Consider the following 55,275-nt stretch of genomic DNA (forward strand, 5'->3'; position numbering starts at 1 on the left):
CGCCTTCTGTGGCAATTTTCTTACCGCGAAAACGCCCCCAGCGACCCCAGATACAGAGATATCCACAGGCATCTCAGCAAGGGCCAAGCGGATTCTGGGCCGATTCAGGGCATTTTCGATGACGACTCGCCCGACCCGCCCCCGATTCCATGATGGAATCGTCTTCGCTGGCTGAAAACTTCTGCTCCGCGCCTCTGATTCCGGTCGTTTTGAGCGATCGGAGCTGTTTTTCCGATTCTCCTACCGCCAATGAATCAGGCGGTGAGGTTACAAATCAGGCGCAGGACGTGCCGTCGCCTTTTGCGAAACGCGCAAAGCTGCTCAAGGCCGAACGCAGCAGCCCATGGCGAGCTCTCTCATCTCTCTATCTGATCTGATTTCTGTTTGAGAAAGGACACCGCCTTGCGGTTCGGACAGAACTGCGGTGGCTCGGCCATCTTGCCTTGTGCTTTTGCAATCAGGCCGGCGTATTCCGTCTGACCACAGCACTGCGTACACCTGTGCATCAGACGTTCGACATCTTCGGGGCTCAGGTTCAAGGTTTCGGCGTCGTCGATCACTTTCAAGCCCATGGCCCGGGTCATGTTTTCCATCAGACCACGATAGGAGGCCGGAATTCTCAGGATAGACCGTCTCATACGCGCTACCTCTGCTCGCCCCGCAGGGTTCAACATAGAGGCAGAACACTAACCCGACGTTAAATCTTGCGGGCTTGCCAGACAGGCGTTTTCAACCTCAACGCCAGCAGGATCACGATCACGGCCAGAAACACCATCGGTTTCAATTGCCAACCCTTTACCAGAAGCAGGTAATGCACCGCCCCAAGAACAGCGATCAGATAAGTCAGCTTATGCAGTTTGCGCCATGCCGAACCCAACCGGCGCAGCGACAGATTGTTCGACGTCACCGCCAGCGGGATCATCAGCACAAATGCCGCCATCCCCACCGTTATATAGGGGCGCTTCACGATATCGGCCCAGACCTCGTTCAGGCGCTGCACATCCAGCACTGCCCAGGTCAGCAAATGGCAGGAAACGAAGAAGAAACAGGCCAGACCAATGGCGCGGCGGTATTTCAGCAGGTTCAGCCCCACCCAGCGGCGCAGTGGCGTGATCGCCAGCCCCGCCACCAATAGATAAAGCGCGGCCTCGCCCAGCAGATGCTCTAACGCCTTCACCGGCTCGGCCCCTAATTGATTGTCGATGCCCAACCACAGGAGCCACCCCGCATAACCCAGCGAGACCGAATAGATCGGCCAGGCCGGAATGCGCCGGAAAGCACTGTTCAGGGCATCAATCATCTTCAATGCAGCGCCTCAAGGCAAGTCACGAGTGCAGTCTCATCCGCCGCCCCGGTGTAGAGAATGGTGACAACTTGTCGGGCATGGCAAACCCCGGGTTCTTCGCCCGCTTCGAAATCGAGCTTGAAGATAACAAAGATCATCTCGACTGGCGGTTTATGTTCCTGTTCGAATAGGTCCAGAGAATTGACGACCCACATGCGGCGACTGGGGTCGTCCCAGATACCTTGCATTTCTTTCTTGGTGCCGCTTCTGAATTCCGCCATTCCTTCCGCAATCGGAAACCAAACGGTAAAAGGAGGATAGTACGACATTCCAACACCATCCGTCGGCGCCGCATACCCTACCAGCCCAGCTGAATCCGCGTCCAGAATGGCTTTCCAAAAACTCTCAGTCCCGGGATGGTATCTGCCGTCGGCCCCATCTGGCCCCAAGACAATCATTTCACCTTTTGCCGTTTCAAAGTTTTCGCCCCAACCTGACGTCATCGTGTTCAGAACAGCGTTGCTTTTGTCGACGGGAGGCGCTTGCCAATCGGAGTTCTCTGCAGAGACTTGGCCAGCAGTCAACATAACAAAAGCTGCCATCCTGAACAGTAAACGCATCATCAATAGAACTTGCGCAGGTCCATGCCGTCATAAAGGCTGGCCACCTCATCGGCATATCCGTTGAACATCAGCGTGTCCTGCCGTTTGGCAAACAACCCGCCACCGACAACGCGTTCGGACGCCTGCGACCAACGCGGGTGATCCACCTCGGGGTTCACATTACTATAGAAACCATATTCGCGGGCGTTGGCCTTGTTCCAGCTGGTGGGCGGTTCATCTTCGGTCAGAGTGATGCGCACGATCGACTTGATAGATTTGAAGCCATATTTCCACGGCACCACCAAACGCAGCGGCGCGCCATTCTGGTTAGGGATATCCTTGCCATAGATCCCTGTGGCCATGATGGTCAGCGGGTGCATCGCCTCGTCCATGCGCAGGCCCTCAACATAGGGCCAGTCAAGCGTGGGAAACCTGACACCGGGCATTTCATCCGGGCGATTGGCGGTTTCAAACGCCACATATTTCGCGCCAGACTGCACGCCTGCCAATTCCAGCAGATCGGCCAGTTCAAACCCGTTCCAGGGGATCACCATCGACCAGGCCTCGACACAGCGGAACCGATAGAGGCGTTCCTCAATCGTCATTTTGGACATGATATCGGCAAAATCATAGTCGCCGGGGCGGTCGACCAAACCGTCGATTTTCACCGTCCAGGGCGAGATGGTCAGCGTGTGAGCATTGCGCGCCGGATCTTCCTTGCCGGTGCCGAATTCATAATAGTTGTTATAGCTGGTGATATCCTCCCAGCTTGTCGGCTCCAGCGCCTCGGCATGGGCGGTCTGCGCCACACTGGCCAGTCCGACACCCGCAGCGGCCCCGGCCATCAACTGGCGACGGTTCAGCCAAACGGCCTCGTCCGTGACGTCGCTGTCTTTCAGGGTGTTTTTCCAACGATAGGCCATGTGCCGCTCCTTAATACGATACGTTCCCGTGTCTTGGCCTAACCTGTGTCGGTAAACCGCGCAAAACAACTCGGCTCACGAACAGTTCGGTTGCTGTAACAAACCGCTCAAAGGCCAATGTGACGGGGCAGCATCGACATGTCCGCGATCACGCTATTGCAATGACGCGCCAGTTTCTCGGCCTGATCAGAAGGCATATGGGCGGGCGCGAAACCGATACAGGGCATCCCCGCCGCCACCGCCGCCTGTGCCCCCGATGCGCTGTCCTCGACAACAACGCAGGCCCTTGGCGCGACACCTAATTGCCGGGCCGCATGTAAGTAGACATCCGGAGCCGGTTTGGGATGCGCCAGATCGCGGGCGGAATAGATATGCGGAAACAGGCGATCCATCAGGCCGGTACGGTGGAGGGTGATGTCCATCTTGGCGCGCGGCCCGTTCGAGCCCACGGCGATTCCGATGCCCGCGGCAATAAGGTGATCCAGCACCGCGCTGACACCCGGAACCGCCTCCACTTCGTGCTCCAGCCCTGCGAACATGATTTGGTAGAACCGGTCGACCCAATCGTCGGGCAATATCGCGCCGCGTTGGCGAGCCGCTTCGGCCACACCTTCCATGGTGCCGCCCACAGACAAGGTCATTATCTGTTCCAGCGGGACATCCAGCCCGTGCGCCGCAAGGTCGTCACGTAAGAGCCGGTTGGTTATGGGTTCGCTGTCTACCAGCACCCCATCACAATCAAACAAAACCGCAGCAGGCCATGTTAATGCACCATTCATGGCACCAGATGCGCGTTATGGCTGGGTCGGATCTTGTTCAGCGGAATCGAACTGCCATCGCCCTGCACGATCCTTACATGTCGCCGCCGCATCAGGCGCGGTTCGGCCACGCCGACGGAATGGGCGATGGTTTCCACCTCTTTGATCACCGACTTGGCGTAATTGGCCACCTTTACATATTTGTCCTCAACCACCAGCCCGGCCTGCAGGCGCGGATCATGGGTGGTGATGCCTGTGGGGCAAGTATTCCTGTTGCATTTTAGCGCCTGGATGCAGCCCAGCGCGAACATGAACCCGCGTGCCGAAGTAACGAAATCGGCCCCGGCACAGATCGCCCAGGCCACATCGCCGGGATTGACCATCTTGCCGCTGGCTATAATGCGAATGCGCTCTTTCAACCCGTGCCGGTCGCGCAGATCCACCATTCGGGGCAGCGCCTCGCGAATGGGCATCCCGACAAGATCAATCAACGGCATCGGCGCGGCACCAGTGCCCCCTTCGCCGCCATCAATCACGATGAAATCCGGCGCGCAATCTGTGCCACGCTCGACGATCAATTCGAACAACGCGTCCCACGCATCGGACGAGCCAACCACGGTTTTGAACCCCACCGGTTTGCCCGACACCTCGCGGATGTGCACGATCATATCCAGCAACTCATTATAGTCGTTGATATCGCGGTGCCGGTTCGGTGAAATGCTGTCGTGCCCCACTTTGATACCGCGAATGTCCGCAATCTCACTATTGACCTTTTCACCGGGCAGGATGCCACCCTTGCCGGGTTTCGCCCCTTGGGCCAGTTTCAGTTCAAACATCTTGACCTGCGGATGTGCCGCCACTTCGCGCAGTTTGTCGTCATCCAGATTGCCGTGCTCGTCCCGCACCCCGTACTTGGCCGTGCCGATTTGATAAACCAGATCGCAAGCGCCCAATTTGTGAAAGGGTGACAACCCCCCCTCGCCCGTGTTCAGCCAGATACCGGCCTTGGCCGCCCCGCGGCTGAGCGCCTCGACAGCTGGGCGCGAAATGGCGCCGTAACTCATCCCCGAGATGTTAAAGATCGACTTGGCCATGAAGGGTATAGCAGCTGTCGGCCCGATCTGCATGGGTTCCGTGCTGGCAAACTGATCGTCCAGTGGCGGGAAGGCGGCATTTACGAAAATCGGCGTGCCGGGGATCGACAGATTCCGGGTTGATCCGAACGCCACGGTGTTGCCCGATCCATCCGAAGCATGTTTGACCCAATCGCGTTGTGCGCGGTTGAACGGCATTTCCTCACGATCCATCGCAAAGAAATACTGGCGAAAGAACTCGCCCAGCGCACTGAACCAATGGCGAAACCGCCCGATCACCGGATAATTGCGCCGGATGGCATCGCCGGTCTGGGTTTTGTCCAGAACAAAAAACACCAGCACCGTGAGAAAAAGGGCGCCCAGAACAAACGCAAACGAAAGCGCCAGCACCTCCAGCACCCGAAATGCATAATCCATGGTTGGCCCTTTCGCTGTTCACCGTCGCACTATGTCATCTTACTATGAAGTGTGGGGCAGCCAGTACAACTGCCAAGAGCGGAAAGGCAGGAGATTTCCGGTAAGACATGGGCCGGCAGTCACGAAATCTCGCCAATTCTCACATATTTTTTATTGGAAATGTCTGGGCGGGCGGGCTTAGGCCTTGCAGCTTTTTTGTCAAATGCAATCGGCAGATTTCCCCGCTGATCCAAGACGGTTCTGATGGCGTAACCCTCACTCAATGCCGTTTTGGCAGTGAAGCAACAGATTTAACAGGAGACGACACATGTTTCGCAGAACCTACCTTGCCCTGACCGCCGCCGCCCTGATGGCAGGCCCTGCCCTCGCGGATGGCCACAGCAAAGATATCGTGGATACAGCCGTGAAAGCGGGCAGCTTTACAACGCTCGTGGCCGCTGTCGAAGCCGCTGGTCTGGTCGACACGCTGAAAGGTGACGGTCCCTTCACCGTTTTCGCCCCCACCGATGATGCCTTTGCCGCCCTGCCCGAAGGCACGGTTGCAGACCTCCTGAAGCCCGAAAACAAAGACCAATTGGTCGCTGTGCTGACCTATCACGTGGTGCCGGGCAAAGTGATGTCGGGTGACCTGAGCAATGAAATGATGGCAACGACCGTCCAAGGTGGAGACGTCAAGATCATGACAGAAGGCGGAGTGACCGTGGATGGCGCAAACGTCGTAACGGCCGATATCGAAGCCTCTAACGGTGTGATCCACGTCATCGACGCGGTGATCCTGCCGAAGTAATTCCATGGGGATGCGATGCTGGGGCGGCCTTGAAGGCCGCCCTTTTGCATTTCGCGCGAAGGTCTACCGCTTGTGCACCACCATCACCTGATCGCGGCGTTTTCTTTGATACTTCACCGGCTCGATAATGCAGGCTGAAATCTCGGGGATCAGGGCGTTGAACTCTTCGGCCACCGCCGGATCAGAATGAGTGAACTTGCGATCGTCCTGAAAACTGCGGAACAACGCAGCCGTCTTGGTGATGCCCGGCTTCTCGTAAGGCTCAGGCTGCCAGCGCAGATCCTCGATCACGTAAAGCCCGCCCGAAGCCAGCCGGGGAAACATCTCGAGAAACCCGTTTTGCTGATGATGCGAGGCATGGCTGGCGTCATCAATGATAATGTCCGGCGCGGGCGTGATCTCTTGCGCCGCGCGGGCAATCTCGGCACGGTCGTCCATGTCACAGCGGTGAAAGGTAAACCGCTCGTGCTTGAACCATGAGAAGTCCGATACATCCAGCCCGTGGATATTGGCATTCGGAAAATACTCCAGCCACATGCGGATCGAGGGGCAATCTTCGGTTTTACGGTCCTTGTCGATGCCATGCTCTGGGCCACCGATCAGAAGGCCCATCTCAAGAAAGGTGATCTTGCGCCGCCTGTAGGGGTGGAACAGCATGTGATAGAGCTCGGTATAGCGATGCTTGGTTGACCCTTTGTCCGAACCATAGCGATCCGCCAGATCGGTCAGGTTTTCTGCTTTATCGCTCATGCTATTCCCCTGCCCTTTGACATATCACTCGGCCTTCGCGGCCTTCTTTTCCTTAACAGGAATGGGTGCTGCGTGCGGGTCAATCTTGTGCTTTTTCAACAAGTGATCAATCAACCCGCCCTCATCGGGCAGCCCACCCTCGCGGCTGGCCAGAAATTCGCGAATGCGGCGGCCATAAAGATGGATCGACACCGTGTTCTCGGTCAGGAACGACTCGGCCGAGGCGCGGCGCCGACCATTGACCATATGCCGACGGTTCGGGAAAGGCACCGGATAGAGGACATCGCGCGGGAAGGCATACTTATCCTCGCCGGTTTTATGCACATAGGCGGTCACCGCATGCGGCCCCCAGACACCCCAGGGCAGGTCGCTGACATGCGTCGGCATTCCGGCATCGGCCAGTGCCTGCAACTTGGCCTTTGCCGCCTCGCCATACCAGAACGGAATCCCATATTCATCACCCGACATCTCAAGCAGACCGGCCAGCGCCTCGCTATCCTGAGGAAAACCCAGCACGCCACCATTGATGTGATGTTCGCTTTCCCAGCCATAGAAATGCCCGGTCGGCGTTCGGAAGGGGCGCATGCAATAGGCATCAGTGTCTGCCCAGATCGTGCGATCCAGCTTGCTCAGCATGTGATAGCGAAACACGTCCGAAAACAGCGCCATGCTGCCCGTGCGACTGTGTGAGATAAAATCATCCCGATCCAGGATTTCACTGCCATGGACCTTGCTCGCCCCTTCGGGCACGCGATCCACTTCGCCATAGTGATAAAGCGTCACCTCGTGCCCGGCATCTAGAAAAGATTGCACACAGAGTTGTTCGACATAGCTGAGCGGGCCTTCGACCCACAGCATTGCGATCTGATGCTCTTTACTCATTGTGACTGCCCACTTAGCCGTCCCGCGCTCCTGCCTAAGCCTGTGGCACGCGATACGTTCTTTTGCTCATTTTGGCAGCACTCTATCGTCAGTCCTGACAGGCGGCAATCGTTTGTTTCAGCACAATTGCCATGCAGAAACCCTACTCAATCGCCGATCGCCATATGGCCCGAGGCCACCCAATGATGCAGGTTGCGCGGCAGGAAATGGCTTTTCCAACCCTGTTTCATCCGCAGGTTGCCACGGTTGGCCGATTGGTTGGACTTGTCATTGCGGCTGATCAGAAAATCAGACCCCGCATGATAGGCATAGGCCAGGCTTTGAGGCACGTCCTTTTCGAATTTCAGGACGATTTTGCGCGCTTCCACCGCGACCTTGCTTGGTGCCTTGTCCGGTGCTTCAAACCCGTAGGAGGGGACGGGCGCACCACGCACCTGATGACGTGGTGAAGATTGCTCGGTATCCACGATAATCTCACCGGACGCGGCAATTTCCACTTCCAGTTCCTGAGTGTCTTTACGGCGCACGGATTTGATGAAGGGCGCACCAAAGCCACTGGGGGTGCCCTGCTCGATGCCACGGGCAACAATTGCGCAGAGTTCTCCCACCGCGACAGCGCCCTGACCCGAGAAATGGGTCCGGTCATGTTGCTCAACAGCCCAGCCTGATACGGTCAAAGTGATATCAGAACGGCGCGCGCAGAGTTCGACCTGCCCTTGCAGACAGGGCCACGCCCCGCCATTGCCTTTGCCCGGGGGCTGTATCATCAGGATATGGGGTACATCGGACTGACCCGTACGTTCAACAATGGCGGCCTGCACCGTGTCCAGCAAATGCTCAAGCAACACGACATATTCGTCTTTGGGCATCATACGGTTGCCCGCCCCCTGACAGAAAATCAGATAGGGAACATGCCCGCCCATACCACGCTTGGCGGCCGCACTAAGATGCGCATCAATCGCCAGCATCAGGTTGTTGAACCCGGCTGAATTGGCCTCGTAATGAGGATCATGTTCGGGCAACAATTGCTCCAGTCGTGCCCCGCTGACGGCACTGGAGTGACCCACGCACGTCGGCGGGCGGCCATCTTGAAGGGCTTCGGCAACATAGCGATAAAGGAAGGGCGACACGACGCTTTGCACTTTCTCGTCGATGTCATGGGCCGGGCAGAAATCATCGAATGGCTTGGTGATTGCCCCACGTTCACGCACGACCAGCGCATTGTAACCACCCAGCATCAAGGCGTGCTCGGGGTACGGGTTCTCGTGTAAGACGCGACCGTTGTTACTGTTCTGCCCCATCCAGCTTTGCCCGTAAAAGAGCATCAAAGGCACAGAGTCCACTTGTGAAATACCTGCCATCTGTTTTCCATTTCGTGGGGTCTTTTTTTGCAACTTTCGCATTTGCCTTCAAGCAAATTGCCCAAGTCAGACCCTCGTTACTGCTCGACCATAAAGGCGCATGATTAAGCACCCGTTAACAATAACTAGACACGGAATTGGGCAGAAATGGGGCAAGGACCAGGAAAATCCTGCCAAAACATCGTCTTGATGTCTGGCAGGCCTAGGGGGTCAGAAATGTGATCCCGTCAAGACGGCGAACCGCCTCGATGTCGCGCTCATAAACGCGGGCCAGATGCGCACGTTCGCTCGCGCTCCAGGGATCGTAGCCCGGAAAGTCCGGGCCGCGCGGATATTTGTCCTGAATTTCAACGCGTTTGGCCAAAGCGGCCTCGCCGCCGATGCGTTCGATCTCACTCAGCAATTCGCGAATGGCGCGGTGTGACGCCGAGGGGCGCCCGCGCGACCGTTTGGGCGTGACCAGCGCCTTAGGGTCAATATCCGGGCCGATCAGGTTGCCGATGATCCGTGGGGACAACACCCGAAAATCCTCGTGTCGCCACAGGATCAATCGGGCGTCGGGAAAGGCATTTTTCACCACCTCGACAAACGCCACCCAACTGGGCACACGCGACAGCAATTCGCGTTTCATCTGTGCTTCGGAAAACACGTTCTCGCCCTTGGCCGAGCGCAGGAATTCGACATAGGCCGAGGCGAAGAAGTCGCCATATTCGCGGATCGCCAGATGCACCTCACGCACCGGGTAGATGATGTTCTGCGCAAAAATCGGGATCAGCGTGTCGCGGCGTTGATACAACTCGCCGGTGCGCACGCATTGCCCGCAATGGCCGGGCATATTTTCATCCGACAGGATGATCCGCTCGCCGGGCTTGGCCTTGACCTTCTTGAAGAACTTTTTGGCCTCTTTTGCCAATTCGGCGTCCGAATACTTGCGCCGAAACCCAAGGCCCAGCTTTTCATACCCGTTCAGTTGGCAGGGATAGGTGTAATCCTTGCGGGTGTCACGGTGATGGATGTAATGCACGCCGTTTTTGCGCAACTTGCCGGCATTACGCTGCAGGATCGACTGCACATAGCTGGTGGCGGTTTTGTGAACCCCGCCATGCACCACGACATAAGGCGTCTCCTTGGCCATGTGTGCCTAGCTCTTCTCCAACTCGGGCGCGGCGTTGATCGCAGTGATCTGATCGCGAAACTCGGCCCATCCGTCACGCGCTAACAGGCCCTTGATCTTCCCGCGATGCCATGTGCAAGCCTGTTCATGCAGGCGCGCCAGTTCAGGATCCTGCATCAGCTTGGCAAATTCTTTGCGCAGCCCAGGCAGGCGCGCATGGATTGAAACATCGCGCTCGGTGTTGAAATTCATCGTCGACCAGTAATTGATACCCTGGTCGTCATTCACATGATTGGTGCGCCCGCGATCCCGCTTGACCAAAAAGCTTTCGACCGAGCGCACCGCATAATGATGCAGGCGCGCGTAATCATGGGTGAAGGCCTCGTGGGATTTCCACCCGCCATCCAGATAGGCACTTGGCATCGGTCGTCCGCCCGCATCGACCCATTTCACATCGCCCTGATCCAGTTTGAAGGCCGGACGGTGAATGCGCAGCTTCAGAAAGCGTTCATTGTTGCGCACCAGCGTTTTCATGCCCCGGGCGCGGAAATTGGGGTATTCATGCTCGCCCGCGCTGCGATCAAAGCGCTCGGTGATGAAATCCTCGGTATAGGTGACATGGCCGCTATTGCCGAACAGCTTCCAGCAAACAGAAATCGCATCCGCGTCCCCCACGGCGGCAAACAGATCATCCAGCCGCCCCTTGCCCGCGCGGATATTCAAGAACTCGTCGCAATCCGCACAGATCAGCCAATCAGCTTCCTGATAGATCGGTTCGTTCACCGCTTTTTTCAGTGCGGTGCGTTGCGGGCTACCGCCTTTGCGGAACTGGTTGTCGCGATGCTGGGCCAGGCCCATTTCCTGCAGGCGCTCGGCGATCTTGTCGGTGCCATCATCGCAATCATTGGTGTAGATCAGGAAATCGGTGAAACCGATCGCGCGGTTATACGCCACCCATTCCAGCATGAAGGGGGCTTCGTTCTTCATCGTGGTGACGATCAGACGCTTGCCCATATCCGTCTGTTTGATCGTGGCGGGGGCTTTCTTCCCTGCGTTCTCAGGGGCGATGATCTTGGTCGAGTGCTCTGGCTGGCCTTTGATCCGCTCGGATTTAGGTACCGGGCTGGGATCCGGGACAGTGGCCACCTCTTTGGGGGCAGGCTCTGGCGCAGGCGCTTTGGCTGCTTCGGCCTTGGCCCGTTGGCGAATGCGCTTGCGAAAAGCCCGCGAGAAACGGTCGGCCATCTCGACGCGGCCTTTATCGGAGAAATATCCTGCAACCGACCCGCGGAACCATGGCAAATTGCGACGGTTGCGGTAGAGTTTATAAAACACCGGGTCGGTCAATTCATCGAAGATGCAATGCTGCATCACCGATTTCAGTGCGCCGATCTTGCGCAGGAACACAGCCGTTTTGTGGCTGGAATACCAACATTTGTAGATGTGCAGGTTGTCACCACTCAGCCGGTCGATATGCTGCTGATCCAGCGCGTGATAGGGATCATAAAACAGGTTCACACGCCCCAGTTTCCCCGTCAACGCAGCTGCATCGCCCAATGGCAAGGTCCAATCCTGACGACGGCCGTTTTCATAGCGCGTCTCCCATGGAACCAGATCGGTATTCAGCGTGGTTTGCGGATTCACCGCGATCACATGTGCGCCTTCGACCAACGACCCAAAGGCCATTGCCGCATAGCCACCCATCGAAACACCGGCAAAAACCACGCGGTCATAGCCTTCAAAAAAACCATCTTTTACAAGGGTCTCAAAGCGGGCGATCAGATCGGCATCGCGATACCAGTCGCTGACATGGGCCATGACGCCCAGATGCGAGAGTCCACTGTCCTTTGCAAATTTGAACGCCCATGGTTCGCGCAAAGGATCGGTGTCATTGACGTTGGAGAGGTTGTCGAATGTCACCAAAAGCCGGGTTGACGGGCGTTTGATGAACATAAGACTGTGGCGCAGGTTCTTCTCCAGAAATCCCAACGTCCCGGCACCGGGCCGCAATTCGTCGAACCACAGCGGTGTGGTCGGTTTTTCGCTGTCTGGTGCTGTCTGCTCTGCCATCACTCGGACTTTTTATCTGCTCTCACTAGGTCGCGCGGCGACAGGACACCTGCGTTGGGTCTCCTGCCAAGACTATACGCGCGCCGCACAGTTTTTCGCAACAGCCCCTCTCAAATTGCCTGAATTGTTTCCGTGGTGGAAACAATTAGGTCGCACGTCGGGAAAAACGCCCCGCAGGTTGATCCTACGGGGCGTGGATTGGTTTTTGGTTAATGGACGACCGCATCCTCGGGAGGCTCGCGGTTGGTACTGCCCACGCGATCCCCGATGATCAGCCCCTCGGATCCGGCACTGACCGGAACCGTGGCCCCATCCAGCACGTCCCCGGCCAACAGGGCCTCGGCCAACGGATCCTGCAGCGCCTTCTGGATCACCCGCTTCAGGGGCCGCGCACCATAGACCGGGTCATAGCCTTCATCGGCCAGCCAAGTCCGCGCCGCATCGTCCAGTTCCAGCGTGATCTTGCGGCTTGCCAGACGTTTCAGCAACCGCGCCATCTGGATATCGACAATCGCATCCATCTGATCACGGGCCAATCGGTCGAAGATCACGATCTCATCCAACCGGTTCAGGAATTCCGGCCGGAAATGCGAGCGGACCGCATCCATCACATCACGTTTGGCGTCGTTTGCATCCGAGCCTTCGGGCAACTGGCTGAGCGCCTGAGACCCTAGGTTAGAGGTCAGGATGATCAGCGTCTGTTTGAAGTCCACCGTGCGACCCTGGCCATCCGTCAGCACACCATCATCCAGCACCTGCAACAGCACGTTGAACACTTCGGGATGCGCCTTTTCGACCTCATCAAACAGGACAACCTGATAGGGACGACGACGCACCGCTTCGGTAAGAACCCCGCCTTCGTCATACCCGACATAGCCCGGAGGTGCCCCGATCAGACGCGCCACCGAATGTTTCTCCATGAATTCAGACATATCGATGCGCACCATGGCGCTGTCATCATCAAACAGGAACTCGGCCACGGCCTTGGTTAGCTCAGTTTTCCCAACGCCAGTCGGCCCGAGGAACAAGAAACTGCCCAGCGGGCGGTTTTCATCGTTCAGCCCGGCGCGTGCGCGGCGCACAGCGTTGGAAACCGCTTTGACGGCCTGGTTCTGGCCAATCACACGGCGATGCAGGTTGTCCTCCATACCCAACAGCTTCTCGCGCTCGCCTTCCAGCATCTTGGCAGTGGGAATACCGGTCCAGCGTTCAACCACCTGGGCGATCTGTTCCGGGCGCACGGCTTCTTCAACCATCATGCCGTTTTCCTCGGCTTCTTCGGCCTCGGCCAGCTGTTTTTCCAGCGCCGGAATGACACCGTAGGACAGCTCACCAGCCTTGCCCAGATCACCTTCGCGCTTGGCATGCTCCAGCTCGATCCGCGCGCGGTCCAACTGTTCCTTGAGGTCACGCGCCCCGGCCAGCTTGTCCCGTTCAGACTGCCATTGAGCAGTCATTTCAGCAGATTTCTCCTGCAGATCCGACAGCTCTTTCTCCAGCTTTTCCAGCCGGTCCTTGGACGCGGCATCGTCTTCTTTCTTCAAGGCCTCGGCCTCGATCTGCTTTTGCAGGATTTCGCGGTCCAGCGCGTCCAGCTCTTCGGGTTTGCTGTCCACTTCCATGCGCAGGCGGCTGGCGGCCTCATCCATCAGGTCGATCGCCTTATCGGGCAGGAACCGGTCGGTGATGTAGCGGTGACTGAGCGTCGCCGCCGTCACCAAGGCACTGTCGGAAATACGCACACCATGGTGCAGTTCGTATTTCTCCTTGATGCCCCGCAGAATCGACACCGTGTCCTCGACCGTCGGCTCTTCCACCACCAACGGCTGGAAGCGCCGCGCGAGGGCCGCGTCTTTTTCCACATGTTTGCGGTATTCATCCAACGTTGTCGCACCCACACAATGCAATTCACCCCGCGCCAAGGCCGGCTTGATCAGGTTGGCGGCGTCCATAGCGCCATCACCCTTACCCGCACCCACAAGCGTGTGCATTTCATCAATGAACAGAATGATTTCGCCCGCTGCATCGGTGACCTCATTCAAGACGGCCTTGAGCCGCTCCTCGAACTCACCCCGGTACTTCGCACCGGCGATCAAAGCCCCCATGTCAAGCGACAGCAGGCGTTTGTTATGCAGGCTTTCGGGCACGTCCCCGTTGATGATGCGCAAGGCAAGCCCTTCGGCAATGGCGGTTTTACCCACACCGGGTTCCCCGATCAGAACCGGGTTGTTCTTGGTGCGGCGCGACAACACCTGCATAGCACGGCGAATTTCGTCATCGCGACCAATGATCGGGTCGATTTTGCCCTCTTCGGCGGCCTTGGTCAGGTCACGGGCGTATTTTTCCAACGCCTCGTACGTATCCTCGGCGCTGGCCGTGTCGGCGGTGCGCCCCTTACGGATATCGTTGATCGCCTCGTTTAATGACTGGGCACTGATGTTCCCCTGATCCAGCGCGTCCTTGGCCGCCGATTTCACAATCGCAAGAGCGGTCAGAACCCGCTCGGCCGGCACAAAGCTATCACCCGCTTTCTTGGCCAGTTTCTCGGCCTCATCCAGCACTTTGGCAGTTTGCTGATCCATGTAGGTCTGACCAGTGTCACCGGTGACCTTCGGGATTTTGCCCATGGCCAGGTCGACAGCCTGAAGAACCCGCGCCGGATCACCGCCCGCGCGTTTGATCAGGTTGCTGGCAAGCCCCTGCTCGTCGTCCATCAATGCTTTCAGAATGTGTTCGGGGGCCAGTTTCTGATGGCTTTCCCGCATCGCTATTGTTTGAGCGGCCTGAATAAATCCGCGCGACCGCTCGGTGAACCTGTTCAAGTCCATCCCTTTTCTCCTTTTTCTAAGCGTTCCCCTGCGCCGCACCCTCTTTGAGGCATGCTGGCTTCGGAAACCTTGCGTCTGAGATGGGCAACAGCCCGATCAACTTCAAGACAGTATTGGCCAATTTCCGCCGAGCGCCCCACAATTTCGTGAGCAACTCTTAAACGATTGCCATCCAACCCCACTTATCCACAAGTTATCCACAGGCTGGATGACGGGAACGAGCAACAAGAATGAGGCCCCAGAATGAACATTCAGAAACTGAAATTTGCCGATATTCGCTATAATCCGGAAATCAGCGCCTTTGAAACCCGCGTCACCATTCATGAGAATGGCGTGGCTTATGTCTATCCTGTGCATCTTTGCGCGGCGTTAACTGCCGAATTCCCGGTGATCGCCCGTGGTCTGACCGAAAAGGCACACAAAATGCATGGCAAACGGCAAAACAGCCTGTATCTGCACCACCCGCTTGGCGATACCGGCATGTTTTCGCTGCACGCAAAGGCTGCTTAGGCCGAAAACCGCGAAGGGGAAACACGGTTCGGAATTCTCATTCCGGGATACGTTTTGTTTACGTAGCTTCGCCATAAGGTGATCATGGTGAGTAAAATGCATATCCTGAATGTCGAAGTGAAAGACTGTCGGTTTTCCGAAGAAACCGGGCGTCATAAGGCGACTCTGCTGGTGGATTGCCACGAAAGCCGCGTCTGCCTTCAGGCTGCAACCCATCTGGCGCGGGCTGCCGGTCAGCGTGATGTGATCCATGGGCTGATGGCCGATGCTTTGCGGCAGATGAAACGCCTGCCCGAATATCGCAACACGACCGAAGAAATCACGGTCGCCCCAAGCGCCCTCCCCATCTAAACAGGCGTTCTTGCGGTTCCCAAGGGCAGCGTCTAGACAGGCGCGACCCAGCCATTCGGAGCCTCCATGACCCAAGATGACCGCCTGATTGTCGCCCTAGATATCCCAAACGCTCTGGACGGTCTGCACTTGGCAGAACAATTGGGTGACGCAGTGTCCTTCTATAAAATCGGGCTTGGCATGTTGACGGGCGGCGGCCTTGCCTTGGCCAACGAGTTGAAACAGGATCACGGCAAGCGCATTTTTCTGGACATGAAGCTTTTTGATATCGGCGCGACGGTTGAAAATGCTGTGCGCGGGCTGGTGCAGTTTGATCTGGATTTTCTCACTGTCCATGGCGACCCCCATGTCGTGCGCGCCGCCAAAGAGGGCGCAGCCAACAGTCAGACGCAAATCCTTGCCGTGACCATTCTGACTTCGCTGGATCGCGCCGATCTGGACGCCGGCCTGATTAAGTCGGGCGATATGCCCGATCTTGTGATGGAGCGTGCGACCCGCGCGTTTGAGGCCGGGGCCGATGGTGTCATTGCCTCACCGCAGGAAGCCGCGATGATCCGTGCGCTTCCGTCGGCCTCAGGCAAGTTGATCGTCACGCCGGGTGTCCGCCCGAAAGGCGCGGCACTGGGGGATCAGAAACGCGTCGCCACCCCGGCCGAGGCGGTTGCCAATGGGGCTGATCATATCGTGGTGGGACGCCCGATCTGGGCCGCACAAGATCCCAAAGCCGCCGCAAATGCCGTTTTAAGCGAATTGGCAGCACTATGATCTATGTTTGATCGTTGATGTAATCCTGCACCCGCAGCCGGAAATGCGGAATGGCCTCGCTATGGGCCACATAATCCTCGGGCGACATCAGCATCCAGCCCTGCCCTTCCGGGCCGAAAACGATCTCAATTTCGCTGGTTGCTGGTAAGTGGGCGGCAAAAAACCAGGCCGGTGTCGGGTCATCGGGATAAAAGCGCCGCCAGATCAAATCGCCTGGCTCAAGCCGCAAGCCGACCTCTTCTTGCGTCTCACGCAACACGCACTCTTCGGGGCTTTCACCGCTCTCACGGCCCCCACCCGGCAAGTCAAGATAACCTGGCCAGGGCAAGCCCAGCCTATCATCCCGACGGATCACCAACAGCTTGCCACCGATCAGCAAAGCCAGCTTGGCACCCTCGAATTCTCTGTTTTCCGACTGTTCCATCGGCTATGCTCTCACCTGCTCAAACCTTAAAGAAACCTGCCTGTCTGTGTGAGAAGATAGGGTGGATGCCTGAGAATGCTATGCCTGCGTTTTGTCGTGATTGCCTGACCCAGTTCGATGCGGCTTCGCGCTGCCCGACCTGTCGCAGCCCGCGCGTGGCCCAACATGATGAACTGTTTGACCTGTCGATCGCGCATATGGATTGCGATGCATTTTACGCCAGCGTGGAAAAGCGGGAACGCCCTGATCTGGCCGATAAACCCCTGATTATTGGCGGCGGGCGCCGCGGTGTTGTGTCGACCGCCTGCTACATCGCGCGCATTCGCGGAGTGCGCTCGGCAATGCCGATGTTCAAGGCGTTGAAACTGTGCCCGGATGCCGTGGTGCTGAAACCCCGGATGGAACTCTACGCGCAAGTGTCGCGCCAGATCAGGGCACTGATGGCCGACCTCACCCCGTCGATTGAACCGCTATCACTGGACGAGGCGTTTCTGGACCTCACCGGCACTGAAAAGCTGCACGGCGCGCCGCCTGCAGTGATGCTGGGCCAGTTGATCAAGCAAATGCGCGATGAACTTGGCCTGACCGGTTCGATTGGCCTGAGCCATAACAAGTTTCTGGCCAAGGTGGCTTCGGATCTGGAGAAACCACACGGGTTCTCTGTAATCGGCAAAGCAGAGACCGCCGATTTCCTCCGCGACAAGCCGGTTTCACTGATCTGGGGCGTCGGACAGACCAGCCGCGCGGCGTTGGAAAAGGCGGGCATTCGCACCTTTTCCGACCTGCTGCGCTGGGACCGGCAAGACCTGTCGGCGCGGTTTGGATCCATGGGGGATCGTCTTTGGCACCTTGCGCGCGGGCAGGACCGGCGCAGCGTGTCGGCCAACACGCCTGTAAAATCGGTCTCGAACGAAACCACGTTTTCCGAGGACACGGCCAACCCCGAGATTCTGGATGGCCATATCTGGCGATTGGCCGAGAACGTTGCGGACCGCTGCAAGGCGAAATCTATTGCCGGTCGCGTCGTAACGCTGAAACTGAAACGCTCGGACCATTCACTGGTTACGCGGCGGCTGGCGCTGCGGGATGCAACACAGATGGCCGACACCATCTACCGGACGGCGCGTGGATTATTGGACCAGTTGGACGAACCGGCAGCTTACCGGCTGATCGGGGTCGGACTGTCCCATCTGGTCCCCGAGGGCGATGCCGATCGCTCGGGCGATCTGCTGGACCCTGAGGCCACCAAACGCAGTCAGGCCGAGCGCGCGACAGATGAAATTCGCAAACGGTTCGGATCAGACGCAATTGTAAAGGGGCGCTCCCTGCGCTGATCAGCCTGAGACTATTCGGCAGCCAGCGGGACGTTATTAGGACGACCAATGTCGGTGATATCTGCGATCACTCCCCTCAACAGCTTGCGCAGATTGTCAAAATTGCCATTGGTGCGGATCAATTGCTCGTTCATGTAAAGAGAGCGGTCAATCTCTAGCTGGATAGCATGGTGGCCTTTCGACGGGCGGCCATAATGCTGGGTCACATAGGCACCGGCAAACGGCGTGTTGCGCACCACGCACAGACCTGCAGCCTGCAATGCCGCCTCGACCCGGTCAACGATCTCTCCATGGGCCGACGCCCCGAAGCGATCCCCGATCACCACCTCGGGACGGCGGCTGCCAATCCCGGCCACCGCGTCCATCGCCTCATGCGGCATCGAATGGCAATCGATCAGAATGGCCCGACCAAACATCATATGAGCCTGATCCAACTGACCGGCAAGCGCGCGATGATACGGCCGCCAGAACCCCTCGATCCGCCGTTCGGCTTCCTCCTGGGTCAGTTTGCCGGAATAAATCGCCTGACCGTTGGCCACCACGCGCGGGATTACCCCAAGACCCGAAGCGATGCGCGGATTGTGCCCGACCTTGGGCACGCCCTCGATCAAAGCCGGGTCAAGTTCGTCCGCGCTGCGGTTCAGATCGACATAAGCGCGCGGGGCACCTGCCTTGATGAAAGGCGCGCCCATTTGTGGGGCACAGTCAAACAGACGATCGACAAACGCATCTTCCGAACTGCGCACAGAATGTTCGTTCAGCCGCGTGCGACGCAAAAAAGACCACGAGTATTCCCGCCCGCTATGGGGCGAGGCAAACACCACCGAGGTGGTGCGGCGCTCGGGATGTGTCAGGTGATAGGCGGTCTTTGACATTTGCACTCCTGCTGCAGCGCATCATAGACTGAATTCATCGTTCTAAAACCCCTTGATCCGCCCGACGACTCCTTTTATAGACCCCCGAACACCGGCGCGGTTTTCCGCGCCCCTATTTATTAGGGGTGACGACTGTGGCGGAACTACGGGCGATTAGCTCAGCGGTAGAGCACTTCGTTGACATCGAAGGGGTCACAAGTTCGATCCTTGTATCGCCCACCATATTCACGGTTTTGCGCCCCGCGCGTGAACCACCCGCAACCCAAGGCGCAGGCTGCCAAGCCCGGGCCACGACAATCAGGAGACGACCCATGAAGGTTCGCAATTCACTCCGTTCGCTCAAGAACCGGCATCGTGATTGCCGTGTCGTGCGCCGCAAAGGCCGCGTCTACGTGATCAACAAGACCCAACGCCGGTTCAAAGCCCGTCAGGGCTAAGCCAGTTTTCGACAGTTCTGTCGGACCAAGACCCCTGCCCAAGTGGCGGGGGTTTTGCTTTTGTGGGGCACCAAAATCACGGTGGCTGCAAAGCCAAATCGGCCCAGCCCACACTCGCATCTAAATCAGCAGCCCACCCGCGCCTTCATGCTTGAGCAGCCAGACCTTGGTCTCGATCCCGCCATCACCGGAGTATCCTCCTAACCCGTTTGCCCCCAACACCCGATGGCAGGGAATGATCACGGGAATCGGATTGCCACCGCAGGCCCCACCAATTGCCTGCGCAGGTGCGCCCAGATCACGGGCCAGGTCTCCGTAGGTGCGGGTTTCACCAAACGGGATTGCGAGCATGGCATCACATACGTCGCGCTGAAAGGCCGAGGCCTTCACGTTCAAAGGTAGGTCAAACTCGGTCAGACGCCCCTCAAAATAGGCGGTCAACTGTTCCAGAGCCGCGTCGATCTCGGGTGCTGGCATATCTTCCCCACCAGCGCCCCAGCGCAAATCGGTGATCTGGCCATCGTGGCTGATCACCCGTAATGGCCCCAAAGGCGAGGGGAGAGTGCCCTGCCCCCGGCTCATTCGCTGTTCAGCAGCACGGCCTCAACCCGTCGGTTGATCTCGCGGCCCTCCTGGCTGAGGTTCGGCGCAATGGGTGAAAGGTATCCCATCCCTTCGGCATCCAGCTGACTGCGCGGCACGCCGTAATCCGACACCAGCTTCTCCAGAACCGATCCAGCCCGGCGTTTGGACAACGCAATGTTGGCATCGAGCCCGCCAACAGTGTCCGTATGTCCCACCAGTGCCACCCGCATTGTGGCGTTGGATTTCAGGAAAGTCGCCAGTTCTTCCAGCGCGGCATCCCCGCCCTCGTCCAGATCGGATGACCCGCTTTTGAACTGCAGGCCCGGCAGAATCACATGCCCATGCTGCAACAGCGCCTGCGCCACGGGCAGATCACTGGCCGGGCGCTGAACGGTTTCAAACCCTTGCAGATCCGCCTCGACCTGTATTTGCTCGGCCCCTTCGGGGGCCAGTTGGATTACCTGAATATGGCCCGTCGCCCCCGACCGGCTGACCAGAACCGAGATGTAATCCGGCGTCCCATCAACTCCACGCCGGGCCGAAAGAAAGCGATAGTCAAAAAGGTCAACAAACATGTCCGGGGCCGGCAGCACCCGCGTGGCGAAGCGGAAATCAAACCCGCCGCATTCATGCCCCACGCAGTCCAGAAGGATATCGTACCCCTCTTCAAGCAGTTGCGCGCGCACAGGAGTCAGCATCTGCAATGTGGTAATGGCCTGCGCCTCAAGCCGCCACGCCTGTTGCACGAACCGTCCTTCAATCTCCAACGTCGGCAAAGCACCTTCGGAAAACGGCGCGATCGGCAATTGATAGCTTTCGGCCTCCTTGATGACCTCACGCGTCAGTGTCGCATTGCCGGGCAGCGACAAGTCCAGCGCCTGGCCCATCGCAGGGCACAGCAGCAGAATGAGGGCGCAAAGACGGGCGCGCATCGGCTCAACGTGCCTGCGCGTGATAGTCCGGGTTCGGCTGCATCGCCGTGGCACTGGCCACACGGTTGGTCATGTTGAAAAACCCCACGACACTGGCGATGTCCCAGATATCGCGATCACTGAAACCGGCTTCGCGGAGTGCCTGACGATCTTCCTCATCCACGGTGGCACTTTCCTTCGTCACCTTTTCGGCAAAACCCAGCATCGCGCGGTGGCGGGCATCCAGATCGGCCATACGCCAGTTCATCACCATCGCCTCACCCAATTCCGGCTTGCCCGACAACGCGCGCACGGCGGCACCATGGGCCACCTGACAATACCAGCAGCGGTTGATCGAACTGACGACCACCGCGATCATCTCGCGCTCTAGCTTGGACAGACCGCTATCAGCCAGCATCAGATCGTTATACATCGCCGTGAACGTTTTCAGTTTCTCGATGTCAAAGGCGTAGGCCTGCAACACGTTCGGGATCATGCCCAGCTTCTCGGTGCAGACATCAAAGTACTTCTGCGTATCTTCGGGCAGCGGATCGACCATGGGCAGATCAAGGGCAGTGGGGCGGTCAGCGTGGCTCATGATGGCGTCATCCTTTGATGCGATAATGGTAATGTCCCACAAGCCGCATCCCGAGGAAAGCGTAGAGCGCATTGGCCCCCTTATTGGCCTGTGTACAGATAACAGAGATCTGCTCTGCGCCCTGTTGCTTGGCCCAGCGCGCAGCCTGGATCATCAGATTTCGGCCCACGCCCTGGCGACGGTCACGGGCCAGCACTTCGATGGCGTGAACCATAGCGATACCCTCATGGAACGCGACATAACCAGTGGCAGCGGGCCGGTTGTCATGCCGCCCAAACAGACCCGTTTTAGGGCATCTGGCGCGTTCCATCACCGCCACGCGTTCAGGGCCGATCCCGCCTTTGGCCCAGATATCGCGCATGATCGCCAGCGGCTCCCAAATCGCAAAGCTGGCCACGCGGGGCAGGTCGAGCGTGGCAAGGTCATCCACCGGGCAGGCATAGATGTTAACGGGATCAATGATGTCATAGCCCTGCGCGGCCAGCAGGGCATCCAGCGTCTCGTCACCTGCGCGGATCATGAACAGTGGGGTTTGGCCCATCGCCTGCATCGCGCTTTCGGCGGCGGGCAGGTCCTCGGCGGCAATCACACCCTCTACCGTTGCCGAAGACACCCTTTTGCCGCCCCCGGCACCATCGCGCAGCGTGAAGGGACCCTGCGCCTTGGTGACGGCAGGTGGCCATGTCGCTTCGATCACGCCATAGAGACGGGCCAGTTCATCGCTCATGACGGAAACATCTGGCTTAGCTCTGTCATCGCGGCATCGACCTGTGCGCCATCCGTGCCACGCACCACAACCTGCGCACCAAAGACGCCATCTTGTTGAAATGGATACGACCCGAGCGCCAGATCAGGATAACGCGCTGCCAGATCACCCAATGGCCCGGCGATATCGCCCTCACCCCGGAAGATTCGCAGCGATTGCGACAGCAGCGGCGCGCCCCCTGTCAGGGTCGGCAACACGCTGGCTACCATGGCAACGAAAATCGCAGGCACCCCGGCCATGACATGCACGTTTTCAAGGCTGAACCCCGGTGCCGCACTGATCGGATTGTCGATCAGAGTCGCCCCCTCGGGGATGCGCGCCATCCGCAATCGGGCTTCGTTCAACTCCTGGCCTGCTGCCTTGTAATGCGCCTCAAGTACCCCGCGCGCATCATCGCGCACATCAATCGGGCGATCAAAGGCGCGGGCGACGTTTTCGGCGGTGATATCATCATGGGTCGGACCAATCCCGCCCGAGGTGATCACATGGGTATAGGCCGCGCTCAGCACCCTTACTGCATCCGTGATGGCATCCGGGTCATCACTGACCACACGCACCTCGCGCAGCTCAATCCCGATCTTTGTCAGTTCCTTGGCCAGATGGTGCATATTCGCATCGCGCGTGCGCCCCGAGAGGATCTCGTCGCCAATCACCAGCATGGCAGCGGTTGGATTTGCCATTCTGCCCTCCTTGAATGCATCTTGCCCCCGGTATAGGCCTGTGATCATGCGCTTTCAAACACCTCTTGAACCTGCCCGCCTGATCCGCCGTTACAAGCGGTTTCTGGCAGACATCACGCTGGAAGGATCAGGGGCCGAGGTCACCGCGCATTGCGCCAATCCGGGCTCCATGATGGGGCTGGCGGCCCCGGGGATGCGCATCTGGGTCGAACCCAATGATGATCCCAAGAAAAAGCTGAAATATGGCTGGCGGCTGGTGGATCATGAGAACGGGCATTTTACAGGGGTGGACACCTCACTTCCCAATCGCGCGCTGAAAGCCGCCATCAGAGAGCGCGAAATCCCGGAACTTGCGGAGTACGAAACCGTTCGCCCCGAACAGAAGTACGGTGAAAACAGCCGTATCGACTTCCTGTTGCAGCAACCTGGCCTGCCGGATGCCTATGTCGAGGTGAAGTCAGTCACGCTCTCACGCCAACGCGGCCTCGCAGAGTTCCCCGACAGCGTCACCGCGCGAGGCACCAAGCATCTGAATGAGCTGGCGGAAATGGCGCAGCAGGGCCACCGTGCCGTGCTGTTCTATCTGGTGCAGAGGACTGATTGCGCATCCGTCACCGTGGCAAGCAATATAGATCCCACTTACGGTGCCGCCTTTGAGGCCGCACGGGCCGCCGGAGTCGAGATATTGGCCTATGACACCTGCCTCTCCCCCAGCGAGATCACACTGGGGAAAAGGCTTGAGGTCAATTAAACGCCTCAGCTTTCGCCAAACCCTTTCGGAATCGGCAGCGGATCCAGCGTGGCCGCGCGTTTTTGCAAGGCGCGCCCGATCACCACGCGACTGATCTCGGTGGTGCCATCCACGATCCGCAGCATTTGCGACAGGCGCGACAGGCGGTCCATGCCATAGGGCTGCAACAGCCCCATCCCGCCCAGAACCTGCGTGCAGGTGTTGGCGGCTTTCACCGCCGCATCGGGCACAAAGCGTTTGGCGTGTGCGGCCATCAGCGGCCCCTCGGGCGTGCCCAGTGCGTTGGCGGCGGCGCGGTACAGCAGTTTCGACGCCTCAAGCTCGGTCGCGACATCACCCAGCATCCACTGGATACCGTCCAGATCAAGGTTCTTGCCGCCGAACATCTTGCGGTTGGCTGAATAAGCCAGCGCCGTATCCAGCGCCGCCTGCATTAACCCACAACAGCCCGACGCAATCGAGACCCGCGCAATGTCGATGGCCATCAGCGACCCTTGCAGGCCCTGCCCGATCGGAAGGATGATGTTGTCCTCACTCACCACAACGTCCTGCATGTACATCTCGGACATGGGCAGGAAATCGTAGGACGGCGTCTCGTATAACGGACCAAAGCTAAGCCCCGGGGTGTCGCGCGGAATCGCGATCATCGCCATGTCCTTGTGGCCCGGCTGATCGGTGGTTTTGACGACCGTGAGGTACACATCCGCCTCACCCGCCAGGCTGACCCACGCCTTGGCGCCATTGATGGTCCAAGTGCCATCGTCGTTGATCACCGCGCGCGAATACATGTTGGTCGCGTCCGAACCGGATTGCGGTTCGGTCAGGGCGAAATTGGCCAGTTTGCGGCCAGATGTCAGCTCTTTCGCCCACTCGGCCTTGAACGCATCCGTGCCGTAACCGCAGGTCGCAAAGGTGCAGATGTTATGCATCGAAAGGGCAAACGCATAAGCGCCATCACCCCGGCCCAGTTCTTCGTAAACCCGGATTCCCTCGCCCAGAGGCAGGCCCTGCCCGCCAAACTCTTCAGGGGCATATAGCCCGGTCAGGCCAAGGGTCGCTGCCTTGTCCGAGGCATCGCGCGGCCAAGTGCCGGCTGCGTTCCACGCGTCCACATGCGGGATAATATCTTGCTCGCAATGACTGCGGGCGGCTGCAAGGATGGTGTCGATCTTGGTGTCCATGGGATGATTCCGTGCAAGAGTTAAATGTCAGACAAATAAATGTCTGACATTTAAAAACCCGGTGTTCAAGTCAAACCGAAAGCCGGGACGACCTGTCGCAGCCCAGATCGCAACCCCTCTGGTCCTTTGCATCAATCCGACTTAAATATGGGGCGTATAGATTGACAGTATTTGAGGATCGCACGTGAACGAACAGCACCGAGGCCGTATGACCCCTGATGGAATCCGCATCCATGAAAAGGCGGATTTTGCTGGCATGCACAAGGCAGGTCGGCTGGCCGCAGAAATTCTAGACAGCCTGGCCCCGCATGTGTTTGTGGGCCAGACCACCGGCACGCTGGACAAGATGATCGAGGATCAGGTCAACGCCGCCGGGGCCAAATCGGCCACGATTGGCTACAAGGGCTATCAGCATGCCAGCTGCATCAGCGTCAATCACGTGGTCTGCCATGGTATCCCAGGTGAGAAAAAGCTGAAGGATGGTGACATCATCAATATCGACGTCACGGTGATCGTTGATGGCTGGTATGGTGATACATCGCGGATGTTCGTCGCTGGCAAGCTGTCGCGCAAGGCCGAACGGTTGATCCAGATCACCCATGATGCGTTGATGATCGGGATCGAGGCGGTGAAGCCGGGGAACACTTTTGGTGATATCGGCCACGCGATCCAGAGTTTCGTGGAACGCCAACGCATGTCCGTGGTGCGCGATTTCTGTGGTCACGGGTTGGGCCGGGTGTTCCACTCGCCCCCTAACGTGCTGCATTATGGCCGCGCCGGGTCCGGTGCAACGCTGGAAGAGGGCATGTTCTTTACCATCGAACCGATGGTCAACCTAGGCCGACCCGAGACGAAAATCCTGGCCGATGACTGGACCGCAGTAACACGCGACAAGTCGCTCTCGGCGCAGTTCGAGCATTCGATTGGCGTGACGGCGGATGGGTGCGAGATTTTCACTCTGTCTCCGGCGGGCAAGTTTCATCCGACGTATGAGTAAATCGGGAGTCGGCTTTGCGGACAAAACCGTCATTCTCTGGATTTGGCGTCGAATGCAGAAAATGCTTTGGGGATGTTCGCAAGAAGTACGTCGATATCCTCTTCAAGCATGTCACTAGAACAGTAGACCATTCCGCCAAGCATATCATTTGATCGAACTACCAGAGTTGCTCCTCCCCCGGGACGCACGCGAGGGTCTTTGATGAGAAAATATTCGAATATGAAATAGTTTTTCCAATAAGATGCATGGTCTTTAGTTGTTTTGTAGTCGACCATGCCATTTTCACTTAAAACACGATTTGCCACTGATGCTGCTCGATCTAACTCAGTGCTTTCCGAATCCTCCGTAGGAAGAGTTGCGTGAAGTAGTTCTGCTTCTTGCGCCATCAGGCAGTCCTTTATGCGCCAAAATAGAAACCATTCAAAAAGATATGCTTACAGACTGTCAAGGGCGTAGTTTGGGCTCAAAGTGAGCTTGCAAGGGAACGCTGTCACGATCTACCGCGCTTTTGTGTCAGACCGAATAGACTATGCGCGGCTCGCGCCTAATCTGAAGACCCGGGGCTCCGCCCTTCCGGTCGCCGGTGCGTCCACTGGACGCCCCGCCACTGACGACGTCAGCGGTTCGCGCCCGGAACCCACAAGACATCGTCTTTGCCGGCGTCATTCGCCATGCGGCCTGCTACAAAGAACCAATCGCTCAACCGATTGAGGTACTTCACTGCTGCCGGGTTGATGCTTTCCATCGTGGCCAGCTCCACCACCAGACGCTCGGCGCGGCGCGACACTGTACGGCACAGATGCATCTGTGCCGCCAGCGACGTGCCACCGGGCAGGATAAAACTGCGCAGCGGTTCCAGAACACCGGTCATTACGTCGATCTCGGCCTCAAGCCGTTCGACCTGACTGTCGGCGACGCGCAAAGGCGGGTACTCGGCTTCTGCGTCCTTCTCCATATCCGGCGTGCACAGGTCGGCACCCAGATCGAACAGATCGTTTTGAATACGAGACAGGGCGGTATCCACACCGCCCTCCGCGTGCAGCCGCGCAAGACCGACGGTCGAGTTCACCTCGTCCACGGTCCCGTAGGCGTTCACCCGGTTGGAATGCTTGGCCACACGAGCACCATTGCCCAGCGCGGTTTCCCCGGCATCCCCGGTTTTCGTGTAGATTTTGTTGAGAACAACCATCGCTTACCCCCCCGAGCGCATCCAGAGAAAGAACAGGATCAACAGCACGGCAATAAACTGTGCCGCGATCCGCCATTGCATCATCTTGTTCGACTTCTTGGCCGACTCAAGGTCGCCCTTGCCAAAATGACTGATCCCGCGCGCCAGGATCAGTACCACGGCCAACATGGCCGCGGCCACGATCAGAAAGAGTGGGTCACTCAGCATATCTGCGTCCCTTTTATCCTACCTGAGGCGATGTAGCGGAGCGGGCGGAAAAAGCGAACCACAATTTATCCTCTCGCCAGAAGCCAGTCTAACGCACGCGTCGGCAGTAGACGACGCAACGCGCCCATCAGGTAAGTCGGAAAAGTCACGTAATACCGTGCGCGCGGGCGGCGGGCTTCGACCGCGTGAACCAGCTTTTTTGTGACCGAAGATGCAGGCAGTTCAAACGGGTCCGGCCCTTCGCTTTCATAAAGCCGTTTACGTAGGGTCCTTTCATATTGTTCGGCCCGGGGCGAAGCCTGCCAATCAATCCAGCGTTCAAAGTGCGGGATGGCGTTTTGCCGGATTTTAGACGTCACCGGCCCCGGTTCGATCATAATCACGTGGATATCCGTGTCGGCCATCTCGATGCGCAGGGTATCGCTGAGACCTTCAAGTGCGAACTTGGTGCTGACATAAGCCCCCCGCCACGGCATCGACACGAACCCCAACACCGACGAGCATTGCACGATCCGCCCATGCCCCTGCGCGCGCATCAACGGAATGACCGCGCGCGTTAGTTCGTGCCAGCCAAAGAAATTAGCCTGAAAGATGTCGCGCAGCGCGTCGCTTGGCAAATCCTCAACCGCGCCGGGACAGGCAAAAGCACCGTTGTTGAACAGCGCATCCAGTGTTCCACCCGTTGCCTCCAAGACTTCAGCCAGCCCCGAGGCAATCGTCGATTCATCGTGATAGTCGATCAGCGGACTTTCAAACCCTTCGGCAATCAGGCGCTGACAATCCTCGGGTTTACGGCAGGATGCAAAGACCCGCCAGCCCCGCTCACGCAGGCCGTATGCCGCGTCATAACCGATACCACTCGAACAGCCAGTGATCAGGATGCTTTGCGTGTTCATGATGGTCAATCCTCTGCATCTGTGCGCAACACGGCGCCTGGATTCAAGATTCCGCAGGGGTCCAATGCCGCCTTGATCGCGCGCATGGCAGAAAGCTTTGCCGGATCGCTGTAACGTTCCAGATCGTCCACCTTCAATCGCCCCACTCCATGCTCGGCCGAAACCGATCCGCCCATGCTGTCCACCAGATCATGCACTGCCCGCTTGATCGCGTCCCGCTGTTCCAGATGATCCTCGGGCGTCTTCCCACGCATCGGAAAGACGTTGTAATGCAGGTTACCATCACCCAAATGCCCAAAGCAGTTGATGCGGAAATCACCGAGGGCGGCAATCACGTCGCCCCCTTTGGCGATGAAATCCGGGATTGCGCCCATCGGGACCGAGATATCATGCGACGACACCGATCCGATCCGTCGGTTGGCAATCGGGATGCTTTCGCGCAGGGCCCAAAAATCGTTCCGTTGCGTCTCGGATTGGGCGATCATCCCATCGCTCACCAATCCTGCCTCCACGGCATCGGAAAACAACGCTTCCAACGCGCCCGCCGGGTCCAATCCCCGGGCGAGGCCGACATCAATCAACAACAGCCATTCGGGCGGCACATCAAAAGGCTGGCGCAGATCAGGCAGCGTTTCGGCCAGAAACTCCAGCCCCGCGCGATGCATCAACTCAAAGGCGCTGACCGCCTCGCCCAAATGATCACGTGCCATCGACAGAAGGCTCAGCGCAGCCTTGGGACCGTCGACAATCATCAGGGCCGTCCCCTCCCCCGCAGGTCGGGGCGACAGCTTTAAGCTGGCCGCCGTGATCACACCCAACGTGCCCTCGGCCCCAATCAGCAGATTGCGCAGGTCATATCCGGTATTGTCCTTGCGCAGCCGTTTCAGCCCGTTCCAGATTTGCCCGTCCGGCAATACTGCCTCAAGGCCCAAACACAGATCCCGCGCATTGCCATAGCGCAGCACGTTCACACCACCCGCGTTGGTGCTGAGCAATCCGCCAATCCGGGCCGAGCCTTTGGCGGCGATGCTGAGCGGAAACAGCCGGTCCGCCTCTTCAGCCGCCTCATGCACATCCGACAGGATCGCGCCCGCCTCGACGATCATCACATTCTCATCGGGGTACACATCTCGGATCGCCCGCATCCGCTCAAGGCTCAGCAATATGGGCGCAGGGCCATCCGGGGCGATCTGCCCACCAACCAGCCCGGTGCCACCGCCATAAGGCACCACCGGCACATGCCCCTCGCATGCTGCGCGGATAATCACAGACACCTCTTCAACCGATCCCGGTGCCAGCACCACACCCGCCTGCCCGGCCCAGCGGCCACGCGGCTCTTCAAGGTAGTGCGGATCAGCGTCGCGAAAGGCCGCTTTGGGAAGCAGCGCGCGCAAACGGTCCACAAACTCAGGATCAACAGGGCTCAGCGTCATGCCTATTCTGTGTCACGCAACCATGCGGGGCGCAACACCATGATCGTGGGATCATCCGGCAGGGTCCGTAAGGATACAGTGATCTCGCTGGTGTCTGTCACGACAACCTGAAACTCATCCTCCATCCCAGCCAGAAACCGGCCCAGAGACCCATCGACAAACCAGTGCATTGGGATAACGATGCGCGATTTCAGGCGATTCAGCACCAGCATCATTTCCTCCAGAGACATGGTATAGCCACCGTCAACCGGGGCCATCACCACATCCAACCGTCCGATCGCGGCGAACTGTTCGTCGGTCGGCACGTGGTGCAAATGCCCGAGATGACCGATACACAGGCCCGCCGCCTCGAAGATGAAAATCGAGTTGCCATCTTCGCGGGCAATTCCCTCGAAGCCGCGCACATCCGTAGGCACATTGCGCACCAACATACTGCCCAGATCAAGATGATGATCCGCCGCCACCCCGCCCTCGGTCCAGCCTTTCAGTGGGTGGGAAATGGCCGGATCAGGCGCAGCCGTCCAATGGGTCGAATGGGCGTTATTCATGGTCACCACATCGGGAATGAAATCAACATTGCCGATGAAGCCGGTGAAATCGGTGACTGCCGACAGCCCGTCCTCGGTCTGGATCAGAAACGAAGCATGGGAAATGTAGCGCAGTCTGACCGAAAACTCCGGCACCGGGTCACTCCACGCGGCTTGGTGCAGATAGGTCAACCCCGGCGCCGCCTCGGCAATCGCGATGCAATGGCTGGGCCGCCGTTCCTGGGCCATAACGGACTGGGCCATTAAGCAGAGAAGAATAACAAGACGGGCCACGAAGCTTACGTCCCTTGTGTCAAAGGATAGCACATAATGGAGTTGCAATGTTATTATCAGGTGCACCCCTCGGTAACAACATTTGCCGAATAACTACATTTGGCTTTTGATGAAGCGTCGCAGCCAAACTACGAAATAGATCAGAACCCAGAATGCAATAAAGTAGGCACCTCCCTTGAGCTGATGAAGGTTAGTTGAGTTCTCTTTTACCAGAACAAGCCCAGTACTAAGTATCACGATCAATTGAATGGTTATTGTCGGAGCCAAATAAGAAATCTTTGCTCTTAGTTCTGCCAACCTTCGTCTTGCCAGCAATTCTACAGCTTGAGGGATCTGGTAAATGAAAAACAATAAGAAAAGTGCGGCCTGTGCTACCAGAAAAGACGTGATGAAGCGGACATCTGACAGGTCAGTATCTCCGAATAGTTCGCAGATAAAAAAGATTGGAAAATACTCTAGAAGAAAGATCGTGTAGGTTGTGTATCGAGTTGTCGGACAAAACTCCAAAAGCCTACTTTTCCCGGTGTCAAACCATACGAACGCCTCAAAGCCAAGGAGTACCAAGTACGTAAAGAAAAGTGCGCCTAGGAACGTCTTGAAACCAAATTGGAAGTTTGGCGAATACGGAAACAAGTAAGTCGTGTTGCTGACAAACTCGGAAAATGCCAACCCGAATGCCACCGACAAAAATGCGCCAAAGACGGAAATTGACCTATCTACGCCATTCTCTGTATGACCGTTCAACTTGTTCCTTCAGTCCAAACTTCTGGCGGCAGAAAAGCTCTGCCGTGTTAGTATTTTGCATTTCGTTTTGGAGACGATCAAGTTATTTGGCTGCGCCCATAACAGCTGGAGCGAGGAAATTCCGGAATTTCGTCACGATTGCTGAACTATCCCGCATCCGTCCTGCCGCGCCGGTCCATCCGAAGGGCGGCATAGAGCACATGATTGCGCCATCTTCCGTTGATCTGGAGATAGCTTTGCGCGACCCCTTCATACTTGAATCCGCATTTCTCCAACAGCGCACGCGAGGCCTGGTTTTCTGGCAAGCAGGCCGCTTCGATCCGGCTCAGGTCCAGCCGTTCATAGGCGTAATGCACCACTGCCTTGATCGCCTCCTGCATATAGCCCTGGCGGATATGGGGTTCTCCCGTCCAATAGCCCAAGGTGCCCGCCTGCGCCGGGCCACGACGGATATTGTCCAATGTAATCGCCCCCAAAAGGGTCTGATCCGAGCGGCGAAACAGGAATAGCGGTAATGCCGTGCCACCACTTATCGAGCGTTGCGCCCAGTAAACTCGGTTGGCAAAGCCCTTGCGTGCAAGGTGATCCGATGCCCAGAGCGGCTCCCACGGGGTGAGAAACTCGGCACTATTTTCGCGCAAAGACGACCAGTCGCGATAATCGCTCAGCTGGGGTTGGCGCAGGGTCAGCCGCTCGGTCTCGATCCGGATTTTCCTGCGCGGCAGAAACATCAGGCAGCGCGCCTTTCCTGCAATGCCTCCAGCGTCGGCGCCGATGAGACGGGGCCATAAAGTGCCATCGCGGCGGGGGCGGTGCTGGCAGTGCGTTCCGCCAGGCCGCGCACATCAGCCAGGGTCACGGCATCGATCCGTTCAACCACTTCGCTCAGGTCCGGCACACGACCCCAGATTTGCAGCATCCGCGCCAGACGTTCGGCGCGATTGGACGGGCTTTCCAGCCCCATCAGCAAGCCCGCTTTCATCTGCGCACGGGCGCGATCCACTTCGGATTGCGTCATGTCACCCACGGCGCGTTTCATTTCATCGACGGTGATCTGGGCAAGGCCTTCCATCTGCTCGGACGAGGTGCCCGCATAGATTGTCATCATGCCGGTATCAGCATAGGCCCCGGCCTGCGCATAGATCGTATAGCAAAGGCCGCGTTTCTCGCGGATTTCCTGAAACAGGCGCGAGGACATGGAGCCACCCAGCGCGCTGGCGTAAATCTGTGCGGCATAGATCTGTGGATCCATGTAGTCCGGCCCCTCAAAGGCCAGCGCGAAATGGGCCTGCTCCAGCTCTTTCAGGTTGCGGCTTTCACCCCCGGCAAAGCGAGCCAAGTCATAACTATGGCTGTGTGCGGCGGGCATATCGCCAAACAGCCGCTCGGCAGCCACCACCAACGCATCATGATCCACAGCGCCCGATGCCGACAGGATCATCTGACCGGGCGTATATTGCTGCGCTACGAACGCTTTCAGATCATCGCGGGCAAAACTGCGCACACGCTCTTCCGCGCCGAGGATCGTACGGCCCAGCGGATGATCCGGATAGGCCTTTTCCTGCAACCAGTCGAAAATGATGTCGTCGGGCGTATCCAGCGCCTGACCGATCTCCTGCAGGATCACGCCGCGTTCCACCTCGATCTCGCGCGGATCAAACACCGGGTTGCGCAGGATATCGGCCACCACATCCAGCGCCAGTGGCACATCGTCCTCTAGAACGCGGGCGTAATAGGCGGTCACTTCGCGGCTGGTATAGGCGTTGATATAGCCGCCTACATCCTCGATCGCCTCGGCAATTTGCAAGGCGCTGCGGCTGGTAGTGCCTTTAAAAGCCATATGCTCCAGAAAATGGGCAATGCCGTTCTGCGAAGCAGTTTCGTGCCGGGCCCCGGCCAGCACCCACACGCCAATAGCGGCCGATTGCAGGCCGGGCATATGTTCGGTGACGATGCGAAAGCCGTTCGGCAGCGTGGTCAGATTTACGCTCAAGTGGCGGTCCGTTCCTTAAAGTGTTTCGCCTTCTATCTGCGTCAGCATGAAAGCGAAACACAGTGCTACGTTTGTTCGTTGTTCCGCGTATTGCGATAGTCCTAAGTGGCGGAGTTATCGCAATACGCTTTGATGATCTCTTCAATGGCGCCAAGGTCATTTTCAACCCGGGTCACCCGTTCGGACCGCTCATACAGGTCTGACATACGGTCAGGCAAGGGGGGATGCACACCCGAGGCCTCTTCCACCGCCGCCGGGAACTTGGCCGGGTGGGCCGTGGCCAGCGTGATCATGGGGGTGCCTGCCTCGCGCAGTTCATTGGCCACCTTCACGCCCACGGCGGAGTGTGGGCACAACAATTCGCCACTGGCCGCAAGGCTGCGGGCGATTTCAGCGCGGGTTTCATCCTCGTCACAGCGCCCGGACTCAAAGCTTTCCTGCAACGCCTGCAACGCGCCCTGACTGACCGAAAAGCCCCCGGCCTTCAGCTCATCCATCAGCTGCGCGACGGCCGCCCCATCCTGTCCGTAGGCGTAATACAAGGCGCGTTCAAAGTTCGAGCTGACCTGAATATCCATCGACGGGCTGATCGAGGGGATCACGCTATCCGGTTTGTATTCGCTGGTCGAAATGCAGCGGTGCAAAATGTCGTTCTGGTTCGTGGCCACCACCAGCTGGTCGATGGGCAGGCCCATGCGCTTGGCAATGTAACCCGCAAAGATATCACCGAAATTGCCGGTCGGCACGGTGAAGCTGACCTTGCGATGCGGCGCGCCGAGGGCAACGGCGGAGGTGAAGAAATACACCACCTGCGCCAAAACCCGCGCCCAGTTGATCGAATTTACACCGGCAAGCCCCACGGAATCGCGGAAGGCGAAATCGTTGAACATGTCTTTGACCCGTGCCTGGCAATCATCGAAATGCCCGGTCAGGGCCATCGCATGCACATTGTCCTCGGACGGGGTGGTCATCTGACGGCGCTGCACTTCGCTGACCCGACCGTGGGGGTAGAGGATGAACACATCAACCGCATCCAGACCACGAAACGCCTCGATCGCCGCCGAGCCGGTATCACCCGAGGTCGCGCCCACGATGCACACCCGCTTGCCGGACCGTTTCAGCGAGAATTCAAACAACTGACCGATCAGTTGCATGGCAAAGTCTTTGAACGCCAGCGTCGGGCCGTGGAACAGCTCCAACAGGAAATGGCCTTGGTCGAGTTGCTTCAACGGCGCGCGGGCGGCATGGCCAAACCCTGCATAGGCGCGTTCGATGATCCCGCAGAATTCTTCATCGGTGAAGGCATCGCCAAGGAACGGGCGCATGATGCGAAAGGCCGCTTCTTCGTAAGAAACACCCTCAAGCGCCGCGATATCCGCATGGCTGAGCTGCGGGATGCTTTCGGGCAGGTAGAGCCCGCCATCACGGGCCAGCCCGGTCAGCATCGCCTCTTCAAAGCTTAAGTCAGGGGCCTGGCCCCGCGTCGAGATATATCTCATGTCTTATGCGCCCTTTGCCGGTTTGCGGCTGCGATAGATGTAATAGCTGGTCATGATCAGCCAGACCACGGCCAGCGAAAACCATGTGACCGCGTATTCAAGGTGATCGTTCGGAATCCCGCTTGTGTCCACGGGCAAGGGCGTCAAAGCGCCGTCAGGTTGCGACATTTCGCGGATCACAAGCAAAACAGGTTCGGAATCCAGCTCTCCGGCCATCTGATCGAGATCACGGGCAAACCATGTGTTGCCAGCCACGTCATTCTCGGGAGTCGAATCGTTGCGGTCGTCCGGCCAATGCAGATTGCCGGTTACATCGACATCGCCGGCGGGGGCATCAGGAATGGGCTGATCGACCTTGATAAACCCACGATCCACCAGAATGCGACGATCCCCGGTCTGAAATGGCGAGATCACGCGATACCCCGCGCCGATCTGTTTCTGGCTGACCAGCACGCGCAGCGCGCCTTCGTCAAACTGCCCCGTGGCACGCACGGGCAGGTACTTGTCAGCCTCGGGGTTGGCAGTGGCAGGCAAATCGACCGAAGCATCCGCGATGCGGGTTTCGATCTCGGCCAGAACACCCTGTTTCCAGGTCAGACGCTCCATCTGCCAAACCCCCAGCCAGATCAGAATGGCGGCTCCGGCCAGTCCAAAGATCAAAGGGATAAGGATGCGCTGCACGTTGAATAACCTCGGGTGGAAAACGCGAGCACATATATCAAGCCCATGTGCAGGGGCAAGGCGCGCTTCAGGTATCGGTACGCATATTGTCCCAATCAAGACCCATGTAGCCATAAAGCCAGTTCAGCGCATAATGCCGCTCATAAATGATCCCGGGATGCAGGCCTTCGGGCGCTGGTTGATTAGCAACGCGCGCAGCCACCACGGCCCAATGCAGCCGATAGATCAGGTCGGCCTGATCCAATATCTCGGATTGTGGGCGCAGTCGGGCCTCTTGCCTCAGACCGTCCGGGCCCAACTGCCTGAACGTATCGCCCAGCATGGCGGCATCAATGATCGTATCCGGCGGCGGCAACTGATCAATGAACCCGAGCGCCCAAAGCAGAACAGCCACGCTTTCATAGCGCCACGTCATTTGTACACGGGTTTGTTCAGCAGGCGCGCTATCGCTGATGAAAGCCAGCTCCTGCGCCGTGAAATACTCGATTGCCCCGTATTGCACGATGATCGCCTCGATCAGGTCCTGATCCATCGTCTCGCCTTTCACGGCGGCAATCATAAGCGCCATGGCCCGCTCGGCCACCTCGTCACTGCTGCGGCGGGTGGTTTGAGCTTCGGCAGCAATAACGGGCAGGGTATCCAGAACGGGAACACCCATTGCGGTAATCTGCTTCATGGAATCTGATTTGCGCGCCAGTTGATCCGGGGAAGGGTTCTCTGACAGAGCCTCAATCCGATCCTTTACCTCGATATCCTCGGGCGACGGGGTTTGCGCCTGCGCCTTTGAGGCAAGTCCTAATACCGCCAAGAGGGTCATGAAAAAGCGCATGTTCTACCTTCCAAAACAAAAGCGCGCGGGAAACCCGCGCGCTTTTCTTATCTCAATCGTCGCAGACGTCAGGCGCCCCAGATATAGACCGCGGCGAACAGGAACAGCCAGACCACGTCCACAAAGTGCCAGTACCAAGAGGCCGCTTCAAACCCGATGTGTTTTTCGGGCGTGAAATGGCCCTTGTTCACCCGCAACAGGCAGACAAACAGGAAGATCGTCCCGATGATCACATGCGCGCCGTGAAAGCCGGTGGCCATAAAGAAGTTGGCACCATAGATATTTCCGGAAAACCCAAAGCCCGCATGGCTGTATTCATAAGCCTGCAGCGCAGTGAAGATCGCCCCCAGCGCGATCGCGATGATCAGGCCGTTTCTCATGTCTTTGCGGTTGTTCTCATGCACCAGCGCGTGGTGCGCCCAGGTTGCCGCGCAGCCCGAACACAGCAGGATCAAAGTGTTGATCAGCGGCAGGTGCCACGGATCGAAGGTCTCAATGCCTGCAGGTGGCCAGATGCCATCGGCAGCGGGCGACAGTGGCCCCATCGGATACATTGCATGCTTGAAGAAACTCCAGAACCAGGCGGCAAAGAACATCACCTCGGACATGATGAACATGATGAAGCCATAGCGCAGGCCGATGCGCACAACCGGTGTGTGATCGCCCTGATGGCTTTCCGCCACCACATCCGTCCACCAGCCGAACATCACGTAAAGCACGCCAACCACGCCCATAAGCAACATCCAAGGGCCGTAGTCGTGGAAGAACAAAACTGCCCCGAACAGCATGACAAACCCCGCCAGCGCGCCCAGCAGCGGCCAGACCGAGGGGTTCAGAATGTGATAATCGTGGTTCTTTTCATGTGCCATTTCAGGGTCCCTCTTAGAACGGCTCAGTTCGTTGTTGTTATATTTGTATCGGTTTCGCTGTCCTGCACAAGCGCGGCTTGCGCTTCAGGCAGCTCGATTTCATAGAATGTATAGCCCAGCGTGATCGTGTGGGTGTACTGTGCGTCCCGATCTGTCACGATCTCAGGGTCCACATAAAAGGTCACCGGCATCTCGACCCGTTCACCGGGTTGCAGCACCTGTTCTTCAAAGCAGAAGCAGTCGATCTTGGTGAAAAACCCACCCGCCTCGTAGGGCGTTACATTATAGCTGGCCGACCCGGCGATAGGACGGTCGGTGGGGTTATAGGCCTCGTAAAAGGCAAGACCCGTCTCACCAATGCGAATTTCCATTTCGCGGGCCATAGGTTTGAACTCCCAAGGCATGTCGCGTTCCTTGGAGGCGTCGAATCGGATCTTGATGGTTTGATCCAGGATCTCATCGGGGGCCACATCGGCCACTCCGGTCGCGCCACCAAAGCCTGTCACCCGGCAGAACCAGTCATAAAACGGCACCGATGCCCAGGCCAGACCACCCATCAGCACGACAACGCCCACAAGGCGCAGCACTGTTTTGCCAATCTCGGTCTGCGCGAACATCAGTATGTGCTCCCGCTTTGCGACGGAACGCCGAAATCTTCGTTGGTTACCTTGGCCACGGTCAGCCCAAAGATCAAAGCCACGAACCCTGCAAGTACCAGCCCCAACCCCAGATTGCGGCTAAAGCGGCGTTTGTGCAGCTCATGTTGCTTGGACAGGCTCATGCTCACCACCCACCCAGACCGAACGAGGCCAGCGCAGATTGCGCCAGAATCGCGGTGAAATGACCAAAGAGGTAATAAAGCGATAGGCGGAAGAACCGCTTTTCGGTGCGATACTGATCCGCTTCGGCGACCGCCTCATCCCGGCGCCAGATCTCGAACGCGCCTTTCAGGAAAAACCCGTTCAGCACCAGCGCGACAAACAGGTAAAGCGGACCACCAATGCTCGTGAAGGTCGCGCCAATGGCCATCGGGGCCAACAGCAAGGTATAGACCCAGATATGTTTGCGGGTCGAACGGCGGCCATGGGTCACGGTCAACATCGGCACGCCAGCCTCGTGGTAATCAGCCTTCATGAACAGGGCCAGCGCCCAGAAATGCGGCGGGGTCCACATGAAGATCAGGGTAAACATCAGAACGGATTCCACGCTGATCGTGCCCGTCGCCGCGGCCCAGCCGATCATCGGAGGGAAGGCCCCTGCCGCGCCGCCGATCACGATGTTCTGAGGCGTCCAGCGCTTCAGCCACATGGTGTAGATCACAACATAGAAAAAGATCGTGAAGGCCAAAACCGCAGCAGCCACCCAATTGGTCGCCAGCCACAGCATGATCACCGAGAAGCCAGCCAGCGCCATGCCAAAACCAAAGGCTTCGCCCTCGGTCACTTTGCCGGATGGGATGGGGCGCTTGCGCGTGCGCTTCATGATGCGGTCGATATCCGCTTCCCACCACATGTTCAGCGCGCCCGAGGCGCCACCGCCCACGGCAATGAACAGGATCGCAGCAAAACCCACTACGGGGTGCACGCCAACAGGCGCGGCCAGCAAGCCGACAAGTGCGGTAAACACCACAAGGCTCATCACCCGCGGTTTCAGCAGGGCAAAGAAATCACCAAAACCGGCGTCGCCGGTCTGGGTCTGCGTGGTGTTCAGGCTTGCGTCGCTCATGAAGTCTCCGCTGGCTGGCGGGCCGGGGCCCGCCTTACACATCCGTCAGGTGAGTTACTGGGCAGAGGCCACGTCGATGCTGCGCGGGGTTCCGGCATATTCTTCGATGGCACCGTTCAGCCACTCTTCATAGGCTTCTTCGCTGACCACTTTGACGGTGATCGGCATGTAAGCGTGGTCTTTGCCGCAAAGCTCGGAACACTGACCAAAGTAAACGCCTTCCTGATCAGCCTCGAACCACAATTGCGCCAGGCGGCCCGGTACGGCATCCTGTTTCACGCCGAAGGCAGGGATGGTCCAACTGTGGATCACATCCGCCCCGGTGACGGTCATGACAACGACCTTGTTCACAGGCACCACAACGGCTGTGTCGGTGGCCAGCAGGAACTCATCCTTGGAATATCCGGCCTCTTCCAACTCGGCGATCACCTCGTCATTGAGAACCTTGCCGTCGCCGATCATGAAGCTTTCAAACTCGAACTCATGATCGGTGTACTCATAGCCCCAGTACCACTGATAGCCTGTGACCTTGATATGAATATCGCCCTCAGGGATTTCCTGTTGCTTGAACAGAACCGGCAAGGAGAACGCGCCGATAAACACCAGAATCACAATTGGAATGATTGTCCAGGCCACTTCCAGAGGCGAGTTATGCGTAAAGCTCGAGGGGGTCGGATTGGCGCGGCGATTGTAGCGCATCATCACGATGACCAGTAGGACGCAGACAAAAATCGTAATGGCTGTGATGATCACCAGGAGCAAGCCGTCAAGCCATTGCAAATCACGGGCCAGTTCAGTGGCGGCGGGTTGAAAACCAAGTCCTGCCGGCTCGGGCGTGCCGATGATTTCAAGACCGTCCTGCGCCATGGCAGGAACCGCAAAAAGAGAGGCCAGAGCGGCCATAAGGCTGGTGGTGCGTCGCATAAATCTACCCTGATCGGTTGGTCGCGTTTATATTCTGTGACAACAGCAACACGCGAAGTGCTGGAATCCCGTTGTATCTTGCCCTCGTTAAAACCATATTCTGTTGCGACAGACAAGAACGCGCTTTGCGTCAAACCGACGCTTTTTGATTTATGTCAAAGATTCTCGCCTCCATCCCTGACCTGAGGACCGGCCTATATGACCCAATCCCGATTTCGTCCGTTTGAAACCGCCCTTGATCGGGACCGCGCGCTGGCGCATTTGCGCGCCGCGACCAAAGGGGCCGACGATGGCGAATTGTTCCTCGAACGCCGCCGGTCCGAGGCGCTGGTGTTTGACGATGGCCGCGTGAAAACCGCCAGTTTTGATGCATCGGAAGGATTCGGGCTGCGCGCCGTGTCGGGCGAAGTGACGGGATATGCGCATTCTTCGGAAATGTCCGAGGCGGCTTTGACGCGCGCTGTGGACACTGCCCGCCTGGCCGTGGGCGATGGCGGCGGCACGTTGGCGGCGGGGCCGCAACCCACCAACCGGCGGCTCTACACGGATGCCGATCCGCTGATCGCGCAACCTCTGCCCGTAAAACTGGAAACCCTGCGAGAAATTGATGCCTTTGCCCGCGATCTTGATAAGCGGGTAGTGCAGGTCAGCGCCACCATCGCCGCCGCTCATCAGGAAGTAGTGATTCTGCGTCCCGATGGCACGGAAGTGACCGACATCCGCCCGATGACTCGCCTGAACGTCTCGGTCATCGTCGATCAGGATGGTCGCCGCGAAAGCGGCAGCGCCGGAGGCGGCGGTCGCGTCGGCCTAGATGGGTTGATCGATCCTGCCGACTGGCAGGCCAAAACGAACGAGGCATTGCGCATCGCGCTGGTCAATCTTGAGGCCGAACCGGCCCCTGCCGGCATGATGGACGTTGTGCTTGGCCCCGGCTGGCCCGGCATCCTTCTGCACGAGGCGATCGGCCATGGCCTTGAAGGCGATTTCAACCGCAAGGGCAGCTCGGCCTTTGCCGGACTGATGGGCCAACGCATTGCCGCCCCCGGCGTGACCGTACTGGACGATGGCACCATCCCGGATCGGCGCGGCAGCCTGAGCGTGGATGATGAAGGCACGCCCTCGGGGAAGAACGTTTTGATCGAAGACGGTATCCTCGTGGGATACATGCAGGATCGCCAGAATGCCCGCCTGATGGGGGTAAATCCCACCGGCAATGGCCGCCGCGAAAGCTATGCCCATGTGCCGATGCCCCGCATGACCAACACCTACATGCTGGGCGGGGATGCGACGCCCGAGGAAATCGTCGCCGATCTGAAAGATGGGATCTATGCCGTTGGATTCGGCGGCGGACAGGTAGACATCACCTCGGGCAAGTTCGTGTTTTCCTGCACCGAAGCCTATCGCGTGAAGAACGGAAAGGTGGGCGCGCCAGTCAAAGGCGCAACCCTGATCGGCGACGGGGCAACCGCGCTGAACCAGCTTCGTGCCCTCGGCAATGACATGGCGCTGGACCCCGGCATGGGCAATTGCGGTAAGCAAGGCCAGTGGGTGCCCGTGGGCGTGGGCCAACCGACGGTCATGATCGGCGGGCTTACCGTTGGTGGCTCTGCCGCATGAGCGATGACAGGGATGGCATTTCTCCTGATGCGTTGCGCGCGTTTGGCGCATCCGTCGATTTTGGCCAGACCGCCGACGACTATGCCACTCATCGTGCCGGGTTTCCCCCCGCCTTTTTCAACCTTTTGATAGCACGGGGTTTTGCCGTGCCGGGTCAGTCAGCCCTCGACCTCGGCACCGGAACGGGCACCGTGGCGCGCGGGCTGGCACAGCTTGGCCTATCCGTCAGCGCGCTTGACCCGGCGCCCGATCTGCTGGCCGAGGCCCGCGTGCTGGATGCCGAAACCGGGGTTCGTGTCCGTTATGATATCGGCACCGCAGAAGACACGGGTATCGCCGATGGCTGCATGGACCTGGTCACTGCCGGTCAGTGCTGGCACTGGTTCGACCGCCCCCGCGCCGCTGCCGAGGTCGCACGCATCCTGCGCCCCGGAGGCCGGATCGTGATCGCCCATTTCGATTGGCTGCCCCTGCCCGGCAATCTGGTTGCGGCGACCGAGGCACTGATTCTCAAGCATAACCCGGCCTGGGCGGGCGCTGGGGGCACCGGGCTTTATCCCGATTGGCTGGCCGATCTGGCACAGGCCGGGTTCAGCGACCTCGAAACGGCGTCCTTTGATGTTGAGCAATCCTACAACCACGAGGGCTGGCGCGGTCGCATCCGGGCCAGCGCAGGCATCGCCGCCTCGCTGAATACAGAGGAAACCGCAGATTTCGATCAGGCGTTTGCCGCCCTGTTGTCTCGCGACTTCCCGCAGGCGCAATTGAACGTGCCGCATCGTGTCTGGTTGGCCACGGGGATCCGTCCCGGCCGTTAGATGCACCGAGTGAAGCCCGTGACTTTCTGGTTTTGGTTTACGTGCTATTAACCATCCGTTCGTAGAAAGGTTCCTGCAAGCAGACGGAGACATGATGCCCGAGGAGACCCATCCTTCCACTCACCCCCCACTCCCACCCACCACGGAAGATGATCGGGTGTCGTGGCTTCGTCTCTTGCGGTCTCGCCGGGTTGGTGTGGCCACCTTTTACCGGCTGTTGTCCGAACATCAGACAGCTCAAGCCGCGCTTGAAGCGCTGCCTGACGTGGCCCGCGCCGCGGGTGTCAGCAGTTATCAGGCCTGCCCTCCGGGCGTTGTCCATGCCGAACTGAAAACAGGACGCGCCGCAGGTGCACGTCTGATTTGCATCACCGATCCCGAATATCCCGTTTTATTACGCAACATCCCTGATCCGCCCCCCGTGTTATGGGTGATGGGCGATCCGGCGATCCTGTCGCGCCCGGCGATTGCCCTTGTCGGTGCGCGCAATGCTTCTTCGCTTGGCACCCGCATGGCCAAGGCACTGGCGCGTGATCTGTCGGAAGCCGGATTTACCGTGGTCTCGGGCCTCGCGCGCGGCATTGATACCGCCGCTCATCTGGCCAGCTTAGAACCTGGCACGATTGCAGTCATGGCCGGGGGCGCCGACGTGATTTATCCAGCCGAGAACACGCGACTGGGCGAGGATATCCTTAAAACCGGCGCGCGCGTGTCGGAACAACCCATGGGGACAATCCCGCAAGCCCGCCATTTCCCGCGCCGCAACCGGATTATCTCGGGAATCGCCCAGGCCGTTGTCGTCGTTGAAGCGGCGGGCAAATCCGGGTCGCTGATCACCGCACGCAATGCCCTGGATCAGGGGCGTGAAGTGTTGGCCGTACCGGGCCATCCATTCGATGCGCGCGCCTCGGGGTGCAACATGTTGATCCGCGATGGCGCCATCCTTGTACGCAGCGGGGCCGATGTGATTGACGCGCTACCGGCAGAGAACATAAGCACGGAGATGCAGCCCGCCCTTGACCTGGCGGATATTCCTGCCCCTGCCCCGGAAACCCGCAATCTTGTTGAAACGGCCGATCTGCACAGTCAGATCCTCGCCCGGCTCGGCCCCTCGCCCGTCGCCGAAGATCAGTTGATCCGCGATCTCGACAGCCCGGCACATGCCGTAACACCGGCCCTGGTCGATCTGGAACTGGACGGGCGCATCCGGCGTAATGCCGGTGGATTGCTCAGCCTTGCGCCAAACCTGAAAGCGGTCAACTGATCCGCCTAGCCTGCGCAGACCTCGGGGATAACCGCCGCATAGTCCGGGCAAAGCGCGGGATCATACCACCAGGCATCCGTTGCCCCGATCACCCAATGCACAGCCACCCAAGTGTTGCCAGACTTGCGATAAAGCGCCTGCAGGGAAGAACCATCCATATACTCCACGTCAAAGGCATTGATCGCCGCCCCACGTGTGCGGCTCAGATCAATCTCTCCGCCCCCGGGACGCTGCGCATGAACCATCGCAAACGCCACATCGCCCGAACGCCGCAACTCGTGAACCACGAATTCAACTGGCTTGCCCAACAACCATTCGGCATGCGGGCGCAACGCGTCCATCAATGCGCTCCGCGTCTCGCTACCCCGCGCCGGCTCTTCCCAGGCCTGTGCCATTCCGGCCCAGATCACCGTCAATCCCAAAAGAATATACCGCATCACACCCTTCCCCATTTATGCGCCAATCCTGCCGCACGCGCCGTCTAATGGCAATCAGCGGCAAGGCGCATTGACAAATCCTCTTGCCACCCCACATGTTCCGCCGCCATACGTTGCGTCCCGAGTCGAAAGGAATCTGAATGCCCGTCGTTGTCGTCGAATCCCCGGCTAAGGCCAAGACAATCAACAAGTATCTGGGATCCGATTACACGGTTCTGGCCTCGTACGGTCATGTCCGCGATTTGCCGCCCAAGGATGGATCGGTCGATACCGAGGCCGATTTCGACATGAAATGGGAGGTCGGATATGACAGCCGCAAACATGTCAAAGCCATTGCCGACGCCCTGAAAGACGACAATGCCCTGATCCTCGCCACCGACCCGGATCGCGAAGGCGAGGCGATCAGCTGGCACCTGGAAGAAACCCTGCGCAAACGCAAGGCGATTAAGAAAGACACGCCCGTCAGCCGCGTGGTCTTCAACGCCATTACCAAGGCCGCCGTGACCGAGGCCATGGCCAACCCGCGCCAGGTCGATGCGCCGCTGGTCGAGGCCTATCTGGCCCGCCGGGCGCTGGATTACCTGGTGGGCTTCAACCTCTCACCGGTGTTGTGGCGCAAGCTGCCCGGTGCGAAATCGGCGGGCCGGGTGCAATCGGTCTGCCTGCGCCTGATTGTCGAGCGCGAGATGGAGATCGAGGCGTTCAATCCGCGCGAATACTGGTCCGTCAAGGCTGTGCTGGGCACCCCGCGCGGGCAGGAATACGAGGCACGACTGACCGTTCTTGCGGGCAAAAAACTCGATAAATATGATATTGAGAATGCCACACAGGCCGAACTGGCCGTGCAGGCCGTGTCGTCGCGTGATCTGAAAATCGCCTCGGTCGAGGCGAAACCTGCTTCGCGCAACCCCTCTGCGCCCTTCATGACATCGACCCTGCAACAAGAAGCATCCCGCAAATTCGGCATGGGCGCGCGCATGACGATGAGCACCGCGCAGCGGCTCTATGAGGCCGGGCATATTACCTATATGCGCACCGACGGGATCGACATGGCGCCTGAGGCCGTGATGGCCGCGCGCGATGCGATCAAGGACCGTTATGGCGAAGAATACGTGCCCAAATCCCCACGCATGTATAAGAACAAGGCAAAGAATGCGCAGGAAGCGCATGAATGTATCCGCCCCACCAATCTGGCCGCGGACGCCGCAAGCCTCAAGATTTCGGACGCGGACCAACGCAAGCTCTACGATCTGATCTGGAAACGCACTCTGGCCTGTCAGATGGAGGCCGCGCGGCTGGAGCGCACAACCGTTGATATCACCAGTGATGATGGTCAGGTCGGCCTGCGCGCCACTGGTCAGGTCATGCTGTTTGATGGCTTCATGAAAATCTATGAAGAGGGGCGTGACGATACGGTCGTTGATGATGACGACAAACGCCTGCCCCAGATCATGCAGGGCGAGGGCGCCAGGAAATCATCCGTAACGCCCGAGCAGCATTTCACCCAACCCCCGCCGCGCTATACCGAGGCGACACTGGTCAAGAAGATGGAAGAGCTGGGCATCGGTCGCCCCTCGACCTATGCGTCGATCGTGACCACGATTCAGGACCGTGAATATGTCACCAAGGACAAGGGCCGCCTGATCCCCGAGGATAAGGGACGGATCGTCACGATCTTCCTGCTGAACTTCTTCCGCAAATATGTGGGCTATGAATTCACCGCCAATCTGGAAGAAGAACTGGATCAGGTCAGCGCCGGGGATGCCAATTACAAAGCTGTGCTTGCCGGGTTCTGGCGTGATTTTTCCGTTGCAATCGCAGAGACATCCGAGCTGCGCATCACAGAAGTGCTGGATGTTCTGGACGAGGCGCTTGCCCCCACCCTCTATCCCCCGCGCGAAGATGGGTCTGATCCGCGTGTTTGCCCGCTCTGTGGCAATGGCCAGCTGCACCTGAAAACGTCGAAATCGGGCGGCTTTGTCGGGTGTGGCAATTATCCGGAATGCCGTTACACCCGGCCCATTGGCGGCGACGCTCAGGAAAACGCAGATCGCGTGCTGGGTGAGGATGCGGGCGACGAGATTTCGCTGCGCTCGGGCCGGTTCGGACCATATGTCCAACGCGGCCAGGCGACCGAGGACAACAAGAAGCCGCCCCGCGCCTCGCTGCCCAAGGGCTGGCAAGCTGACGAGATGACCTTGGACAAGGCGCTGACCTTGCTCTCGCTGCCCCGTGAGATCGGGGATCACCCCGATGGGGGCATGATCGTCAGCAACTTTGGCCGCTTTGGCCCCTACATCATGCATCAGGGGCCTGAAGACGCCAAACCGATCTATGCCAACCTGAAAGATCCAAACGATGTGTTCGAGATCGGCATGAACCGCGCAGTCGAATTGCTCGCCGAGAAACGTGCCAATCCGGGACGCGGACGCAGTGCTCCGGCCAAGCCACTGCGCGAGTTGGGCGATCATCCCAATGACGGTGGGCCCGTGAATGTGATGGATGGCCGCTATGGGCCTTATGTAAAGTGGGAAAAAGTGAACGCCACCCTGCCCAAAGGGGTCGAGCCGGCCAATGTGACCATGGAAATGGCCGTCGAGCTGATAGCCGAGAAAGCTGCCAAGAAAAGTAAGCCCCGCAAGAAGGCTGCGCCCAAGAAAAAACCGGCAGCAAAGAAAAAGGCGTCATAACGCGTTTGTCATTGGTATGTGATGGCCTGCATTTCCACATTACGCGGAAATGACAGGCGGTTCATCGCGAGGCATCCCATGACCCATTCGATCAAACGGCGCACCCTTCTTTTGTCTGGCGCGGCGGCCTTGGCCGCTCCTGCTGTACTGAGAGCGGAGGAAGGCATCGGCTGGCCCAAGCAGCCCAAGACCGCGCGCCGGAATGCGTCAAGTTTTGTCAGCCAGAACTGGCAGGATCATTTCGACAGCCTTGGAAAAGGGGCGATTGTCTGTGACGTCAGCTCGCGCGCACTGCATTATTGGGATGCGAGTGGCACCGATTACCGTATCTATCCCACCTCGGTGCCAATGACCGAAGAACTGACCAAGCGCGGCTATACCAAGATCGTGCGCAAGAAAGTGGGGCCAACCTGGACGCCGACGGCCAATATGCGCAAGCGTGACCCGTCGCTACCGGCCTTTATGCCTTCGGGCCCCGATAATCCGCTGGGCACGCATGCGATGTATCTGGAATGGCCCGCCTATCTGATTCACGGCACCCATGACACGCGCAAAATCGGGCGGCAGTCTTCGTCCGGGTGCATCGGTCTTTACAATCACATGGTTGAAGAGCTGTTTGCCATCACACCTATCGGCACTCAGGTTCTGGTGCTTTAAAGCCCCGCACGCGCCGTATACGTAGTAACGCTTATGCGGCGCAGCGACCCGTTGACTCTGCCTCTCTTGCCCGCCAAACCACGCGCAACGGTGTGAGAGAGGATTTCCCAAATGAGCAAACTCTATGGTTCGGCGGCCGAAGCGCTGGACGGGCTTTTGCAGGACGATATGCTGATCGCCGCGGGCGGCTTTGGCCTGTGCGGCATCCCTGAACTGCTTCTTCAGGCCATTCAGGACAGCGGCGTCAAAGACCTGACCTTCGCGTCCAACAATGCCGGTGTGGATGATTTTGGCATCGGCATCCTTCTGCAAACCAGACAGGTGCGCAAAATGATGTCCTCCTACGTGGGCGAAAACGCCGAGTTCATGCGTCAGTACCTGTCAGGCGAGTTGGAAATTGAATTCAACCCGCAAGGCACGCTGGCCGAACGGATGCGCGCCGGTGGGGCCGGCATTCCCGGGTTTTACACCAAGACAGGTGTGGGCACGCAGGTGGCCGAGGGCAAAGAGCACAAGGATTTTGACGGCGAGACATATATTATGGAGCGCGGCATTTTCGCGGACCTCTCGATCGTCAAGGCGTGGAAAGCGGATGAGACCGGCAATGCGATTTTCCGCAAGACGGCACGCAACTTCAATCCGCCTGCCGCGATGTGTGGCAAAATCTGCGTGATGGAAGTGGAAGAGATCGTGCCGACCGGCAGCCTAGACCCCGATCATATCCACCTGCCCGGCATTTATGTGCACCGCCTGATCCAGGGCGAGCATGAAAAACGCATCGAACAACGCACTGTGAGGGAGGCCTGATCATGGGATGGGATCGCAATCAAATGGCCGCGCGCGCGGCGCAAGAGCTGGAAGACGGCACTTATGTGAACCTTGGCATCGGCATTCCGACGCTGGTGCCCAACTTCATCCCAGAGGGGGTGTCGGTAACACTGCAATCGGAAAACGGGATGCTGGGCATGGGTCCTTTCCCCATCGCGGGCGAAGAAGATGCGGACCTGATCAACGCAGGCAAGCAGACCATCACCGAACTGCCCGAAACCGCCTATTTCGACAGCGCAACCTCCTTTGGGATGATCCGCGGCGGCAAGATCGCCATGGCGATCCTCGGTGCCATGGAAGTGGCCGAGAATGGTGATCTGGCCAATTGGATGATCCCCGGCAAGCTGGTTAAAGGCATGGGCGGGGCGATGGACCTTGTCGCGGGCGTGGGCCGCGTGGTGGTGGTAATGGATCACACCAACAAACATGGTGAAAGTAAGTTGCTGAAATCCTGCACACTGCCGCTGACCGGCGCTGGCGTAGTCGACCGGATCATCACCAACCTGGGTGTTCTGGACGTGACCCATAAGGGACTACACATCCAGGAATGCGCCCCGGGCGTGAGCCGCGAGGATATTGTGGCCGCCACCGAGGCGACAATCGTCTGAAAGGCTCACGTTAGCCGATGACAGAAGCCCCGGATCACCTCCGGGGCTTTTTGTTGGTCAGTTCATTGCCAGGTTCAACGCACAGGCATCGGTGATCAACTGGGGCCGCGTCTTGCACAGCCCCCGGGCCACCTCGAACGCGGCCAGCACCTTGGGGATGTAATCGCGGGTTTCTGCAAAGGGCGGCACGCCGCCATGTTTCTTCACCGCGTTCTCACCGGCATTATACCCCGCCAGCGCCAGCACCGGGTCGCCGTCAAATTCGTCCAGCAACCATTTCAGGTAGGCCACGCCGCCCTTGATGTTCTGTTCAGGCTCCAGACTGTCGGTCACGCCAAAGCGTTTGGCGGTGTCAGGCATCAACTGCATCAGCCCTTGGGCCCCCTTATGACTCTCGGCGGTTTTCTTGCCGCTTGATTCCACAGCAATCACGGCCAACACCAGCGCGGGGGACACCTGCGTTCCAATAGTTTCTTTCAGGATCGAGGCCCCTTGCGCCTGCGCGATCCCTTGCAAGTCCTGCAATCTGGGTCCGGGTACGCCAACACCTGAGGGTCCCTTGCTGAGGCCCGCCAGAGCCTTGGCCGCGCGTTCGGCACTGGCAACCTCGATCTCATCGGGAACATGCGTCCAATACCAGTTATAGGCACCAAGTGTGGGCGCTTTGGCCACCGCCGTGTCAGCGGCCACCGCAGGCTTGGGTTTCACGGCCTGTGGTTCGATCTGCACCGTGATCTTGCCCACCGAGCCGGACTTGGGCGGTTTACCCATTTTGAAGGTAAATTCGGGCCACGGGGGCGGATCACCCGCGAATCCCGGGGAAACGGGCATTAAAATCATCCCAAGGATGAATATCCAGTTACGTCGCATGATTTTTTTGCTCTGCCTCAGCGTTCTTTTTCCCAAGTATCGCAAAAATCCCGCTTCAGAGCCAGTATTGTCGCAAATCCTGCAACTAAATTTTTATCGATTTTGTCTTAAAAACCTTGCTGAACAAAAAAATCTCCGTTTTTTAGGATTTTTAAATCCTTATAAAACAAAAAGTTAAATAGGTTTCCCGCATAAAAATAACCCCCTCCCAAAATGGCGCGAAACCCGACAAATTCCTGCCCGATTTGGCTGGCTATATCTCCCCATGCCGCAACGGTACAGGGTCAGTGAGCTAGCCCACGATGTGTTGAAGCGGTTGTTAACCTGAGTATCTGATCCTTTGGAGGGACAAACCATGAGCAAGTTCATTAACACTTTCCTGAAAGACGAAGACGGCGCCGTAACAGTTGACTGGGTCGTTCTGACCGCGGCCATCGTTGGTCTGGGCGTTGCTGGTATCGCAAGCGTTCAAACCGGCATCACCGGTCTGGCCAGCGAAATCGGCACAGCCGTGAACAACGACGGTTGGGTTGGCGAAGGTTCGGGCCAAGCAACACCTACCGAATAATATCGCCGCGCATCAGCGCAAACATTTGGCCGCACCCATATCGGGTGCGGCCTTTTGGTGTTTGTCGCAGCGAGATAAACCTGTCCGGTACGCCAACCCAAACGCACTTTGCCAAAGCCTCTAAACTGGCAGGCATTGTTGAAAGTCGCGAAACAACCATGCTGGCATCGACATTCTGCCACAATCATCAGAGACAAACAGCACCAATGATGCCTGATTGTGCATCGAAGAGATGTAATCTTGAAAGGAAAAGCCATGCGTTTGGTATTCGGACTTGTGCTTGTTTTAGGCCTCGGCCTGGCCGGCTTTGCCGTTTATATGGCGAAAAACTACATTAACGCCTATCAGACCCAACTGGCGAAAGAGCGGTCTCAGCGCGCGCCAGCCATCGAACTGGCAGATATCTATGTGGCCAATCGCCCGCTGAAATACGGCGAGACCATTCTGAAAAAAGACGTCAAGCTGATCAGCTTTCCACAGAAACACCTTCCCGAAGGAAGCTTTGCCACGGAAGAGGCCCTGTTCCCCAAAGGCGAAGATGAACCGCGCAAAGTGCTGCGGACCATGGAAAAGAACGAACCTGTTCTGAAAGTCAAAGTTTCCGGCCCCGGCGAAGAGGCTGGTATCGCCTCGCAGTTGGAGCGCGGCATGCGGGCCTTTGCGATCAAGGTTGACGTAACCTCAGGGGTGTCAGGCTTCCTGCGTCCTGGAGATCATGTCGATGTCTACTGGACCGGTCGTGTCGGTGGCGAGAATGTACGGACCGAAAACGACTCCACTGGCGAGGTGACCAAGCTGATTGAGACGAACGTACGCCTGATCGCCGTCGACCAGCAGGCCAATCAAAATACCTCGGGCACCACGCTGGCCCGCACTGTGACCGTAGCAGTCCCCCCCCAACAGGTTGCTGCTCTGGCCCAAGCGCAGGCCACGGGTCGTCTGACCTTGTCATTGGTCGGGGCTTTGGATGACACGATTTCCGAAGTTATCGAAGTGGACCAACGCCGTCTTCTGGGTCTGACCGAAGCCGAAACGGCCCAGGAAGTTGCCCAACAGGAAATCTGCACAATCCGCACCAATCGCGGCGGCGAAGTGGTGGTTAATCAGATCCCCTGCACGAACTAAATTACTTGAAATCAACCATGCTAAACGGGGCGTCCGATCGGGCGTCCCGTCTTTTTTCGGCAACGGTCGATTAAAAAAAACATCAATTACGCCCAAAAAACCTTTGATTCTTGAAATGTTTTTCGTTTTGGCGCACATTGCCTTCAATCATCGGGCACTAAGACCCAAAAACTGAGGCGTGATCGGAAAGGCAGGTCACATGAAAATCGTAGGTATTATCCGGTCAGCTCTTCTTGGGCTGATCATCGCTTCCGGACCCTTCGTTACCGAAGCTCTGGCAGAATCCATTCAAGTTGTGCGCAAAGGCACCGAACGGGAACTCAGCGTCCCGATGAACCGGGCCATTGTTGTAGAAAGTGACACCCCGTTTGCCGAACTCAGCATTGCGAACCCGCAAATCGCTGACTTCTCAACGCTTTCGGATCGTACCATCTATATTCTGGGCAAAACCCCAGGCATCACCACGTTGACCCTTCTGGATGCCACTGGCCGCCTGATCACCAACGTGAATGTGGCCGTCAGCCCAGATATCTCCGAGTTCAAAGAACGGCTGCGGCAGATCCTGCCTGGTGAGCGTATCGAAGTGCGCTCGGCCAATGACGGCATCGTGCTGTCGGGCACCGTTTCCAGCGTTCCGAAAATGGACCGCGCCCTTGATCTGGCCCAGCGTTACGCGCCCGAGCGGGTGTCTAATCTGATGTCAGTCACCGGCAAACAGCAGGTCATGCTGAAGGTTCGTTTTGCTGAAATGCAGCGCAGCGTGTCCAAAAGCCTTTCAGCGTCTCTCTCGGTTGACGGGCTTTCGGCGGCTGGCCTTGGCGCAGGGGTTGCAACACAAGGCGCTACCTCAAATGTAGGTCCCAGTGTGATTGGAACGGGTACCATTGGTGGCGAAACAGCGGCCGGGGCATCATTCTTTGGTTTCAACGCAGGTTCTGCCCAGATCGGAATTCTACTTCAGGCGCTTGAAAACAAAGGCGTTGTTCGCACGCTGGCCGAGCCAAATCTGACAGCGTTGTCGGGTCAGGAAGCCAACTTCCTTGCTGGTGGTGAGTTCCCGATCCCGGTTGCCCAGGACAATGATACCATCACCGTCGAATTCAAACCCTTCGGCGTCGAGCTGAACTTTGTTCCCCGCGTGATGGATGATGACATCATCAATCTGGAACTTTCGGCTGCGGTTTCGTCGATCGACAGCGCAAACTCCTTCGTGCAGGGCGAGCTTGAGATCGCCGGTTTCCGTCGACGCGATGCCTCGACTACGGTGGCACTGCGCGATGGTGAAAGCTTCGCGATCGCCGGTCTGCTACAAGACGACTTCCGCGACAACAACAGCCAGGTTCCGTGGCTGGGTGATGTTCCGGTTCTGGGCGCATTGTTCCGCAGTGCAGATTATCAACGCTCGCAAACCGAGTTGGTGATTATCGTGTCGGCCCATCTGGTGACCCCCACCAAAGGCGAGGCTTTGGCCCTGCCGACGGACCGGGTCAAATTACCGTCCGAGGCCGATTTGTTCCTCAACGGACGGGTTGCCAAGAATATCCGGGGCGCAGCTGGTGAAGTTGCCAAACAGGATTTCAGCGGCTCTTATGGCTACGTGATGGATTAAGGAAAGGCAGGGGCATATGAAACATCTTCTCGCAACTGCAGGTCTTGTCGCACTGACCGCCTGTACAGGAACACCGGGCGACGTACTCCGCTCGTATAACGAAACCGGCGGATTGGTGGATGGCGGCACGTTCGGCAACGCCAACATGCAAAACCATCTGGTCCATACCGGGCAGCAAAGCTATGTGTTTGACCTCTCAAACCGTTTTGCCAGCGAAGTACTGACCACGGTGAATTTCGCCTTCAACTCAGCCCAACTGGACGCTGGTGCACGTGATACGCTGCGCGAACAGGCCCGCTGGATCAAGCAATTCCCCGAGGTGCGCTTCAAGGTCTATGGCCATACCGATGCGGTTGGCTCGACCGGATACAACAAAAGTCTGGGACTGCGACGCGCAAGGGCCGCTGTGAACTTCCTCGTCTCTCAGGGGATCAGCCGCAACCGGCTTGAAGCGGTGGTGTCCTTCGGTGAAGCTCAACCACTGATCGTTACCCAGGGCCGCGAACGTCGCAATCGCCGCACGGTGACCGAAGTGTCGGGATTTGTGCAATCGCATCCGGTGATCATGAATGGCAAATATGCCGAAGTGGTCTTCCGCGAAACCATCCTAAGCGCCAAACCTGAATCCAATCTGATCCGCGCGGACAACGCAGGAAGTGTCGTTAGCGGCGAATAGTCGACATAGAAATCTCCCTGTCCGGCATCTGCCGGGCCAACTGAAAACCCGCCCATACCAGGGCGGGTTTCTTTTGTTTTTGGTGACGTGAAACGGCTTGCCGCGGCCTCACGAACGTTCTCGAATAACGCACAATTACGATCTTTTAGCCCAAATGTTGCCCATATTAGCGGGCAATCTCTGTCCCTGAGCCAATGCGTTTTTCTGGATATCCAGGCAATACAAGCAGGGAAATGCGCTTAATAAACAGCCATTTGGGGCATGCCCCTGCACAGGCGAACAGAAATGGAATCGAGTAACGATGTCGAGTAGTGCAATGAAACATCCCGAAGCCAGTCCTCTCACGGCCTGCACGATCAGCCGTGACGTTCAGAATTTTGATCTGTTGATCGAGGACATGGAAGCCATCCTTGGTGAAAGCTGGGGCGATCTTGGATTTTCTGAATCAATGGCTTTCTTCAATCAGCCCGACGCCGACAATCTCGAGTTTGTCGCGATTGCGATCGACACGACTGATGAGGATGAGATCGTTCTTCTGGGTGACATCATCACCCTTGCCAAGTCAAAGAACATCAAGGTGATCCTGATCGCCGAAGACGTCAGCCCCGCGGTGTTGCACCAGTTGTTGCGCCACGGCGCGGACGAGTTCGTCCCCTACCCTCTTCCCGAGAATGAACTGAAGGCTGCGATCGAACGACTGGAACAGCAACAGGCCCCCGCGCCTGCTCCGGAAACCGCCGCGACCCCCCAGTTGCCCGTCGGCGGCACACCTGGCGACGGTGTTTTGCTGGGCGTGCATGGCTTGGCCGGTGGAACCGGGGCCACGACCCTTGCCACAAACCTGGCCTGGGAATTGGCCAATGTGGAAAAAACAGACAACCCGCGGGTCTGCCTGTTGGATCTGGATCTGCAATGCGGGTCAGTCTCGACCTATCTCGATCTGCCGCGGCGCGACGTTGTCTACGAGATGTGGTCTGACACGGATGCGATGGATGACGATATCTTCAAACAGGCGCTCCTGTCTTACAAAGACAAGATGTGGGTGCTGACCGCACCGCGTGACATGTTGCCGCTTGACTTCATCACGCCTGAGGACGTGAGCCGGGTTCTGGAACTGGCGCGCCGACACTTTGACTATATCATCGTCGATCTGCCCAAGACGCTGGTCCAATGGTCCGAAACGGTTCTGACCGAGGCGCAGGTGTATTTTGCCACCATGGAGCTGGACATGCGGTCTGCCCAGAATGCCTTGCGCCTGAAACGGGCACTGAAGGCCGAAGGTTTGCCGTTTGAGAAGATCCGGTTCTGTCTGAACAAGGCTCCGAAATTCACCGACCTCAACGGCAAAAGCCGCGTCAAACGCATGTCCGAAAGCCTCGAGATCGGTATCGAGGTGCAATTGCCCGACGGCGGGCGCCCGGTACCGCAGTGCAACGATCACGGTGAACCCCTGCTTGAATCAGCGGCGAAAAACCCGCTGCGCAAAGAAATCATGAAATTGGCACGCTCCCTGCACGATCTGGGCAAGGATGACGCCGCAGCGGCGTAACGAAAGGGTAAACGATGTTTTCACGTTACAAAAAATCGGGTGGTCCAGCCAACAAATCCGCCTCGCCCGGAAAGGCAGCGGCCGAGGCCGAAGCCCCCAAAACCGCACCG

At 58.2% G+C, this 55,275-nt stretch carries 61 protein-coding genes and 1 tRNA gene (1 of these 62 only partly in view); 23 read left to right on the top strand and 39 right to left on the bottom strand.

Features of this window, described 5'->3' with window-relative positions; translation table 11 throughout:
• Positions 1-149: 149 nt before the first annotated feature.
• On the top strand, positions 150-377 hold the full coding sequence (locus V6N02_RS13240) for a hypothetical protein (protein WP_371226071.1): 228 nt from the start codon (positions 150-152) through the stop codon (positions 375-377).
• On the opposite strand, the gene V6N02_RS13245 is transcribed toward V6N02_RS13240, so the two are convergent.
• The 6 genes from V6N02_RS13245 to V6N02_RS13270 all read right to left on the bottom strand — a co-directional run bounded on the left by V6N02_RS13245 (position 357) and on the right by V6N02_RS13270 (position 5,079).
• Positions 357-638, bottom strand: a complete 282-nt coding sequence (locus V6N02_RS13245; protein WP_371226072.1) for a DUF6455 family protein — start codon at positions 636-638, stop codon at positions 357-359. The genes V6N02_RS13240 and V6N02_RS13245 overlap by 21 nt on opposite strands.
• A gap of 59 nt (positions 639-697) precedes the next feature.
• Positions 698-1,300, bottom strand: coding sequence for a protein-methionine-sulfoxide reductase heme-binding subunit MsrQ (gene msrQ / locus V6N02_RS13250; RefSeq protein ID WP_371226073.1), 603 nt, complete (start codon positions 1,298-1,300; stop codon positions 698-700).
• A gap of 2 nt (positions 1,301-1,302) precedes the next feature.
• Positions 1,303-1,908 carry a hypothetical protein gene (locus V6N02_RS13255; protein WP_371226075.1) on the bottom strand — a complete coding sequence of 202 codons (606 nt, stop codon included), beginning with the start codon at positions 1,906-1,908 and terminating at the stop codon, positions 1,303-1,305.
• Positions 1,908-2,810 carry a protein-methionine-sulfoxide reductase catalytic subunit MsrP gene (msrP, locus tag V6N02_RS13260; RefSeq protein ID WP_371226076.1) on the bottom strand — a complete coding sequence of 301 codons (903 nt, stop codon included), beginning with the start codon at positions 2,808-2,810 and terminating at the stop codon, positions 1,908-1,910. Before msrP ends, V6N02_RS13255 begins: the two co-directional genes overlap by 1 nt.
• 107 nt (positions 2,811-2,917) lie before the next feature.
• Positions 2,918-3,589, bottom strand: coding sequence for an HAD family hydrolase (locus V6N02_RS13265; protein ID WP_371226077.1), 672 nt, complete (start codon positions 3,587-3,589; stop codon positions 2,918-2,920).
• Positions 3,586-5,079: an FMN-binding glutamate synthase family protein gene (locus tag V6N02_RS13270; protein WP_371226079.1), complete on the bottom strand. Its 1,494-nt coding sequence runs from the start codon at positions 5,077-5,079 to the stop codon at positions 3,586-3,588. Before V6N02_RS13270 ends, V6N02_RS13265 begins: the two co-directional genes overlap by 4 nt.
• Positions 5,080-5,386: 307 nt before the next feature.
• Here V6N02_RS13270 and V6N02_RS13275 point away from each other — a divergent pair, with 307 nt between their 5' ends.
• Complete coding sequence (locus tag V6N02_RS13275; RefSeq protein ID WP_371226080.1) at positions 5,387-5,866, top strand: fasciclin domain-containing protein; 480 nt, start codon at positions 5,387-5,389, stop codon at positions 5,864-5,866.
• A 63-nt stretch (positions 5,867-5,929) separates the two neighbouring features.
• On the opposite strand, the gene V6N02_RS13280 is transcribed toward V6N02_RS13275, so the two are convergent.
• The 6 genes from V6N02_RS13280 to clpB form a co-directional block, all read right to left on the bottom strand.
• The gene (locus V6N02_RS13280) at positions 5,930-6,616 is read right to left on the bottom strand and encodes a hypothetical protein (RefSeq protein WP_371226081.1); all 687 of its coding nucleotides are present in this window, start codon (positions 6,614-6,616) and stop codon (positions 5,930-5,932) included.
• A 24-nt stretch (positions 6,617-6,640) separates the two neighbouring features.
• Positions 6,641-7,498, bottom strand: a complete 858-nt coding sequence (locus V6N02_RS13285; RefSeq protein WP_371226082.1) for a hypothetical protein — start codon at positions 7,496-7,498, stop codon at positions 6,641-6,643.
• A 146-nt stretch (positions 7,499-7,644) separates the two neighbouring features.
• A complete protein-coding gene (locus tag V6N02_RS13290) occupies positions 7,645-8,859 on the bottom strand; it encodes a hypothetical protein (RefSeq protein WP_371226083.1) in 1,215 nt (404 codons plus the stop codon).
• 202 nt (positions 8,860-9,061) lie between these two features.
• A complete protein-coding gene (locus tag V6N02_RS13295) occupies positions 9,062-9,994 on the bottom strand; it encodes a hypothetical protein (protein WP_371226084.1) in 933 nt (310 codons plus the stop codon).
• Between the two features lie 6 nt (positions 9,995-10,000).
• A complete protein-coding gene (locus V6N02_RS13300; RefSeq protein ID WP_371226085.1) occupies positions 10,001-12,043 on the bottom strand; it encodes a glycosyltransferase family 2 protein in 2,043 nt (680 codons plus the stop codon).
• Positions 12,044-12,252: 209 nt separating this feature from the next.
• Positions 12,253-14,871 (bottom strand): ATP-dependent chaperone ClpB, encoded by a 2,619-nt coding sequence (clpB, locus tag V6N02_RS13305; protein ID WP_371226086.1) that lies wholly within the window; start codon positions 14,869-14,871, stop codon positions 12,253-12,255.
• 243 nt (positions 14,872-15,114) lie between these two features.
• Here clpB and V6N02_RS13310 point away from each other — a divergent pair, with 243 nt between their 5' ends.
• The 3 genes from V6N02_RS13310 to pyrF all read left to right on the top strand — a co-directional run bounded on the left by V6N02_RS13310 (position 15,115) and on the right by pyrF (position 16,497).
• Positions 15,115-15,381, top strand: a complete 267-nt coding sequence (locus tag V6N02_RS13310) for a hypothetical protein (protein ID WP_371226087.1) — start codon at positions 15,115-15,117, stop codon at positions 15,379-15,381.
• An 87-nt stretch (positions 15,382-15,468) separates the two neighbouring features.
• On the top strand, positions 15,469-15,732 hold the full coding sequence (locus tag V6N02_RS13315) for a hypothetical protein (RefSeq protein WP_371226088.1): 264 nt from the start codon (positions 15,469-15,471) through the stop codon (positions 15,730-15,732).
• A 66-nt stretch (positions 15,733-15,798) separates the two neighbouring features.
• Entirely contained in the window at positions 15,799-16,497 is a 699-nt protein-coding gene (pyrF, locus tag V6N02_RS13320; RefSeq protein WP_371226089.1) for an orotidine-5'-phosphate decarboxylase, read from the top strand.
• Position 16,498: 1 nt separating this feature from the next.
• Here the strand turns inward: pyrF and V6N02_RS13325 are convergent, their stop codons facing one another.
• Positions 16,499-16,921, bottom strand: coding sequence for an NUDIX hydrolase (locus V6N02_RS13325; RefSeq protein WP_371226090.1), 423 nt, complete (start codon positions 16,919-16,921; stop codon positions 16,499-16,501).
• A gap of 80 nt (positions 16,922-17,001) precedes the next feature.
• Between V6N02_RS13325 and V6N02_RS13330 the strand changes: the two genes are divergently transcribed.
• Positions 17,002-18,255 (top strand): DNA polymerase IV, encoded by a 1,254-nt coding sequence (locus V6N02_RS13330; RefSeq protein WP_371226371.1) that lies wholly within the window; start codon positions 17,002-17,004, stop codon positions 18,253-18,255.
• Between the two features lie 11 nt (positions 18,256-18,266).
• On the opposite strand, the gene V6N02_RS13335 is transcribed toward V6N02_RS13330, so the two are convergent.
• Positions 18,267-19,130 carry an N-formylglutamate amidohydrolase gene (locus V6N02_RS13335; RefSeq protein WP_371226091.1) on the bottom strand — a complete coding sequence of 288 codons (864 nt, stop codon included), beginning with the start codon at positions 19,128-19,130 and terminating at the stop codon, positions 18,267-18,269.
• Positions 19,131-19,277: 147 nt separating this feature from the next.
• On the opposite strand from V6N02_RS13335, the gene V6N02_RS13340 reads away from it, so the two are divergent.
• Together V6N02_RS13340 and ykgO are read left to right on the top strand one after the other, a co-directional pair.
• Positions 19,278-19,352 (top strand) — tRNA-Val (locus V6N02_RS13340).
• 89 nt (positions 19,353-19,441) lie between these two features.
• Positions 19,442-19,567, top strand: coding sequence for a type B 50S ribosomal protein L36 (ykgO, locus tag V6N02_RS13345; RefSeq protein ID WP_005850168.1), 126 nt, complete (start codon positions 19,442-19,444; stop codon positions 19,565-19,567).
• A 120-nt stretch (positions 19,568-19,687) separates the two neighbouring features.
• On the opposite strand, the gene V6N02_RS13350 is transcribed toward ykgO, so the two are convergent.
• From V6N02_RS13350 to V6N02_RS13370, 5 genes are read right to left on the bottom strand one after another with little or no spacing between them, the layout of a single operon-like run.
• Positions 19,688-20,149 (bottom strand): methylated-DNA--[protein]-cysteine S-methyltransferase, encoded by a 462-nt coding sequence (locus V6N02_RS13350; protein ID WP_371226092.1) that lies wholly within the window; start codon positions 20,147-20,149, stop codon positions 19,688-19,690.
• Entirely contained in the window at positions 20,146-21,084 is a 939-nt protein-coding gene (locus tag V6N02_RS13355) for an OmpA family protein (RefSeq protein ID WP_371226093.1), read from the bottom strand. Before V6N02_RS13355 ends, V6N02_RS13350 begins: the two co-directional genes overlap by 4 nt.
• A gap of 4 nt (positions 21,085-21,088) precedes the next feature.
• Complete coding sequence (locus V6N02_RS13360) at positions 21,089-21,661, bottom strand: peroxidase-related enzyme (RefSeq protein ID WP_371226094.1); 573 nt, start codon at positions 21,659-21,661, stop codon at positions 21,089-21,091.
• A 7-nt stretch (positions 21,662-21,668) separates the two neighbouring features.
• Positions 21,669-22,388: a GNAT family N-acetyltransferase gene (locus V6N02_RS13365; protein ID WP_371226095.1), complete on the bottom strand. Its 720-nt coding sequence runs from the start codon at positions 22,386-22,388 to the stop codon at positions 21,669-21,671.
• Positions 22,385-23,107, bottom strand: a complete 723-nt coding sequence (locus V6N02_RS13370) for a competence/damage-inducible protein A (protein WP_371226096.1) — start codon at positions 23,105-23,107, stop codon at positions 22,385-22,387. The genes V6N02_RS13365 and V6N02_RS13370 overlap by 4 nt, the downstream gene beginning before the upstream one ends.
• 46 nt (positions 23,108-23,153) lie before the next feature.
• On the opposite strand from V6N02_RS13370, the gene sfsA reads away from it, so the two are divergent.
• Complete coding sequence (gene sfsA / locus V6N02_RS13375; RefSeq protein WP_371226097.1) at positions 23,154-23,858, top strand: DNA/RNA nuclease SfsA; 705 nt, start codon at positions 23,154-23,156, stop codon at positions 23,856-23,858.
• Positions 23,859-23,863: 5 nt separating this feature from the next.
• On the opposite strand, the gene V6N02_RS13380 is transcribed toward sfsA, so the two are convergent.
• Positions 23,864-25,039: an acyl-CoA dehydrogenase family protein gene (locus V6N02_RS13380; RefSeq protein WP_371226098.1), complete on the bottom strand. Its 1,176-nt coding sequence runs from the start codon at positions 25,037-25,039 to the stop codon at positions 23,864-23,866.
• A 208-nt stretch (positions 25,040-25,247) separates the two neighbouring features.
• Between V6N02_RS13380 and map the strand changes: the two genes are divergently transcribed.
• The gene (gene map / locus V6N02_RS13385) at positions 25,248-26,036 is read left to right on the top strand and encodes a type I methionyl aminopeptidase (protein WP_371226099.1); all 789 of its coding nucleotides are present in this window, start codon (positions 25,248-25,250) and stop codon (positions 26,034-26,036) included.
• A 29-nt stretch (positions 26,037-26,065) separates the two neighbouring features.
• Here map and V6N02_RS13390 read toward each other — a convergent pair whose 3' ends face one another.
• The 17 genes from V6N02_RS13390 to coxB form a co-directional block, all read right to left on the bottom strand.
• Entirely contained in the window at positions 26,066-26,422 is a 357-nt protein-coding gene (locus V6N02_RS13390) for a hypothetical protein (RefSeq protein WP_371226100.1), read from the bottom strand.
• Positions 26,423-26,652: 230 nt separating this feature from the next.
• Entirely contained in the window at positions 26,653-27,225 is a 573-nt protein-coding gene (locus V6N02_RS13395) for a cob(I)yrinic acid a,c-diamide adenosyltransferase (RefSeq protein ID WP_371226101.1), read from the bottom strand.
• A gap of 3 nt (positions 27,226-27,228) precedes the next feature.
• Entirely contained in the window at positions 27,229-27,432 is a 204-nt protein-coding gene (locus tag V6N02_RS13400) for a twin transmembrane helix small protein (RefSeq protein WP_371226102.1), read from the bottom strand.
• A gap of 65 nt (positions 27,433-27,497) precedes the next feature.
• Complete coding sequence (locus tag V6N02_RS13405) at positions 27,498-28,328, bottom strand: SDR family NAD(P)-dependent oxidoreductase (RefSeq protein ID WP_371226103.1); 831 nt, start codon at positions 28,326-28,328, stop codon at positions 27,498-27,500.
• A 5-nt stretch (positions 28,329-28,333) separates the two neighbouring features.
• Complete coding sequence (locus V6N02_RS13410) at positions 28,334-29,761, bottom strand: FAD-binding oxidoreductase (protein ID WP_371226104.1); 1,428 nt, start codon at positions 29,759-29,761, stop codon at positions 28,334-28,336.
• Between the two features lie 2 nt (positions 29,762-29,763).
• Positions 29,764-30,537 carry an MBL fold metallo-hydrolase gene (locus V6N02_RS13415; RefSeq protein WP_371226105.1) on the bottom strand — a complete coding sequence of 258 codons (774 nt, stop codon included), beginning with the start codon at positions 30,535-30,537 and terminating at the stop codon, positions 29,764-29,766.
• 138 nt (positions 30,538-30,675) lie between these two features.
• Complete coding sequence (locus V6N02_RS13420) at positions 30,676-31,326, bottom strand: hypothetical protein (RefSeq protein WP_371226106.1); 651 nt, start codon at positions 31,324-31,326, stop codon at positions 30,676-30,678.
• 146 nt (positions 31,327-31,472) lie between these two features.
• Entirely contained in the window at positions 31,473-32,057 is a 585-nt protein-coding gene (locus V6N02_RS13425; protein ID WP_371226107.1) for a GNAT family N-acetyltransferase, read from the bottom strand.
• Positions 32,057-33,319 (bottom strand): M16 family metallopeptidase, encoded by a 1,263-nt coding sequence (locus V6N02_RS13430; protein ID WP_371226108.1) that lies wholly within the window; start codon positions 33,317-33,319, stop codon positions 32,057-32,059. Before V6N02_RS13430 ends, V6N02_RS13425 begins: the two co-directional genes overlap by 1 nt.
• Before the next feature lie 101 nt (positions 33,320-33,420).
• Positions 33,421-34,818, bottom strand: a complete 1,398-nt coding sequence (gene thrC / locus V6N02_RS13435) for a threonine synthase (RefSeq protein ID WP_371226109.1) — start codon at positions 34,816-34,818, stop codon at positions 33,421-33,423.
• Positions 34,819-34,821: 3 nt separating this feature from the next.
• Positions 34,822-35,499, bottom strand: a complete 678-nt coding sequence (locus tag V6N02_RS13440) for an SURF1 family protein (protein WP_371226110.1) — start codon at positions 35,497-35,499, stop codon at positions 34,822-34,824.
• Between the two features lie 67 nt (positions 35,500-35,566).
• Entirely contained in the window at positions 35,567-36,316 is a 750-nt protein-coding gene (locus tag V6N02_RS13445) for a DUF4272 domain-containing protein (RefSeq protein ID WP_371226111.1), read from the bottom strand.
• Between the two features lie 80 nt (positions 36,317-36,396).
• Positions 36,397-37,197, bottom strand: coding sequence for a cytochrome c oxidase subunit 3 (locus V6N02_RS13450; protein ID WP_371226112.1), 801 nt, complete (start codon positions 37,195-37,197; stop codon positions 36,397-36,399).
• Positions 37,198-37,220: 23 nt separating this feature from the next.
• Positions 37,221-37,814 carry a cytochrome c oxidase assembly protein gene (locus V6N02_RS13455; RefSeq protein ID WP_371226113.1) on the bottom strand — a complete coding sequence of 198 codons (594 nt, stop codon included), beginning with the start codon at positions 37,812-37,814 and terminating at the stop codon, positions 37,221-37,223.
• On the bottom strand, positions 37,814-37,978 hold the full coding sequence (locus V6N02_RS13460; RefSeq protein ID WP_371226114.1) for a hypothetical protein: 165 nt from the start codon (positions 37,976-37,978) through the stop codon (positions 37,814-37,816). The genes V6N02_RS13455 and V6N02_RS13460 overlap by 1 nt, the downstream gene beginning before the upstream one ends.
• 2 nt (positions 37,979-37,980) lie before the next feature.
• Positions 37,981-38,922 (bottom strand): heme o synthase, encoded by a 942-nt coding sequence (gene cyoE, locus V6N02_RS13465; RefSeq protein WP_371226115.1) that lies wholly within the window; start codon positions 38,920-38,922, stop codon positions 37,981-37,983.
• A gap of 54 nt (positions 38,923-38,976) precedes the next feature.
• The gene (gene coxB / locus V6N02_RS13470; protein WP_371226116.1) at positions 38,977-39,846 is read right to left on the bottom strand and encodes a cytochrome c oxidase subunit II; all 870 of its coding nucleotides are present in this window, start codon (positions 39,844-39,846) and stop codon (positions 38,977-38,979) included.
• A 198-nt stretch (positions 39,847-40,044) separates the two neighbouring features.
• Between coxB and tldD the strand changes: the two genes are divergently transcribed.
• The 3 genes from tldD (at position 40,045) to dprA (ending at position 43,548) form a co-directional block, all read left to right on the top strand.
• The gene (tldD, locus tag V6N02_RS13475) at positions 40,045-41,466 is read left to right on the top strand and encodes a metalloprotease TldD (RefSeq protein ID WP_371226117.1); all 1,422 of its coding nucleotides are present in this window, start codon (positions 40,045-40,047) and stop codon (positions 41,464-41,466) included.
• Positions 41,463-42,284: a class I SAM-dependent methyltransferase gene (locus tag V6N02_RS13480; RefSeq protein WP_371226118.1), complete on the top strand. Its 822-nt coding sequence runs from the start codon at positions 41,463-41,465 to the stop codon at positions 42,282-42,284. Before tldD ends, V6N02_RS13480 begins: the two co-directional genes overlap by 4 nt.
• Before the next feature lie 94 nt (positions 42,285-42,378).
• Positions 42,379-43,548, top strand: a complete 1,170-nt coding sequence (gene dprA / locus V6N02_RS13485; protein ID WP_371226119.1) for a DNA-processing protein DprA — start codon at positions 42,379-42,381, stop codon at positions 43,546-43,548.
• A 5-nt stretch (positions 43,549-43,553) separates the two neighbouring features.
• Here dprA and V6N02_RS13490 read toward each other — a convergent pair whose 3' ends face one another.
• On the bottom strand, positions 43,554-43,985 hold the full coding sequence (locus V6N02_RS13490) for a hypothetical protein (RefSeq protein WP_371226120.1): 432 nt from the start codon (positions 43,983-43,985) through the stop codon (positions 43,554-43,556).
• 140 nt (positions 43,986-44,125) lie between these two features.
• Here V6N02_RS13490 and topA point away from each other — a divergent pair, with 140 nt between their 5' ends.
• From topA to V6N02_RS13510, 4 genes are all read left to right on the top strand, one after another.
• Entirely contained in the window at positions 44,126-46,675 is a 2,550-nt protein-coding gene (gene topA / locus V6N02_RS13495) for a type I DNA topoisomerase (protein WP_371226121.1), read from the top strand.
• Positions 46,676-46,753: 78 nt separating this feature from the next.
• Positions 46,754-47,332 carry a L,D-transpeptidase gene (locus V6N02_RS13500; protein ID WP_371226122.1) on the top strand — a complete coding sequence of 193 codons (579 nt, stop codon included), beginning with the start codon at positions 46,754-46,756 and terminating at the stop codon, positions 47,330-47,332.
• A 111-nt stretch (positions 47,333-47,443) separates the two neighbouring features.
• Positions 47,444-48,139, top strand: coding sequence for a CoA transferase subunit A (locus V6N02_RS13505; RefSeq protein WP_371226123.1), 696 nt, complete (start codon positions 47,444-47,446; stop codon positions 48,137-48,139).
• Positions 48,140-48,141: 2 nt separating this feature from the next.
• Positions 48,142-48,768 (top strand): 3-oxoacid CoA-transferase subunit B, encoded by a 627-nt coding sequence (locus tag V6N02_RS13510; protein WP_371226124.1) that lies wholly within the window; start codon positions 48,142-48,144, stop codon positions 48,766-48,768.
• 57 nt (positions 48,769-48,825) lie between these two features.
• On the opposite strand, the gene V6N02_RS13515 is transcribed toward V6N02_RS13510, so the two are convergent.
• Positions 48,826-49,599: a lytic transglycosylase domain-containing protein gene (locus V6N02_RS13515; protein WP_371226125.1), complete on the bottom strand. Its 774-nt coding sequence runs from the start codon at positions 49,597-49,599 to the stop codon at positions 48,826-48,828.
• Positions 49,600-49,993: 394 nt separating this feature from the next.
• On the opposite strand from V6N02_RS13515, the gene V6N02_RS13520 reads away from it, so the two are divergent.
• The 6 genes from V6N02_RS13520 to V6N02_RS13545 all read left to right on the top strand — a co-directional run.
• Positions 49,994-50,206 (top strand): Flp family type IVb pilin, encoded by a 213-nt coding sequence (locus tag V6N02_RS13520; RefSeq protein ID WP_371226126.1) that lies wholly within the window; start codon positions 49,994-49,996, stop codon positions 50,204-50,206.
• Positions 50,207-50,461: 255 nt separating this feature from the next.
• Positions 50,462-51,331: a Flp pilus assembly protein CpaB gene (cpaB, locus tag V6N02_RS13525; RefSeq protein ID WP_371226127.1), complete on the top strand. Its 870-nt coding sequence runs from the start codon at positions 50,462-50,464 to the stop codon at positions 51,329-51,331.
• A gap of 199 nt (positions 51,332-51,530) precedes the next feature.
• Positions 51,531-52,940, top strand: a complete 1,410-nt coding sequence (locus tag V6N02_RS13530) for a type II and III secretion system protein family protein (RefSeq protein ID WP_371226128.1) — start codon at positions 51,531-51,533, stop codon at positions 52,938-52,940.
• A 16-nt stretch (positions 52,941-52,956) separates the two neighbouring features.
• Positions 52,957-53,616: an OmpA family protein gene (locus tag V6N02_RS13535; RefSeq protein WP_371226129.1), complete on the top strand. Its 660-nt coding sequence runs from the start codon at positions 52,957-52,959 to the stop codon at positions 53,614-53,616.
• 301 nt (positions 53,617-53,917) lie between these two features.
• Complete coding sequence (locus tag V6N02_RS13540; RefSeq protein ID WP_371226130.1) at positions 53,918-55,165, top strand: CpaE/TadZ family protein; 1,248 nt, start codon at positions 53,918-53,920, stop codon at positions 55,163-55,165.
• Positions 55,166-55,179: 14 nt separating this feature from the next.
• Positions 55,180-55,275: the beginning of a TadA family conjugal transfer-associated ATPase gene (locus tag V6N02_RS13545; RefSeq protein ID WP_371226131.1), read on the top strand. 1,362 nt of this gene lie beyond the right edge of the window; 96 of the gene's 1,458 nt are visible here — the first part of the coding sequence; it begins with the start codon at positions 55,180-55,182; the stop codon falls past the right edge of the window.

Origin of the sequence: Roseovarius conchicola (genome assembly GCF_041403425.1) — a bacterium.
Taxonomy (GTDB): Bacteria; Pseudomonadota; Alphaproteobacteria; order Rhodobacterales; family Rhodobacteraceae; genus Roseovarius; species Roseovarius conchicola.

Excerpts from the sequence above, each read along its gene's own strand:
- coxB (WP_371226116.1), bottom strand. The coding sequence starts at position 39,846 with ATGCGACGCACCACCAGCCTTATGGCCGCTCTGGCCTCTCTTTTTGCG.
- V6N02_RS13350 (WP_371226092.1), bottom strand. The coding sequence starts at position 20,149 with ATGAGCCGGGGGCAGGGCACTCTCCCCTCGCCTTTGGGGCCATTACGG.
- V6N02_RS13445 (WP_371226111.1), bottom strand. The coding sequence starts at position 36,316 with ATGACCCTCTTGGCGGTATTAGGACTTGCCTCAAAGGCGCAGGCGCAA.
- V6N02_RS13410 (WP_371226104.1), bottom strand. The coding sequence starts at position 29,761 with ATGACGCTGAGCCCTGTTGATCCTGAGTTTGTGGACCGTTTGCGCGCG.
- V6N02_RS13290 (WP_371226083.1), bottom strand. The coding sequence starts at position 8,859 with ATGGCAGGTATTTCACAAGTGGACTCTGTGCCTTTGATGCTCTTTTAC.
- V6N02_RS13405 (WP_371226103.1), bottom strand. The coding sequence starts at position 28,328 with ATGAACACGCAAAGCATCCTGATCACTGGCTGTTCGAGTGGTATCGGT.
- V6N02_RS13400 (WP_371226102.1), bottom strand. The coding sequence starts at position 27,432 with ATGCTGAGTGACCCACTCTTTCTGATCGTGGCCGCGGCCATGTTGGCC.
- V6N02_RS13540 (WP_371226130.1), top strand. The coding sequence starts at position 53,918 with ATGTCGAGTAGTGCAATGAAACATCCCGAAGCCAGTCCTCTCACGGCC.
- sfsA (WP_371226097.1), top strand. The coding sequence starts at position 23,154 with ATGCGCTTTCAAACACCTCTTGAACCTGCCCGCCTGATCCGCCGTTAC.
- V6N02_RS13500 (WP_371226122.1), top strand. The coding sequence starts at position 46,754 with ATGACCCATTCGATCAAACGGCGCACCCTTCTTTTGTCTGGCGCGGCG.
- V6N02_RS13335 (WP_371226091.1), bottom strand. The coding sequence starts at position 19,130 with ATGTCAAAGACCGCCTATCACCTGACACATCCCGAGCGCCGCACCACC.
- pyrF (WP_371226089.1), top strand. The coding sequence starts at position 15,799 with ATGACCCAAGATGACCGCCTGATTGTCGCCCTAGATATCCCAAACGCT.
- V6N02_RS13270 (WP_371226079.1), bottom strand. The coding sequence starts at position 5,079 with ATGGATTATGCATTTCGGGTGCTGGAGGTGCTGGCGCTTTCGTTTGCG.
- topA (WP_371226121.1), top strand. The coding sequence starts at position 44,126 with ATGCCCGTCGTTGTCGTCGAATCCCCGGCTAAGGCCAAGACAATCAAC.
- V6N02_RS13535 (WP_371226129.1), top strand. The coding sequence starts at position 52,957 with ATGAAACATCTTCTCGCAACTGCAGGTCTTGTCGCACTGACCGCCTGT.
- V6N02_RS13275 (WP_371226080.1), top strand. The coding sequence starts at position 5,387 with ATGTTTCGCAGAACCTACCTTGCCCTGACCGCCGCCGCCCTGATGGCA.
- V6N02_RS13530 (WP_371226128.1), top strand. The coding sequence starts at position 51,531 with ATGAAAATCGTAGGTATTATCCGGTCAGCTCTTCTTGGGCTGATCATC.
- ykgO (WP_005850168.1), top strand. The coding sequence starts at position 19,442 with ATGAAGGTTCGCAATTCACTCCGTTCGCTCAAGAACCGGCATCGTGAT.
- map (WP_371226099.1), top strand. The coding sequence starts at position 25,248 with ATGACCCCTGATGGAATCCGCATCCATGAAAAGGCGGATTTTGCTGGC.
- V6N02_RS13255 (WP_371226075.1), bottom strand. The coding sequence starts at position 1,908 with ATGATGCGTTTACTGTTCAGGATGGCAGCTTTTGTTATGTTGACTGCT.
- cpaB (WP_371226127.1), top strand. The coding sequence starts at position 50,462 with ATGCGTTTGGTATTCGGACTTGTGCTTGTTTTAGGCCTCGGCCTGGCC.
- msrP (WP_371226076.1), bottom strand. The coding sequence starts at position 2,810 with ATGGCCTATCGTTGGAAAAACACCCTGAAAGACAGCGACGTCACGGAC.
- V6N02_RS13455 (WP_371226113.1), bottom strand. The coding sequence starts at position 37,814 with ATGTTCGCGCAGACCGAGATTGGCAAAACAGTGCTGCGCCTTGTGGGC.
- V6N02_RS13425 (WP_371226107.1), bottom strand. The coding sequence starts at position 32,057 with ATGTTTCTGCCGCGCAGGAAAATCCGGATCGAGACCGAGCGGCTGACC.
- V6N02_RS13490 (WP_371226120.1), bottom strand. The coding sequence starts at position 43,985 with ATGCGGTATATTCTTTTGGGATTGACGGTGATCTGGGCCGGAATGGCA.
- V6N02_RS13505 (WP_371226123.1), top strand. The coding sequence starts at position 47,444 with ATGAGCAAACTCTATGGTTCGGCGGCCGAAGCGCTGGACGGGCTTTTG.
- V6N02_RS13280 (WP_371226081.1), bottom strand. The coding sequence starts at position 6,616 with ATGAGCGATAAAGCAGAAAACCTGACCGATCTGGCGGATCGCTATGGT.
- tldD (WP_371226117.1), top strand. The coding sequence starts at position 40,045 with ATGACCCAATCCCGATTTCGTCCGTTTGAAACCGCCCTTGATCGGGAC.
- V6N02_RS13365 (WP_371226095.1), bottom strand. The coding sequence starts at position 22,388 with ATGAGCGATGAACTGGCCCGTCTCTATGGCGTGATCGAAGCGACATGG.
- V6N02_RS13395 (WP_371226101.1), bottom strand. The coding sequence starts at position 27,225 with ATGGTTGTTCTCAACAAAATCTACACGAAAACCGGGGATGCCGGGGAA.
- V6N02_RS13325 (WP_371226090.1), bottom strand. The coding sequence starts at position 16,921 with ATGGAACAGTCGGAAAACAGAGAATTCGAGGGTGCCAAGCTGGCTTTG.
- dprA (WP_371226119.1), top strand. The coding sequence starts at position 42,379 with ATGCCCGAGGAGACCCATCCTTCCACTCACCCCCCACTCCCACCCACC.
- V6N02_RS13480 (WP_371226118.1), top strand. The coding sequence starts at position 41,463 with ATGAGCGATGACAGGGATGGCATTTCTCCTGATGCGTTGCGCGCGTTT.
- V6N02_RS13520 (WP_371226126.1), top strand. The coding sequence starts at position 49,994 with ATGAGCAAGTTCATTAACACTTTCCTGAAAGACGAAGACGGCGCCGTA.
- cyoE (WP_371226115.1), bottom strand. The coding sequence starts at position 38,922 with ATGAGCGACGCAAGCCTGAACACCACGCAGACCCAGACCGGCGACGCC.
- thrC (WP_371226109.1), bottom strand. The coding sequence starts at position 34,818 with ATGAGATATATCTCGACGCGGGGCCAGGCCCCTGACTTAAGCTTTGAA.
- V6N02_RS13415 (WP_371226105.1), bottom strand. The coding sequence starts at position 30,537 with ATGGCCCAGGAACGGCGGCCCAGCCATTGCATCGCGATTGCCGAGGCG.
- V6N02_RS13380 (WP_371226098.1), bottom strand. The coding sequence starts at position 25,039 with ATGGACACCAAGATCGACACCATCCTTGCAGCCGCCCGCAGTCATTGC.
- V6N02_RS13360 (WP_371226094.1), bottom strand. The coding sequence starts at position 21,661 with ATGAGCCACGCTGACCGCCCCACTGCCCTTGATCTGCCCATGGTCGAT.
- V6N02_RS13390 (WP_371226100.1), bottom strand. The coding sequence starts at position 26,422 with ATGGCGCAAGAAGCAGAACTACTTCACGCAACTCTTCCTACGGAGGAT.
- V6N02_RS13300 (WP_371226085.1), bottom strand. The coding sequence starts at position 12,043 with ATGGCAGAGCAGACAGCACCAGACAGCGAAAAACCGACCACACCGCTG.
- V6N02_RS13515 (WP_371226125.1), bottom strand. The coding sequence starts at position 49,599 with ATGCCCGTTTCCCCGGGATTCGCGGGTGATCCGCCCCCGTGGCCCGAA.
- V6N02_RS13355 (WP_371226093.1), bottom strand. The coding sequence starts at position 21,084 with ATGCGCGCCCGTCTTTGCGCCCTCATTCTGCTGCTGTGCCCTGCGATG.
- msrQ (WP_371226073.1), bottom strand. The coding sequence starts at position 1,300 with ATGATTGATGCCCTGAACAGTGCTTTCCGGCGCATTCCGGCCTGGCCG.
- V6N02_RS13330 (WP_371226371.1), top strand. The coding sequence starts at position 17,002 with ATGCCTGCGTTTTGTCGTGATTGCCTGACCCAGTTCGATGCGGCTTCG.
- V6N02_RS13310 (WP_371226087.1), top strand. The coding sequence starts at position 15,115 with ATGAACATTCAGAAACTGAAATTTGCCGATATTCGCTATAATCCGGAA.
- V6N02_RS13510 (WP_371226124.1), top strand. The coding sequence starts at position 48,142 with ATGGGATGGGATCGCAATCAAATGGCCGCGCGCGCGGCGCAAGAGCTG.
- V6N02_RS13460 (WP_371226114.1), bottom strand. The coding sequence starts at position 37,978 with ATGAGCCTGTCCAAGCAACATGAGCTGCACAAACGCCGCTTTAGCCGC.
- V6N02_RS13285 (WP_371226082.1), bottom strand. The coding sequence starts at position 7,498 with ATGAGTAAAGAGCATCAGATCGCAATGCTGTGGGTCGAAGGCCCGCTC.
- clpB (WP_371226086.1), bottom strand. The coding sequence starts at position 14,871 with ATGGACTTGAACAGGTTCACCGAGCGGTCGCGCGGATTTATTCAGGCC.
- V6N02_RS13370 (WP_371226096.1), bottom strand. The coding sequence starts at position 23,107 with ATGGCAAATCCAACCGCTGCCATGCTGGTGATTGGCGACGAGATCCTC.
- V6N02_RS13240 (WP_371226071.1), top strand. The coding sequence starts at position 150 with ATGATGGAATCGTCTTCGCTGGCTGAAAACTTCTGCTCCGCGCCTCTG.
- V6N02_RS13245 (WP_371226072.1), bottom strand. The coding sequence starts at position 638 with ATGAGACGGTCTATCCTGAGAATTCCGGCCTCCTATCGTGGTCTGATG.
- V6N02_RS13265 (WP_371226077.1), bottom strand. The coding sequence starts at position 3,589 with ATGAATGGTGCATTAACATGGCCTGCTGCGGTTTTGTTTGATTGTGAT.
- V6N02_RS13295 (WP_371226084.1), bottom strand. The coding sequence starts at position 9,994 with ATGGCCAAGGAGACGCCTTATGTCGTGGTGCATGGCGGGGTTCACAAA.
- V6N02_RS13450 (WP_371226112.1), bottom strand. The coding sequence starts at position 37,197 with ATGGCACATGAAAAGAACCACGATTATCACATTCTGAACCCCTCGGTC.